Raw genomic sequence first — 47,852 nt, 5'->3', positions numbered from 1 at the left:
GATTGCCCGTGTGAAAGTAGGTAATCGTCAGGCTCCCCAGCAGCAACAGAAACCCCACCCCGACAAGGTGGGGTTTCTGCGTTTACGGCGCGGCAGGGCACCGTACGGAATGGAGGAAAACGGCCCGGGCAGGCGCTTCGCGCGTTGCTCCGGAGCGGCACCTCAGCCCCTCAGCGCTTCCCGATCCGCAGCGCATCCGCGTAACCGGTCAGCTCGAGATAGCCCCGTCCCGTCCCGTCACCTTCGCGACTCACCTTCACCGCCCCTTCCCAGTACACCGCGCCCGTTGACTGCCGCGAATCGAGCTCCTGATCGTCCATCAGCGGATCCAGTCGCCACCTCAGCGTCCCTGTCCTGACGGCCATCGAAACGGGATACAGCGTGTTCGTGCGCGGAGAGCGCCAGGTGCGAACCGGTGTGAATTCGACCTGGTCAGGGCCGAACGTGGTCATCCGGCCAGCAGGGTCACGAAGGGCCGCATGCGCCCATATCGCGTGCCCATTGCGACTGCGTATCCTGAATGCCATCAGGGCCGAGCCATCAGCGAGGTTCGCCCCCAGCCAATCCCATCCGACGGCGTTGGCGTCAAGTAGCGTACTCGACCATTCGTGATCCAGCCACGCCACGCCCGTCACGGCGGTATTCCCGCGCGACGAACTCGCCGACCCATTCGGACGCACTACGCTGCCCGTCACGCGAAGTTGCGGCTCACTGTAGTAATAGCTCGCCTGTTCCGGTCGTGGACCTTTGCGCGAATATCCGCGATCACCGTGGATAAATGGAGCTTGCGTCGGCGTCAGTGTGAGATGCAGCGAGAATCCGTTAGCGTCGGCGGTGACGTCGTAGCGGCCCTCCGTAGTGCGAACGATTTTCCATGCATCGAGCTTGACGTTGGTATTGGCCGGTTGCGCATAGGCGAGTCCAAAGCCTTGACGCGCGATGCGCTGATCATGCGCCAGGTGGCCAAGTACTGGATCGCTTAACGCGGCATGCGCAATGATCAACTGCGACGGCGCGAAAGTACTCGGATCGGTGGCGTCGTGATCCGTCGCCGAGCGGAAAAACGTGATCTGAAAACCAAGCGGCTGATTGTCGGGCGTGGTGAGCCAACCCGTCGCGTACCACCACTCGGTGCGAAAAGCGGGGTGAGCGCCGCTGTCCTGCGGCAAGGAAACCGGATGGTCGGCCGTGACCGCGGCGAATTCGACGGGCGCGCCGAACACGGATGATGCGGCGAGTAGGCTCAGACAAAGCAGACCGCGAAGGCGAGAACGCAATCGCGGCGGATTTGTCCCGAAAGGAGAATAATGCGGCGCTGCGCATGGCATCTCGCACGGCGAGGCCGCCTCGATGACATGAGATGCGGACACATTCCGTGCGGCGAGCGCAATCCAGGGCGTAATTCGAGCCACAATTCTGTGCGACGTGAAGCAGGACCCTCCGGCTACATCAAAGCTGGTCGCCGTCCCCGGCATCGCCCCACACGCCGAATTCCACGCCGGATCCCGCACCAGACCCGGCATCGAATCATTCGCCAACTCCCCCATCACCAACCCTCCTTCACCGCGCGCACCGCATCCACCGACACCGCGCTGCGTCCCGCGATCACCGCCGTCGAGCATGACGAAGCCAGCATGACTAGTGCGACCGTCCCCAGCGCCGCCCACGGCACATGGAGCGACATGCTCCAATGAAACGACTGCGGATTGACAACGAATACGAGGATCAGGCTGATCGCGAAGCCGAGCACGAAGCCCATCGCGATGCCGCAAACTGTGAGCATGCCGCTTTCGAGCGCGAGGATCGCGAGAATCTGCGCGCGTGTCACGCCGACGTGCCGCAGCATGCCGAACTCACGGGCTCGTGCGAGCGCCTGCGCAGAAAACGTCGCCGCAACGCCGAACAGGCCGATCACGATAGCGACCGCTTCGAGCAGATAGGTGACCGCAAAACTCCGATCGAAGATCACCAGCGTACGCGCGCGAATCTCGCCCGGTTGCGACAGCTCCAGCGACGCGCCGAACGGCAAAGCGCGCAGTCCGGCTATCACGCTGTCAACGCGCACTCCCGGTTGAACGGTAACGGCAACATCGGTCGCGCCCGTATCCTCGGTGAGACGCCGGTAGTCGGCAAGCCGTATCTGGATCGCGCCGCTCTGCCGCACATAATCGCGCCATACGCCCGCGACGACGAACACGTGGCCGCCGCCGCCGAGCGGCAACTTCACACGCTGACCGAGCCTGTACCCATAGAGATCGACCATTGCTTCGGATACCCAAACAGGTGTTTCGCCGCTGCGCAATTCGGAGGGCGGCAATATCGCGCCGGTCATCTGCAGATTCGCGCCAGGCTCCGCGGCGTCGATTTCGCGCGCGAGTACGGCGACGTCCGGGCGCGCCGGATCGAGTGTGAGACGCGAGGTGCGGGCAAACGCGGCGCTCCTGATGCCGGACACGTTCGCGAGCAGCTTCTGCTCGTCAGGGCGTAACCCGCCGGTGTCGCCGTTCGACGCCACTCGCACGTAGAGATCGGCGGAAAGCAGATGAACCAGCCAGTCTTCGACGGACACGCGAAAGCTCGCCACCATGATCGCCATCGCGACGATCAGCGCGAAGCTCGACAACACGCCGCCCATTGCGATCGACGCGTGGCCCGGCGCATTCGCGAGACGCGCCAGCGCGAGCGTGCTCGCTGCGCCTGCGCGGCGGCGTCCCGGGTACGCGCGGGCCGCCGCGCCGAATATCAGCCCGGTGACGCGCGGCATCAGCGCGATCCCGCCGACCAGTAGTAGCGCGACGGCGACATAGCCGCCGATCGGCGCATCGAACCATGGCGGCAATTGCGTAAGAAACGCAGCGGCCAGGAGGCAGAGCAGCGCAGGCCATGGCGTGGCGAGCCGGGCCAACGCGCCTTCCTCGGCGCCTGCCTTGAGCGCCGCCGCTGGCCGCGCGCGCGCCGCCTCCAGCGCGGGCGCGAGGCTGCCCAATACCGACACCGCGATGCCGAGGATCAGAAACAACGCGCTGGCCAACGGTTCGAAACCGACCTGCGGCTGCACGCCGGGAAAGTAGCCGCCACCGAGATCACTGCCGAAAAAATGCAGCGCGCCGCGTGCCATCGCATAACCCAGCGCGAGCCCCGACAGCGAACCCAGCAGCCCCAGCAGCGCGCCTTCCAGCAGGACCTGCCGCAACAGTTGAGCGCGCGTCAGTCCGAGCACGCGTAGCATGGCGAACTGCGCGCGACGCCGTACGACGCCTAGCGCCTGCGTTGAAAATACGAGGAAAGCGCCGGTGAAGAGCGCCACCAGCGCGAGCACATTCATGTTGATCCGGTAGGCGCGCGACAGGCGATCGGTGCGGCTTTCGGCGTCGCGGGCTTCGGCGACGACCCACCGGGTACCAAGCCGCGCCTGCAGATCACGCTTGAAGCGTTGCCGATCGACGCCGCGCTCGAGTTGCACGTCGACGCGCGACAGCTTGCCCACCTTGCCGAACTTCCACTGTGCGGCGGCGATGTCCATCACCGCGATCCGCTGACCCGGGCGGGTTCTCACGAGGCCGCCCGCGACGCGAAAATGCACGATCGACGTGCCGCTTTGCAGCGCCACGTCGTCGCCGGTTTTGACGTGCAGCCATTGCTGAGCGGCCGACGAGAGAAACACGGTATCGGACGCGAGCGTATCGAACGGCCGGTCCGGCGACGGCACGCCGGTCAGATCGGGCGCGATCCTGCTCGCCTTGAAGACGTCGGTGCCGAGCACCTGCAACGACGTACTCTGGCCCGGTACGCTGACATCGAGGGCGAGCACCGGGCTCGCTAGCGCGACTCCGGTTTCGTTCGACAGGCGCGGGTAGAGCGACTCATCGAAGAAAGGCTGCGCGCCACGCACTTGCAGATCCGCTTCGCCCGAAAGGCTGCGGGCCGCCGCCGAGAATTCGTTGAAAGCCGCACTGTTGATCAGTTGCACCGCGTAACCGAGCGCCACACCGAGCGCGATCGTCGCGACGGCAACCAGTGCGCGTCCGCGATGACTGCGCCATTCGGCGCCCAGCAGCCAGCGTGCGAGAACGCGGTGTCCCCGCGTGCGCAGCGGGGGGCGGAAATCAGTGCGCATCGTCGGCAGAACGCGCGGATTCGTGCGAGAAAGCGTGGCCGAAAAGCGCGTGCCCGGCCGAGGGCGCGTGCAGGCCGCCGTCGCTCAGAATCAGGATGCGGTCGGCCACCGCCGCCGCGGCTTCCGAGTGCGTCACCATGATCGTGGCCGCGCCGGTCGCCTTGCTTTGCGCGCGGAACAGCCCGAGCACCTCGTGCGCGGTATGGGGGTCGAGATTGCCCGTTGGTTCATCGGCGAGAATCAGCTTTGGACGATGTACGAGTGCCCGCGCAATCGCCACGCGCTGCAGCTCGCCGCCAGAGAGCTGCCGCGGAAAATCGTCGCCGCGGCCGTTCAGGCCGACCGCCGCGAGCATGTCGAGCGCGCCGGCAGTAGGAAGCTCGTTGAGCAGCAGCGGCAGTGCGACGTTCTGCGCGAGCGTCAGATGCGGCAGCACGTGGAAGGCCTGGAACACGAAGCCGAGTTTTTGCCGGCGCAGACGGGTCGCCGCGTTGTCGTCCAGCCGCGCGACAGGAGTGCCGTCGATGATGACGTCGCCGCTATCCGCGCTGTCGAGTCCCGCGATCAGATTGAGCAGTGTCGATTTTCCCACCCCGGAGTCGCCCATGATCGCGACGAATTCTCCGGGGTCGAGTGTGAAGTCGAGGCGCGCGAGGACGATGCGGCCCGTGCCGTACTGCTTGCTTAGCCCGCGGCATTCGAGTGCGGGAACGACTTCGTCACGAAACGCCATGCGGGATCCGAAGAGTTTGACGAGCGAAGGGCGGTGTCCGGGCAGGGAGCTGGGTATGCGCCGTCGGATGCTGATCCGCCTGCAGACCGCCGAAGTATATTCGGCATCTGTAAGTTATGCGCAGGTCGGAATGCATCGCTCGGGCCGAGCGCAGACATGATCCGTCGCCCCGACTGAGGCACCTTTTCCGATGGAGTCCGCCGCTGATGTACAGTGCCGGTGCGAAAATTTTTTTGTTCGTAAACGCGGAGAAATTTTTGCGGAAGACCCAAAATCGGCGCCCGGCGGGTACCTGAAAATAGCACGTTCCGTTCCAGCCGCAGCCGCCCTCAAGAATCGATGCCGCAACAGCGGCTAATTTGCCGTCAATTTGCTAACTTCTGTGTATAAAATCTGCCCCTCACTTTGAGTTTGCGCGAGCTTGTGCAGGTGCACATTTCTATGCGTTTCGCAAGCGCTTGTGGGGTAATAATCTATTTCCGAGGGCTTCGCAGCGTTGTTGCGCTGCAAAAGTTTTCTTATCTTGGTAATCTCCCACCCTTGGTCATTCGACTGCGGGTAAACGTGTAGCGGACGCCACCGCTTCCACGTCAATTTCAGCGAAATCCAGCTTACATATCCATGTCAATGCTTTCTGTTTTGAAGGCGTTGATGCGGCGTTTTGTACTTCAAGTTTTTGACAGCGCACATGCCATCGCCTCTTCTTAGCCTTCTCATCTGGATCCCTATCGTCGCCGGGCTCGTCGTTTTGCGTGCCGGATCTGACGCGGCACGTAGCCGCACCCGTTGGCTCGCACTCGCTGGCGCGGTCGCAGGCTTCCTGCCGGTGATTCCGCTGGTCGCGAATTTCCGCAACGACGTCACGTCGATGCAGTTCGTCGAGAACGCCCGCTGGTCGCCGACGTTCGATATCGCCTGGCATGTGGGCGTGGATGGAATTTCGCTTTGGCTCGTCGCGCTGACCGCGCTCACCACGATCATCATCGTGGTGGCGTCGTGGGAGTCGATTACCGAGCGGACCGCGCAGTACTTCGGCGCGTTTCTGATGCTGTCGGGCTTTATGCAGGGCGTCTTTACGGCGATGGACGGCATGCTGTTCTTCATCTCGTTCGAAGCGACGCTGATTCCGCTGTATCTGCTGATCGGCACGTGGGGGCATTCGAACCGCTCGTACGCCGCGGTCAAGTTCTTCTTCGTATCGTTCCTCGGCTCGCTGATGATGCTGATGTCGATGCTCTACCTGTACAGCCAGACGCACAGCTTCGACCTCGCGCTGTGGCGTGAAACGCAACTCGGCACGGTGCCGCAGATGCTGATCTTCCTCGGCTTCCTCGCCGCCTTCGGTGTGAAGGTGCCGATGTGGCCGGTGCATACGTGGCTGCCCGACGTCCACCTCGACGGCCCGACCGGCGCCGCAGTGATGATCGGCATGCTGAAGCTGGGCGGCTATGGCTTGCTGCGTTTCGCGCTGCCGATCGCGCCGCAGGCGAGCCACTTCTTCGCGCCGATGATGATCACGCTGTCGCTGATCGCGGTGATCTACTCGAGCCTGCTGGCGCTCGTACAAACCGACATGCGCCGCCTGCTCGCCTATTCGACGATTGCGCACATGGGTCTCGTGACGCTCGGCCTGTTCGTGTTCAACCGCATCGGCCAGGCCGGCGCGATCGTGCAGATGCTGTCGTACGGTGTGGTGTCCGGCGCGATGCTGCTGTGCACGGGCATGCTCTACGACCGCACCAAGACCGCGTCGATCGCCGAGTACGGCGGCGTCGCCAACACCATGCCGCGCTTTGCCGCGTTCGTGATGCTGTTCTCGATGGCCAACATCGGTTTGCCGGGCACGTCGGGTTTCGTCGGCGAATTCATGGTGCTGATGGGCGCGATCCGCTTCAACTTCTGGATCGGTGCCATCGCCGCTTCGACGCTCGTGCTTAGCGCCGCCTACACGCTGTGGATGTACAAGCGCGTGATCTTCGGCGCGATCGCCAACGCGCGCGTCGCGAAACTGAAGGACCTCGGCAATCGCGAGTTCGTGCTGCTGGGCGCGATGGCCGTGCTGGTGCTGGCCATCGGCCTGTACCCGAAGCCGTTCACCGATGTGATCGATCCGTCGGTCGGGACGCTGCTCGCTCAGTCGGAGCGCTCGGCTCATCCCGCGGACGACGGCGCGCCTGACGGTGGCGAGCGTCTCCAAGCCGCGGCCCCGGCGCCGGTTGCAACCACGGTCCGCACGCCGGGCTGATGTCAAGAGGTGTGGTGCGGTTGCAGCATATGCGTAATCGCGGATGCTGCTACGCATGCGCAGCTTCACGCATCGCAGAAATCCCTGGTGCACCTCTCGCGGTGCGGCCATTCGGGCCGCGCGACGTTTTTAGGGCCTTTTTCAGAGGACTTTTTGTGATGCGTCAACTTTTCAGTGCTTTGCAGTAGAGCATTTGCAACCCCCGCTTGCGCACGGGTGTGCGGCAACGTGTCGCACCGTGGTGCGACGCAATAGATCGTTGCGAAATCGAGGGTTTATCGCCGATCGACGTGCCCCTATTATGCGAGCGCTTATTAATGGAGAGCGGTCGAATGACGTTCGTTGAAGTCGTAAAAGAGAGGCAAACGATATGAAAGGAAAGACTCTACGAGGGTCGTTAAGTTTCCTTTCCGCCGGCCTCGTGTTGTTGCTCTCGGGTTGCAGCAACCTCGATATCCTGAATCCGAAGGGGAGTGTGGGACTGGCGGAACGTGATCTGATCGCGATGTCCACCTGGGCCATGCTTATTGTCGTCGTTCCGGTGATCTTCCTCACGCTGCTGTTCGCGTGGCGTTATCGCGCGTCGAATAGCAGCGCTGACTACCGTCCGAAGTGGGTCCACTCAACAGGTATCGAAATCGCTGTCTGGACGATTCCGACGCTGATCATTCTGTTCCTGGCCGTGTTGACGTGGAAGAGCACGCATGAGCTCGATCCGTACCGTCCGCTCGAGTCGCAGGTCAAGCCGATCAACGTCGAAGTCGTCGCGCTCGACTGGAAGTGGCTGTTCATTTATCCCGACCTCGGTATCGCGTCGGTGAACCAGCTCGCGATCCCGGTCGGCACGCCGGTGAACTTCGTGATCACCTCCGATACGGTGATGAACTCGTTCTTCATCCCGCAGCTCGGTGGCCAGATCTACGCGATGGCAGGCATGCAAACGCGCCTGCATCTGATCGCGGACGAAGCCGGCGACTATGCCGGTACCGCGGCCAACTTCAGCGGCAAGGGCTTCTCGGACATGAAGTTCCGTACGCTCGCCAAGTCGCCGGAAGAGTTCAACGCATGGGTTGCGAAAGTGCGCGCGTCGTCGGATAACCTCAGCATGGACCGCTACCACACGGTATCGGCGCCGAGCGAGAAGGACCCCGTGCGCTACTTCTCGTCAGTCGATCCGAAGCTCTTTCACAACATCATTGCCCGATACAACAACGGTAACGTCATGGACAACATGAAGGACGCCAACTGCGGGCCGAAGGGATAAGCATGTTCGGAAAACTCTCACTAGACTCGATCCCGTACCACGAGCCGATCATCATGGTGACGGCGGCCGGGATTGCCATCGGCGGTGCGCTGGTTCTGGGTCTGATCACCTATTTTGGCAAGTGGCGCTACCTGTGGACCGAATGGCTCACGTCGGTCGACCACAAGAAGCTGGGCGTGATGTACATCGTGGTTGCGCTCATCATGCTGTTCCGCGGCTTCGCGGACGCAATCATGATGCGTACCCAGCTCGCGCTGTCGTATAACGCGCCAGGCTTCCTGCCACCACACCATTACGACCAGATCTTTACCGCGCACGGCGTCATCATGATTTTCTTCATGGCGATGGCGTTCATGGTCGGGCTGATGAACATCATCGTGCCGTTGCAGATCGGTGCCCGCGACGTTGCGTTCCCGTTCCTGAACTCGTTGAGCTTCTGGATGACCGCGATCAGCGCGATTCTGATCAACATCTCGCTGGTGATCGGTGAATTCGCGCAAACGGGCTGGCTCGCTTATCCGCCGTTGTCCGAATTGCAGTTCAGTCCGGGTGTCGGGGTCGACTATTACCTGTGGAGTTTGCAGCTCTCCGGTATCGGCACGTTGCTGACGGGTGTGAACTTCTTCGTGACTATCGTGAAGATGCGCGCGCCGGGCATGACGTTCATGAAGATGCCGGTGTTCACGTGGACCGCGCTGTGCACGAACGTGCTGATCATGGCGGCGTTCCCGATCCTGACCGTCACGCTCGCGCTGCTCGGTCTGGACCGTTACCTCGGCATGCACTTCTTCACGAACGATGCCGGCGGCAACGCGATGATGTACCTGAACCTGATCTGGGCATGGGGTCACCCTGAGGTGTACATCCTGATCCTGCCGGCGTTCGGTATTTTCTCGGAAGTCGTGGCGACCTTCGCGAAGAAGCCTCTGTTCGGCTACAAGACGATGGTGTGGGCGACCTGCGCGATCATGGTGCTGTCGTTCCTCGTGTGGCTGCACCACTTCTTCACGATGGGCTCGGGCGCCGACGTCAACGCGTTCTTCGGTATCGCGACGATGGTCATTGCCATTCCGACCGGCGTGAAAGTGTTCAACTGGCTGTTCACGATCTACAAGGGCCGTCTGCAATTCACGACGCCGATTCTGTGGACCCTCGGCTTCATGGTCACCTTCACGATCGGCGGTATGACCGGCGTGATGATGGCGATTCCGGGCGCGGACTTCGTGCTGCACAACAGCCTGTTCCTGATCGCTCACTTCCACAACGTGATTATTGGTGGCGTGCTGTTCGGCTACCTGGCCGGTTTCAACTACTGGTTCCCGAAGGCGTTCGGCTTCAAGCTGAATGAGGCGTGGGGCAAGGCATCGTTCTGGTTCTGGCAGATCGGTTTCTGGGTTGCGTTCACGCCGCTGTACGTGCTGGGCTTCATGGGCATGACGCGTCGTCTGAATCACTACGACAATCCGGATTGGCATCCGTGGCTGATGTTCGCGTGGGTCGGTGCGGTTCTGATCGCAATCGGCATCGCTTGCCAGGTGGTGCAACTGGTCGTCAGCCTGCGCGATCGCAACCTGCCGCAAAACCGCGACGTCACGGGCGATCCGTGGGACGGTCACACGCTGGAATGGGCAACGAGCTCGCCGCCGGCGTCGTACAACTTCGCGATCATTCCGGACGTGCGTGAGCTGGATGCATTCGCCGAAATGAAGTTGCGCAAGGATCAGCCGAAGCCGGTGTATAGCGACATTCACATGCCGTCGAACACGTCCGCGGGTCTGGTCGTGGCCGTGTTCTCGCTGGTGCTGGGTTTTGCCGCTGTGTGGCACATCTGGTGGCTCGCCATTGTCGGTCTGGTCGGCTCGATCGGTACTGTGATCGTCTACAGCTGGCAGAAGAACGAAGGCTTTTACATCCCGGCCGCCACGGTCGCGGCGATTGAAGAGAAACGCTCCGGTGCCGGTGCGCCGGTCGCGTTGGAGGTGGATTGATGTCAAACAACACGCTTACGGCTGACTCGCATCACCACGATGCGCATCACGCCGATCACCCGCCGTCGCATTCGGTATTTGGCTTCTGGCTGTACCTGATGACCGACTGCATCATCTTCGCGTCGCTGTTCGCAGTGTTCGCGGTGATGGGCCACCAGTTCGCCGGCGGCCCGAACGGTAAGGATCTGTTCGAGATTCCGGGCGTGGCGCTGGAAACGACGATGCTGCTGCTGAGCAGTATCACGTACGGTTTCGCGATGCTGGGCGCGCACAAGAACCGCAAGGGCGCATTGCTTTTCTGGCTTGGCGTGACGTTCCTGTTGGGCCTCGCGTTTCTCGTGCTGGAAATGCGCGAGTTCTCGCACCTGATCGCCGAAGGCGCGGGTCCGAGCCGCAGCGCGTTCCTGTCGTCGTTCTTCACGCTGGTCGGCACGCATGGTCTGCACGTGACGTTCGGCCTGATCTGGATGGTGGTGCTTGCCGTCCAGGTGCTGGGTCACCGCGACCTGACCGAACGCGACATGATCCGTCTGACGTGCCTGAGCCTTTTCTGGCACTTTCTGGACGTCGTGTGGATCGGCGTCTTCACCTTTGTCTATCTTGCGAGCGTGATCTAAATGGACCATAGCCATAACGCACACTCCGCACACTCGGGTGGAAGCCACGGCAGCTTCGGCAGCTATATGACGGGCTTCGTGCTGTCCGTCATTCTGACTGTCGCGGCGTTCGGCCTCGTGATGACGGGGACGTTGACGGGCCAGAACGCGCTGTTCGCGATCGCGGCCCTCGCGCTCGTGCAGATCGTCGTGCACCTGGTGTTCTTCCTGCACATGAATACGTCGTCGGAGCAGCGCTGGAACGTGACGGCGTTTGCTTTTACTGCGTTGACCGCTGTTATTGTGATCGGCGGGACGTTGTGGGTCATGCATAACGTCAGCATGAACATGATGTCGCGGTAAGTTGTAGAACGCTTCGGCGTGAAGGAAAGCCCCGCAAGACGGAAGTCTTGCGGGGCTTTTTCGTTGGAAGCGAATTAGACAGCAGTACCTATTGCCGGATCGAAACGCAAACGTTAGCTGGAAATCGTTCGACCCACGCGAGGAGCGGATCCTCGCGCTGGTCGCGCGCGAGTCAGTCGCGCGAGCGCCTGTCTGTGCGGGACGTGATGGCCAGGAGCGGACTCGGTTCGCCGGCCTGAGAGATAAACGCAAAACACGGGGAGCGGTAGAGGGAATGCGGCAGCGTGAGTAGGCCGAGGACCCGCCGGGGCGGATGTGATCGCGTCTCGGCGGCGCCGCATTGATGGTGCGCGACCGTCTTTCGCATGGGAGATGCGCGCAGCTAAAGAGATTCACGCTTGCATCGAGGCAAGCCGATCGGGGGCGGGCGGCAACGACAGTTCGGGCTCGGCTGCTAGCAGTGGAGTAAAGAGTAGGCAGGGAGGTCAGCATCGCGGCTACACTGACGTCAGGGAAATTTGGAACCGCGGGATGTTGGTACAAGGAGAAGCTCCCAATGACTGCTCTGCTTGACTGGTTCGCGGCGGCAAGGTGGCGCATGTCGCTGTCTCACTGCCTCGAGGGATTGCTGGTTCAGGTGCCGATCGGGCTTTTGTTCAACTTCCGAATTGGAGCGCTTGCCGTGATCGTCTGGTATTGGTCACGCAAGAAGCTCGAGTGTGAGTTCGAAACTCTGAATGTCGAAGAATCGCTCGATTTCGAGGCACATGCGTATACCTGGTCGATCGGCTGGTTTCCATGGCGCTGGGACGCGTACAAAGTATTGGACGTGGTCCTGCCGGCGTTATCCGCGACGTTGATCGCAATGGTCATGCGCAATTACAGTGGGCTGCTATCGCTAGTTTAGTGAGGGTCCCTACTGCTGATGCCGACGAGGAGATTTGTCTCGAAAGAGGTATGCGCGTCGGTATCAGCTTGAGCGCCATATTGATTGTTGGACTCGTTACTTTTACGGGCATACCGCATGGCGTTGCCGACACGAAGAAATCGCGATGCACGCACGGCGTAACCCATCGGTCTGCCGGTAAAAATCGAGGATTGAAATATCTTTCCATCGTCGCGGGTGAATGGGATCGCGCAAACGTTTGGGCCAAAATATAGGGCATTACCTCGGCGATAATCTTTGCGGCTCTTCCAGATAATCAGGTGATTTGCAATAGAAAAGGGTTGCGAATGAGCTTGCCCTCGAAGCAGGATGGTTGAAGTGTGTGCGGCTTGAATGGCGGCGCGAAGGTGGAAAAGCCTTCGTTATCAAGGCACCAGCCGTGACTTGTGCTGTAACAGTCGGTAATTCGTATCTGTTGCAGAGGCGCGACTTTTCGAAAGATTGTCAATTGTAATGGCAGGAAAGAATTCTCTTGTTGTATGATTGCGCCCGGCGCGCTACCAGCTTTGCCATCTCGCCTCTTTCAATGTGTCTGTTGGCCCGGCACAGCCGGGTTGCGCTTCATTTTCGTTCCCCTCTCAAGCCGAGACAGTGAAGGAGGCGGCGCTGCAAGCCTTTGCTTTACTGCTTCAAAGCTTTTGATCAGCGAATCGATGTTAGCGGTAGCGTCAGGCGCTCTAATCTCGCATCTTTTTTCAATGTCAATCCGCACGTTTATCCTGGGCGCGGCGGCCGCAAAAAACGGATATTTCATTTAGAGATCATGCAAAAGGAACATCGCTTGAAATCGAGGGGCGAGTGAGCGCAAATGGGTCGCGTGTGGTTGTTGTCACTGGCGCTAGTGCCGGACTCGGTCGCGCGTTGGCCTTAAGTTATTGCGCGCCTGGTATCACGCTGGGCTTAATCGGAAGAAATGCCGAACGTCTCGAGGGCGTTGCTGAGGAGTGTCGCGCGCGCGGCGCGGAAATCGTAATCGGCACCATGGACGTTCGTGATGCGGCTGCGCTCCAGGCGTGGATCTTCGAGTTCGACGCGCAACACCCGATCGATTTGCTGATCGCCAATGCCGGCGTCGCCAGCACGCTCCGCTCAACTGATGACTGGGAAGGCGCCGCTCGTACTGCCGAAGTCGTCGACACCAATCTCTACGGTACCTTGCACGCCGTGCTGCCTGCCATCGAGTGCATGCGCAAGCGGCAGCGCGGCCAGATTGCGATTGTCAGTTCGCTCGCCGGCTTGAGAGGGATGGCAATCTCTCCGGCCTATTGCGTGAGCAAGGCCGCGCTCGTCTCGTACTGTGATTCCGTGCGTCCCGTTCTCGCACGCGACCATATCGGCATTTCGGTCGTGATGCCCGGTTTCGTGCGAACTGCGATGAGCGACGTTTTTCCTGGCAACAAACCCTTCATGTGGAGCGCCGAAAAAGCCGCGTCGTATATCAAGACGCGCCTGAGCCGCCGCCACGCGGAAATCGCTTTTCCCTTCAGTTTGACGTTCGGTCTCAAGTTGCTGCGCCTGTTGCCAGCGACCGTCGCCGACGCAATCCTTGGTCTCCTGTTTCAGATCCCTCGTCGGAATATGTGAAGTGTTGTCTGGTTTCATAGTCGCGGCCGCGCTGGTCGCATGCTCCTTTGCCGTTGAAGCGATCGCTGTCACGCGATCGTCGCTTCGTCGACCGCCAGTTGCGCTGATGCTGCACCTGGCGGCGCTCGCTGTCGTGACGGCAGGTTGCTTCGCGTTGACGGGGCGGCCGTTGTTTTCGGCGGGCGTAGCGCAGGTGTTGATAGGCGTGCTCGCGGTCGTCGGTAACGCCAAGTACGCGTCACTGCGCGAGCCGCTAGTCTTCAGCGACCTGAGCCTGTTCAGCCAGGTCTTCTCGCATCCTCGCCTGTATTTGCCGTTTCTCGGTGCCGGCAAGCTCGCCATCTTGCTTGTCGGCATCATGGCAGCGGTGGCGGCGTTCATTGCCGAAAAGCCCGCTGCACTAGGGCAAAGAGCTGCCGCGACGGTCGTTACGTTGATTTGCCTGCCGATGTGCATCGCGCTTGCCCGTCGCTTGACGCTCACGCTGCAACCCTATTCGGATCAATGCCAATGCGGGTTTTTCGCCGCGTTCGCCGCCTATCTGATCAACGGAATGAGCAGTGCGCAACAGCGCGCGTTTACTCGCGCCGCGGCTACCAGCCCGTTTTCGTTCGGTCGTCCGGATGTTCAGCCAGACGTCATCGTGGTTCAGAGCGAGTCGTATTTCGACGCGCGCCGGCTCGGCAAATACGTGTCTGGCGCGCCCTATGAGCATTTCGATTGCGCCAGACGCGAGTCGTTCGAGCAAGGCGAGTTGGCGGTGCCGGCCTGGGGCGCAAATACAATGCGCAGCGAATTCGCGATGCTCACCGGCTTGACGTCACCTGAGCTCGGTTACGCGCGCTTTTATCCGTATATGTTCGTGCGCCGGGCGTGCGCGTCACTGGCGGGCTATTTCAGCCGCGGCGGTTATCGCACGGTGGCCGTGCACCCGTACTACGCGAACTTCTTCGGCCGTCGCCGGGCATTCGCCCACATGCATTTCGACAGTTTTCTGGACATCGAGCATTTCGACGGTGCGTCTCGTGTGGGGCCATACGTCGGAGATCTTCCGGTCGCTGACAAGCTCATTGCGCTGCTGCAGGCCAGTGATGACAAACCCGTGTTTGCGTTTGCGATCACGATGGAGAATCACGGCCCTTTGCATCTGGAGACGGTCTCCCCCGGAGAGGCCGCATCGCGGCACACACTTGGAGACGACGTGCGTTGGCGCGATCTGACCGCCTACCTTCGGCATGTGGAGAACGCGGACGCGATGATCGGCAGGTTGACCGCTTATCTGCGCGAGCGCAAGCGGCCGACAGTCCTATGTTTTTATGGTGATCACGTTCCTGCCATGTCTTCCGTATTCGATGCGCTCGAAACGGAACCGACTCGCAGTGACTACTTTATTTGGCGCAATTTCGGCAACGACCTCGGCACGCGTCGAGACGTCGGCGTCGAGACCCTGGGTTCCACGATACAGCGCGCGATGACGCACGCAGACCGTGTCGATACCGATTCGCGAAACAAGTTGCAGCAGATGCCGGCATGATGATGGAAAGAAAAATTGCGATTATCGGGATGGCATGTCGCTTTCCCGGCGGAGTAACTGGGCCCGAAGACTTCTGGCAACTGCTGTGCGATGAGCGCGACGCAGTGACCGCCGTGCCAGCCGATCGATTCGGCACGGGGTTCTACCAGCACCCGTCCAAAAAAGAGCCGGGCAAAAGCTACACGTTCTCGGCGGGCGTGCTTGATGACGTGGCTGGTTTCGATGCCGCGTTCTTCGGCGTTTCGCCGCGCGAGGCAACCCAGATGGACCCGCAGCAGCGTCTCCTGCTCGAACTCGCGTGGGAAGCGTTCGAGGACGCCGGCGTGCGTCCGGCCGAAATGCGTGGCCGCGACTGTGGCGTGTACGTCGGCGCCGCGAGTATGGACTACGGCAACCGCAGCATGGACGACCTGAACTGGATCGATCCGTACTCGGCCACGGGCAACACGCTCAGCATTGCCTCCAATCGCGTGTCCTATTTGTTCGATCTGCGCGGACCGAGCATGTCGGTGGACACCGCCTGCTCGTCGTCGATCGTCGCGCTGCATCAGGCCGTGCAGGCACTGCAGTCGGGCGAGACCGAAATGGCGCTCGCGGGCGGCGTCAATCTGCTGCTCCATCCGTTTGGCTTCGTGAGCTTTTCGAAGGCGTCGATGCTGTCGCCGCGCGGCCGCTGCCGCGCATTCGATGCGACCGGCGACGGCTATGTGCGCGCCGAGGGCGGTGCTTTCGTCCTGCTCAAGCCGCTCGAACGCGCGCTCGCCGACGGCGACACCATTCACGCTGTCATTGCGGGTTCGGGCGTGAACTCCAACGGTCACTCGCATGGCGGCATCAGTGTGCCGACGACGGCCATGCAGGCCGAACTGCTGCGATCGATCTACCGCCGCGCGGGCGTCGATCCACGTTCGCTTGCCTATCTGGAAGCCCACGGCACGGGTACCGCGGTCGGCGACCCGATTGAGGCGCGCGCGCTGATGGAAGCGGTCGCGGCCGGTCGCCCGGCCGACGATCCGCTGCTGATCGGCTCGGTCAAGACCAACCTCGGGCACCTCGAAACCGCCTCGGGGATGGCAGGCCTCTTCAAGGCGATCCTCTGCCTGAAGCACGGCGCGGTGCCACGCTCGCTGCATTTCGAAACGCCCAATCCCGCGATCGATTTCGAAGGCGGCCGCCTGCGCGTCGTCGACCGCTTCACGCCGCTGTCGCGCCGCGATGGCGCGCCGCTGACGATCGGCGTCAATTCGTTCGGCTTCGGCGGCACCAATGCTCACGTCGTGCTCGCGGAGACGGCGCACGCAGCCGCGCCCGCGGTGCCTGTCGCGACCAGCGCGCCGGCGGCGGACGAGGCACTGGCGCCGCTCGTACTCACCGCGCGTTCGCAGGCTGCGCTTGCCGCACTCGCGGCGCGCTACCACGCGCGCCTGCAGGATGGCGCCGATTGGAGCGCGCTCGCAGCTAGCGCCGCGCGGCGCCGCGAATGGCTCGATCAGCGCGTGGTCATTGCGCCGCCGGATCGGCAAGCGGGCTGCGCGGCACTGCAAATGCTCGCGGACTCGTCCGAACAGGTGCTGCCGGCTTACGTCGCACGCGGCCAGGCGGTGGCGACCGGCACCAAGGTGGCGTTCGTCTATGCTGGCAACGGCTGCCAGTGGGCCGGCATGGGCAAGCAACTCTACGCGGAAGACGCCGGGTTCCGCGCGGCGCTCGACGAAGTCGACGCGCTCTGGCGCGCCGACGGCAGCGAGTCGCTAGTCGACGTGCTGTGCGCTGGCGCGAGCGCCGAATGGCTTGCGGCGACGGAAAATGCGCAGCCGTTGCTGTTCGCGATCCAGGTCGGTATCACGCGCACGCTCGAAGCACGCGGCATCGAATTCGATGCCGCGGTCGGTCATAGCGTCGGTGAAATCGCGGCCGCGTGGGCATCGGGCGCGCTGACGCTGGCCGAAGCCGTGCGCGTGATCCGCATTCGCAGCAGCGCGCAGGGCCTGACGCGCGGTACCGGCAGGATGGCCGCCGTGGGCATTGGCGAAGCCGAGGCGGGGGACTTGATTGCACGCCTCGGTCTCGCGGCGTCGGTCGAACTGGCCGGCACCAACAGCCCCGAAGCCGTCACGCTCGCGGGCTCCCTCGCGGGGCTCGAAGCGATCGGCGCCGCGCTGGTCGCGAACGGCAGCTTCTTCCAGTTGCTCGATCTCGATTACGCGTTCCACAGCAGCCGCATGGACGCGATCGAGCCGGTGGTGCGCGCCGGACTCGCCGATCTGGCGCCGCGCGAAGGCACGAAGCGCTACGTCTCGACCGTCACCGGCGACACGCTTTCCGGCACTGCGCTCGACGCAGGCTACTGGTGGCGCAACATCCGCGAGCCGGTGCGTTTTGGAGAAGCGCTCACGCGGCTTGCCGAGACGGGCGTGCGCATGTTCATTGAAATCGCGCCGCACTCGATTCTGCGCCATTACGTCAAGCAGACTCTCGCGAGTCTCAATCTCGCGGGCGCGGTCGTGCCCACGCTCAAGCGTCATCACGACAGTGCGCAGATGCTCGAGCATTCGACGCTATCGGCGGTCGCGCACGGCGCGCGTGTCGATCTCGACCGCTTCGTGCCGATGGCGTCGCAGGGCTTGCACGCGGCGCTGCCGACCTATCCGTGGCAGCGCGAACGCTACTGGCAGACGGCCACCATCGAGGGCTACAACCTCGTGAATCGCCACGTCGATCATCCGCTACTCGGCTACCGTCTGCACGAGCATGCGTTCGCGTGGGAAAACCAGCTCGATCCGCAACGCGTGCCGATGCTCGCCGACCACGTGGTCGATGGCGGCGTGGCGTTCCCGGGTGCGGGCTATGTGGAAATGGCGCTGGCCGCGGCGCGCGTGTTCTTCCGCACTCCGGACGTCGCGCTCGAGAACCTCGAGATCCGCATGCCGGTCGTGTTCCAGCCGCAGCACGCCAAGCTGTTCCGCTTCGTGATCGACGCACGCACCGCCTCGTTTACGATCGAGACGCGAGAGCGCATGAGCGACGGCCCATGGAATCTCAATGTGACGGGGCGCCTGCTCGAAAGCGGCAATACGCTAGACGCGCAGAGCGCGGCCGACGAGTCGGTGCTGGCGCGCCTCGAAGCGCGCCCCGCGACGGCTGGCGATGCCCTCTACGCAAGTACGACCGTGATCGGTTTGAGCTATGGTCCGGCATTCCGCTGGGTGAGCAAGGTCCAGGTGCAAGGCGACGACGCGCTCGCCGATCTGGACGTGCCGCAAGTGCTTGGCGGCGCGTCGACACTGGACGGCTGGCTGTTGCATCCCGCGCTGATGGACAGTGGTTTTCATCCGCTCTTCGCCGTGCTCGGTCAGGCTGGTGCCGCGTCCGGCGACGCGCGCGCAGCCTTCGTGCCGGTCCAGATCGGCCGCGTCGACTATCGGCGCGGCGACTCGGTGCGCCGTGTGCTAGCACGCGTGCAGCGCCGCAGCCCGCATTCGATCGTCGCGTCGTTCGAATTCCTCGACGCCGACAATGCGATCGTCGCGCGTCTTTCCGCCTGCCGGTTCCGCCGTGTCGACCTGACAGGCCGACGCCATGCCGCTCCGGCGCGCTTTGCCTACGCGCTCGAAGCGCGCCCGCTGCCCGAGTGCTTTACAGCTGCAGCGCTGCCCGCGCCGGCGGCGCTCGTCGAACGCGCGAGCGCGCGTCTCGCTGCGTCCGAGGACAGCGCGCAACGGACGCGTCATTTGACCGAAACACTGCCGTTGCTGGACGTGCTCGCGGGCCTATACGCGCTGAACGCGCTCGACGCGATCGGCGCGTTCGCGCAGCCCACGTTGTCCGCGCTCACCGATGCGCCGATGCTCGCTCGGGTGACGCAGATCGTCGTGGAAGACGGTTTCGCCCGTTTCGAGGGCGAGCGCCTCGTGCGGGACGACGCGGCGTGCGCGGCGATGCCCGCGCTCGACGCGCTGTGGCGCGACGTGCTCGCGAGTTCGCCGGCGCACGTCGCCGAACTGACGCTGCTTGCACACGTCGGGGCGGCGTTGCCGCGCCTGCTGCGCGACGGAGCATCCGATGCCGCTGCGCGGCCGCTGCTGTCGCCGACGGGGCGCAGTCTCGTCGAGCAGTTTTTCGACGCGTCGCCGACGTGGTCGCATGCCCGCGCGATGCTCGCCGCGTGCGCGAAGGAGGCGCTGGCAGCGTGGCCGCGCAACCGCCGCCTGCGCGTGCTGGAAATCGGCGCGACGAGTGGTGAAGTGCTGCAGCCGCTCGATCTCGGCATGTCGGCGTCGCAATGCGAGCATGTGCTCGCGGGCACGCACCAGCAGCTCGCCGCGCTCGATGCGGAAGCGCACGCCCGCGTGCAGACGCTGGTGCTCGGCGAAAGCGAAGCGCTGTTCGCCCATTGCCGTGACGCCGCGCCGTTCGACGTGATCGTGGTCAATCGCATGCTCGGCGAACAGGTCGATCCGCTTGCCACACTGCAAGCAATCGTCGAACGGCTCGCGCCGGGCGGCATGGTCGTGCTCGCCGACTCGCACCGTAGCCGTTTCGCCGACATCGTGTTCGGCGCGGCGGGTCACGAGCTGTCCGCTCAGACTTACGGCGCGCTCGCGCCGGCCGCCTTGCAGTCGCTTTGCGAGCGCGCTGGTCTGCAGAACGTCGCGCGTCACACGGAGCAGGGCCTCGATCTCGAAGGTGCGCCGACGCTGATGGTCGCGCGCAAGGCCGCCGCCGTGCGGCAGCCGCAACCCGGTGCGGCCGCGCAACAGCCCTGGCTGATCGTGCAGACCGGCAACGACGCGCTCGGCTGCGCGCTCGCGCAAGAACTTGCGCGTCATGGCTGTCAGGTCGAAGCGACGAGCGTGCGCGAAGCGGTTGCATGGTTCGAACGCAGCAACACGCAAGCGCAGATCGTGTTCGTCGCACCGCTTACGCAGCTCGACGATGCCAGCGGCGCCGACGTGATGCACGCGCAACACGGCGGTGCGCTCGCGCTCGCCGCGCTCGCGCGCGAACTGGACGCAGCCGGCGTGGCTGCGCAGGTGCGCCTGTGCGTAGTCACACGTGGCGGCGCGCCGTTCGTGCAAGGCACGGCCGCCGCGGCGCAGCCGGAGCAGGCGAGCCTGTGGGGGCTCGGCCGCGTGATGGCAAATGAATATCCGTCGCTTGCGCTGCGCTTGATCGACGTGGCGAGCGCGGATAGCGAAGCCGTCTCGCAACTGGCGCACGCGCTTACGCACGACGACGGCGAGGAAGAGGTGCTGCTCACCGCGCAGGGTCGTTATGTGCCGCGCATGCTGCCGGCGCAAACGGCGGAACGGCTGACTTCCCGCGACCAGGCCAGCGCGCAACAAGTAGCCGACCCGGCGCCCGCCGTGTTGGCGTTCGACATGCCCGGCTCGCTGCGCAACCTCGAATGGTTTGCGTTGCCGGCGCGCGAATTGAATGCTGACGAAGTCGAGATCGCGCCGATGGCCACCGGTCTGAACTTCCGCGACGTCATGTACTCGATGGGCCTGCTCTCCGACGAGGCGGTCGAGACCGGCTTCGCGGGCGCGACGATCGGCATGGAACTGTCCGGCCGCATCGTGCGGGTCGGCACGGGCGTCGAAGGCTGGGCGCCCGGCGACGCGGTGCTCGGCTTCGCGCCGGCTTCGTTCGCCACGCACGTGGTGACGCGGGCGAGCGCGATCGCGCGCAAGCCCGAAACGATTTCCTTCGAAGCGGCAGCGACGATTCCCACCACGTTCTTCACCGCGTACTACGCGCTGTGTGAACTCGCGCGGCTACGTCGTGGCGAGCGGGTGCTGATTCACGGCGGTGCGGGTGGTGTGGGCATCGCGGCGATCCAGATTGCCCGCCATCTCGGCGCGGAGGTGTTCGCCACCGCCGGTGCCGACGAGAAGCGCGAGTTCGTGCGCCTGCTCGGCGTCGATCGCGTATTCGACTCGCGCAGCCTCGCGTTCGCCGACGACGTGCGAGCCTGTACCAACGGCGAGGGCGTCGACATCGTGCTCAACTCGCTCGCGGGTGAGGCGATGGTGCGCGGCATCGATACGCTGCGTCCGTTCGGTCGCTTCCTCGAACTCGGTAAGCGCGACTTCTACGAGAACAGCCAGATCGGCCTGCGGCCGTTCCGCAACAACATCAGTTATTTCGGCATCGACGCCGACCAGTTGATGGGTGTGCTGCCCGAACTGACCACGCGCCTCTTCGAGGAAGTGATGGCGCTCTTCGTGAGCGGCGTGCTGCACCCGCTGCCGTATCGCGCGTTCCCGGCTGCGCGAGCGGAAGAGGCATTCCGCTACATGCAGCAGGCGCGCCAGATCGGCAAGGTACTCGTCACCTATGCGTCGGGCACGCCCGCGCCCACGCGCGGCGTCGCGCAGCCCGCGCTGAGCCTCGATCCGCGGGCGGCGTATCTGATCGTCGGCGGCACGGGCGGTCTCGGTTATGCAAGCGCGCGCTGGATGATCGCGCGCGGCGCGCGGCATCTGACGCTCGCCAGCCGCGGCGGCGCGCTCGACGCCGCGAAGCAGCAGGAGCTCGAGCACTTGCAAGCCGCGCACGGCGTGAGCGTGAGTGTGGTGTCGTGCGACGTGACCGATCCGGCAGCGCTCGATCGCCTAGTCGGCACCATCGAGGCACGCGGCACGCCGCTCAAAGGCGTGCTGCACTCGGCGATGCGCATCGACGACGGCCTGCTGCGCAACCTCGACGACGCGCGCATGCTCGCCGTGCTAGAACCGAAAGTTGCGGGCGCATGGAATCTGCACCGCGCGACGCGCCGCTGCGCGCTCGACTTCTTCGTGCTGTATTCGTCGGCCACGACCTGTCTCGGCAATCCGGGCCAAGGCGCGTACGTGGCGGCCAATAGCTTCCTTGAAGCGCTCGTCGCGCATCGGCGCGCGGCCGGGCTGCCCGCGACCTTCATGGCGTGGGGGCCGATTGAGGACGTGGGTTTCCTTGCGCGCAACAGCGCGACGCGTGAAGCGTTGCAGGCGCGCATCGGCGGTGCTTCGATCACCTCCGACGAAGCGATGACGGCGCTCGAGCGCGTGCTCGTGAGCCGTGCGGCCGGCGAGGCCGTGGTGCGCCTGGACTGGGCGGCGATCTCGCGGGGAATGCCTGCGGCGCAGGCGCGCCGCTACATGGCGCTGCAAGGTGGGGGCGCCACCGAAGCGACGAACGAAGACGGCGCCTTGCTCGAACAGTTGCGCGGGTTGCCCGAGACCGAAGCGGTCGCGCTGGTGGAGATCGCGTTGCGCGGCCACATCGCGCGCATCCTGCACATGTCGCCGGAGCGCGTCGCACTTGACTGCTCGGTGCTCGAGCTCGGCATGGATTCGCTGATGGGCATGGAACTCGGCATGGCGGTCGAGGAGTCGTTCGGCGTGAAGCTGTCGATCATGGCGATCGCCGAAGGCGCCACCGTGCATACGCTTGCCGTGCGGATCGTCGACATGCTCGATGAGAGCGCTGGCGACGGCGCTCAGGCTACCGCGAACGCTGCGAGCGACGAGGTCGCGGCCTTGGCTGCGCGCCATGCGCTCGGCGAAGACGAGGCGCGCGTGTTGCTCGAACGCAATCGCGGCAACGCCACCCACACTCAAGATCAACAGGGAGACGAGTCATGTCAGTCGACGCCGGCGTTTGCGGAGTAAAGCTTCCCGCGGGCTGGCAGGCGAGCGAAGGCACGCTCGCGCGGCCGCTCGAACTGTCGGGACATGGCCTGCATACCGGGCGGCGCGTGAACGTGCGCATTCTTCCGGCTGAGTCGGCGCGGGTTGCGGGCGAGCGGCATGGGATCGTGTTCCGGCGTTTGAAGGGCGGCCGCGAGTTGGGTACCGTCGCCGCGCATCCGTCGCTGCGCCGGGGCCAGCCGCTGTGCACGATGCTGCGCGCGAGCGACGGGCTCGGCGTGCGCACGGTCGAGCATCTGCTCGCGTCGCTGCTGGCCTGCGAGATCGACCACGCGATCGTCGAGCTCGACGCCGAAGAGATACCGATTCTCGACGGCAGCGCGCAACCGTGGATCGACGCGATTCGCGCGTGCGGTCGCACCGCGATGCGGCAGCCCAAGCTGTTTTTGCGCGTTCTGAAAAGTGTGAGCGTCGCCGACGGCGAAGGTGAGGCGCGCCGCGAGATGCGTGTCGAGCCTGCCGACAACTATGCGCTCAGCGTGCATAACAACGACCTCAAAGGTTTCGGCGATATGGAGTGGCACGGCGTGCTCACGCCGCGCGCTTTCGCCGACGAAATCGCGTCGTCGCGCTCGTATGGGCAGATCAAATGGGCGGTGCCCGCGATCGTCGTCGGTTATCTGCGCGGCTGGCCGATTTTGCGTGGCGCACGTCTGTCATGCACGGCGGCGATCGTCGGTAAGCGGGTGGTCGGCGGACTGCGTGAGCCCGACGAGTTCGTCCGGCATCGCGTGCTGGATCTGGTCGGCGATCTCGCGCTCGCGGGGGCGCCGTTGCTGGGCCACGTGAGTGCACGGCGGCCGACCCATGAAATGAACTACCGGCTGCTCGCCGCGTTGCTGGGAACACCCGGCGCGTACGAGTGGGTCGAGGCGCACGCATAAGCCGCGCCGCACATATAGGCTGAATCGAACTACATGGGACTTGGAGAAACACTACGGCAGCAGCTGGCAGCGAAGGCGCTGAAGCGCCAGCTGGAGCGTGCTACGGATGCGATCGACGCGCCGGGCGTGCCCGATGCGCAGGCGGCACAGGCTGCGCAGACACTTTCCGCACGCAGCCGCTTTGAAGCAATGCCGCAGTATCAGCAAGTCAAGCTGATGCGTGAAATGGGCGAGACGCTGCGAGTCGAGTCGCCGTTTTTTCGGGTACATGACGGTATTGCGGGCGCGACGACACAAATTGGCGGCCGCGAGTATGTGAACTTCGCGAACTACAGCTATCTCGGGTTCGCGGGCGATCCCGTTATCGCGTCGCGTGCGAAGGCTGCCATCGACCGGTATGGCACGTCGGCGTCGGCGAGCCGCATCGTCGCGGGCGAACGACCCGTGCATCGCGAACTCGAACGCGCGCTTGCGGCGTTTTACGAAACGGACGATTGCGTCGCGTTCGTGAGCGGACATGCGACCAACGTGACCGTGATCGGTGCGCTGTTCGGGCCCGGCGATCTGATCGTTCACGACGCACTCGCGCACAACAGTATCGTGCAGGGCGCGCAACTGAGTGGTGCGAAGCGTTTGAGTTTCGCGCACAACGATTGGCAGGCGCTCGACGAACTGCTGACGCGGGTGCGTCGCGAGTATCGCCACGTGTTGATCGCGATCGAAGGGCTGTACAGCATGGACGGCGATTTCCCCGATCTCGAACGTTTTTGCGAGGTTAAGGAGCGGCACGGCGCGTTTTTGCTGGTCGATGAAGCGCATTCGCTCGGCGTGCTTGGCGCGACGGGGCGCGGTATTCGCGAGCAGTGCGGCGTGGCCCCGGAGCGTGTCGATTTGTGGATGGGCACGATGAGTAAGACGCTGGCGGGATGTGGTGGTTTTATCGCGGGTTGTCAGCCGCTGGCCGACATGCTGCGTCATCTGGCGCCGGGATTTTTATATAGCGTCGGGCTTGCGCCGGCTTTGGCGGAAGCGTCGCTTGCGGCGCTTGAAGCACTGATCGCGCAACCTGAGCGGGTTGCGCGGTTGCGAGAACGCGGGCACCAGTTTCTTGCCGAAGCGCGTGCGGCCGGACTCAATGTCGGCACGAGCGCGGGCTACGCGGTCGTGCCGGTGATTACCGGCAGTTCGTTGAAGGCCGCGCAGTGGGCAAACGCGTTGTTCGAGGAAGGCATTAACGTGCAGCCGATTTTTTATCCGGCTGTCGAGGAGAAGGCGGCGCGGTTGCGGTTTTTTATCTGTTCCACGCATGAGGCGGAGCAGATTAGTCGGACGGTGGGGGCGGTGGCAAGGCTCGCGGGTAATTCGTGACTAGATTTGAGCATTTATGAAGAAGAATCTTTTGGCAGTGTGCATTCCTGCAGTATTGGCGCTTTCGGGGTGCGGGACTTTTCCGGACTGGATTCCGACAGCCGGCGCGAGCCGTCAGCAGGTTCTGGAGCAACACGATTCAGGCCGTGTCGAGGGCATCCAGGTGGTCGATGTCAACGACGCACTGGCGCGCAAGCTCGCCGAATCGCAGAAGCTGGATCAATTCTCGAACACATTCGCGAGCAAGGCTGCCAACAACTACGTTATCGGCCCTGGCGACGTGATCGAAGTGACGATGTGGGAAACGCCTCCCGCTTTGCTGTTCAGCACGTCGGCGCCGCTTTCGCTGCCGTCGCTCGGCTCTGGCTCGTCGAGTAGCAGCGTCACGCTGCCGACGCAGATGGTGGCTGCGGACGGCACTATCTCCATCCCCTTCGCTGGCCGCATTGCCGTGGCAGGCCATACCACTGAGCAGATCGAGGCGAGCATCGTCAGCCGTCTCAAGGGCAAGGCGAATCAGCCGCAGGTGCTCGTGGGCGTGACAAAGAATAACGCTTCGAACGTCACGATTGTGGGCGAAGTCAACACCAGTGCGATGATGCCGCTCACGCCGAAAGGCGAGCGTCTGCTGGACGCGCTTGCCTTTGCGGGCGGATTGAAACAGCCGGTTAGCCACATGGCGGTGCAATTGTCGCGGGGAGATACGACGGCCACCATGTCGCTCGATTCGGTGATTCGTGACCCAAAGCAGAACGTGCTGCTCAAGCCGGGCGACGTGGTGACGGCGCTTTTCCAGCCTCTGACGTTCTCGGTCCTCGGCGCTACGGGCAAAAACGACGAGATTCCGTTTGAAGCGCAGGGAATTTCGCTGGCGCAGGCGCTGGCTCGCTCGGGAGGTTTGAATGACAGCCGCGCGGATGCGCGCGGTATCTTCGTGTTCCGCTTCGAAGACGCGAAGCTGGTGGACAACATGGATCCGTCGCTCAAGGTCAGCAACGGCAAAGTGCCGGTGGTGTACGAAATCAATTTACGCGACCCAGCGGCGTTCTTTGTCACGCAGAATTTTCCGGTTCAGAACCACGACGTGATTTATGTCTCGAATTCGCCTGGCGCGGAATTCCGGAAGTTTCTTACGTATGTCGTGATGGTGGCCGATCCGACGGTGACCTTTACTCATGATTTTCAGTAGTGAGTTATGACGGATAGAGTTCGTACTCCCTTGGAGGTGACGCTTGCCGTTTGGCGCGCAATGTTTTTGCGCGAGGCATTGGATCGCCTGTTTGAGGCACGCGCCGCTTGGCTTTGGCTGCTGGTTGAACCGGTGGTGTACATTGCAATCCACGCGTTCGGCTACCAAACATTCCATATACATGAGGTAGGTGGAATGGAAATATCAATGTGGATACTTGGAGGCTTCGTTGGTTTTCTCCTTTGGAGACGCACATGGCTTCAAGTATTGCACGCGCTTGACAGCAATCGGGCCTTCTTTGTCTACAGACAGGTGAAGCCATTTGATGCCGCGTTTATAAGAGGAGCTTTGGAATTATTTTTGATGATTCCGATTGCCATCCTGATCATTCTGTTTACGGTTGCCATGGGTAGGACAATAACGCCAGATACGCTCAATCCGGTGTTATTTCCTGTGAACCCGCTGCTGGTCATTGTTAGTCTTCTGGGGCTCTGGTTGTTCGGGTTTGGCTTCGGGTTGATTACTTCAGTTGCAATGAAATTCGTCCCGGAATTGGATCATATTTACAAGATGCTATATGTGCCCCTTTACTATGTTTCCGGCACATTACTCCCTATCGCTGTTGTTCCTGAGCCTTATCGTGACCTCCTCCTGTTCAATCCCGTCGTGCACGGAATCGAACTGGTGCGGCTGGGATTTCTGCCAACCTATCACACCGACCCGGGAGTTAGCCTGGCGTATCTCTATGGCTGGGCGTTGGGCTTCGTGCTGATTGGTTTGGCGCTCTACAGACGTTTCGCGAAGAAGCTGGTGATGAAATGATCGTAGTCGAGAATGTTCATAAGCGATATATCACCGAGCACGGTGCCGGTAAATGGATATTGCGAGGCGTCAACATGACGATTCCCTCGAACAAGAGCGTTGCGTTGATCGGAATGAACGGTGCGGGTAAATCGACGCTGCTTCGAATTATCGGCGGCGTCGACTTCCCGACCAAAGGCAGGGTTGAGCGTCGATGCCGCGTATCGTGGCCCATGGGAGGCGGAGGACTGGAAGGCACGTTAACCGGACGACAAAATGCGAAGTTCGTTTGCCGAGTGCATGGACACCAGAATGAACTCAAGGACCGCCTTGCATTCATTCAGGGGTTCGCCGAATTGGGCGACGCATTTGATAAGCCAGTGCAGACATATTCATCAGGAATGAGGTCGCGGCTGCAGTTTGCGCTATCATTGGCCTTTGATTTTGACGTTTACATCTCAGATGAGGTTACGGCTGCTGGCGATGCAAAATTCAGAAAGAAAGCAGCTGATGCGTTCAAGGACAAGACGGGTCAAAAAAGCGTGATCATGGTTTCCCATGACGAAGGCACGCTCAGGCAGTTTTGCCAATCGGCTATCTGGATCTACGAGGGAATGGCTCACTGGTTTGATGATCTCGGTGATGCGCTTAAGGAATACAAGGGAAACGTAGTCTCATGAACGAATCGTCGCCGGTAATTACCCAGGATGGGATGCTTAGAAAGATGGCCGCTGGCTATCGTGAAAAATGGCGCAACCTGTCAACCGTAAGTGTATTCAAATTAATTATAAGATTGATTTTTGTCGCCGCGATTCTCTCCGCGGTGTATTGGATATTCGTAGCCTCTGATCGTTACGTTTCCGAAGCAAGTGTGATTATCCAGAAGACAGATGAGATCAACAATCCGAACGTCGATATTTCAACCGTTGTTCCGGGTGCTGCGGGTCCGAGCCGCAGCGATCAACTATTGCTGCGTGAGTATCTTCTGTCCGCAGATATGTTGAAGAAGCTCGACGCTGCTCTTGATCTGCGCGCGCATTACAGTGACCGACGCTGGGATCCGGTTTCGCGGATGTGGTTCAAGAACGCGCCGCCGGAGTGGTTCTATCGCTACTGGTTGTCTCGCATCGATGTGGAGTACGACGACTACAGCGGAGTACTCCGAATTAGCACGCAGGCCTACGATCCGAAAACTGCACAGGCAATTGCGTCCTTTATGGTGCGGGAAGGTGAGGCGCATATGAACCAGATTGGTCACGATCTGGCGCAATCGCAAGTTGACTACTTGACGAAGCAGGTGACACTTGCGCATGAGCGCGTAATAGAGACTAGCAACGATCTGATCGATTTTCAGAATCGTAAGGGACTCATGGCGCCACAGGCAACGGCCGAAAGTCTCAATGCGCTCATCGACAAACTTGAAACGCAAAGGACCGAAGTCGAGGCCCAGTTGGCTTCTTTGCCAACTACATTGAGTCCAAATCAGCCCATGGTTGTAATGCTTAAGAGCAATCTCAAGGCGCTTCAGCAGCAGATTGCCCAGAAGCAGGCAGAACTGACTTCGCCGTCGAGACGGGCGCTTAACTATACGGTTGGTGAATTCCAACGACTGCAAATGCAAGCCGGGTTTGCGCAAGATCTGTACAAAACTGCACTTGCCGCCCTCGAAAAGGGCAGGATGGACGCCGCACGCACGCTCAAAATGGTCTCGCCGTTGCAAGCGCCGACCAAGCCTAGCTATCCGATGGAGCCTCAGCGCATGTACAACATGATTCTGACTTTGTTGGCCGCGATTGCGCTGGCTGGAATTGTGAAGTTGCTGGAAGGCATCATTCTCGATCACGTTGATTGAGCGAGGATGGCTATGGGGTTCTCATCTTCGCGAGATGCATGCACTCAATGCTTGCATTTTTCGACATTCGCTTCGGGCAAGAGTGTCCTCGTGACGTGCGAGACTACTGATCGCCCGGAGGCGATTGAAACCGGTACGGCTCGGATCGTCGGCGCCAGCCAAAGAACTGTCGTCACGTAAGTAACCCGGCCCCCATATAGGCTGGTGGATTATATGATTACGTCGCGCGCTGCCAATCGCTATGGTGATGGCGAGGCTGCCAGGCGCATCCAATAAAGTTATGAACGCATGTTAAATAAGATATCGATAATTGGTCTTGGATACATAGGTTTACCCACAGCTACGTTGTTTGCATCCCGCAAGTTGCGCGTGATCGGCGTCGACGTGTCGGCAGCCGTGGTTGAAACGATCAACAGGGGTGACATCCACATTGTCGAACCAGAGTTGGACATTTTGGTCCGGGCTGCAGTGGGCTCAGGCTATTTGCGAGCCACAACCTCTGTTGAGCGCGCCGACGCGTTCGTAATTGCAGTGCCGACGCCATTGGCTGCCGACCACAAACCTGATCTGAGCTACATCGAGGCCGCGGCGAAATCGATTGCGCCGGTACTGGAGAAGGGCAATCTGGTTGTTCTCGAGTCCACATCATCTGTCGGCAGTACAGAACTATTGGCAAGGTGGATGTCGGAAATTCGACCGGAACTCAGTTTTCCACATCAAGCTGGCGAAACGTCTGATATCCGAATTGCTCATTGCCCTGAGCGTGTTCTTCCTGGGCGTATCGTGCACGAACTGGTTGCAAATGATCGTGTCATCGGTGGCATGACTTCGAAGTGTTCCGAAGCAGCAATTGCGCTTTATCGTTTGGTGGTCCAGGGACGCTGCATTGTCACTGACGTGCGCACGGCAGAAATGTGCAAACTGGCGGAAAACAGCTTTCGAGATGTCAATGTTGCGTTCGCAAACGAGCTTTCGATGGTATGCGACAAGCTGGGCATCGACGTATGGGAGCTGATCGCGCTAGCCAATCGACATCCGCGTGTCAACATTCTGCAACCAGGTTGCGGAGTCGGTGGGCATTGCATAGCCGTCGATCCGTGGTTCATCGTCGATAGCGCGCCCGAGGAGGCGCAGCTGATTCGGACCGCACGCAACGTGAACGATGCGAAACCCGACTGGGTCATCGGGAAGGTAGACGAAGCTGTGACGCAGCTCGTGAATTCGGGGATGCCAGCTGAAGATATCTGTATCGCCTGCCTGGGAATTTCGTACAAACCGGATATTGACGACCTCAGAGAGAGTCCCGCGCTCGAAATTGCCAGGACGCTGGCCAAGCGCCGTGACACGATGGTAGCAATTGTCGAGCCCAACCTCAAAACGCTACCGGAAGATTTAAGGCTAGAGAAAGTCGCCTTCATGCGCTTTGAAGAGGCAATCCTCGAAGCGAACATCGTTGTCCTCCTTGTTGATCATGCCGAGTTCAAAAACGCGAAACCTAAGCTTAAAAGCGCTCAGGTGCTTATCGATACGCGCGGCATTTGGAAAGATGCGAAATGATGATAGATAAGAGTATTCAGGCGGATCTTGAAGCCCGCTTAGTTGGCGTGGAAGAAGAGAACGAAGAGTTGCTTCTCCAACTACATCATGTTCAGGAGGAGCTTGGAAATTACTACTTGCGGAACAAGGTTCTTGAGAAGAAGTTGTCCGGACAGTCGCCGCGCAATGATCTGTCGGTCAAGGGCTGCGTAGACGAGGAACTGCAGGATGCTCTCGCTGAGAACCGACGGCTCCACTCCTTGGTCGAGGTTCAGAAAAAAGTTCACGTCCTCGAAACGCAAAATGCATTGAACTCGCAGCTGGGAAGTCTTTTGATTCAAGGCGTCGATTCTCCGAAGGCGATGTTGGCCTTGCCTGGCCGACTCTGGAAGATCTGGAGATTGCACAGTCGCCATACGCCTCCGCAATCTCTGGGAGGTTCGGACTTTAGTGCTCTGCTCGAGGCATACCGCCAAGGCGGTTTCGGCGCGGTAGAAAAGCTGTTGGCTGCGGTGCCGATTTCATCGGTGATGCATGCTAATGGCTATACCGCAATCGCGAGGCATTTGATGCCTGGCGATCGTCTCGGCGCCGCAGAGGCCGCGCAACGAGCGTACGCGTTGGATCCAAAACCCTATCGATTGAAATGGCTTGCCTTTCGACTTCATGAGGCAGGCCAGGTTGTCGAAGCGGCGGCTATGTTGGATATCCTCCCGGCGAGTATGCAATTCAGCGATTCCGAGGATCGCCAGGCCAGCCAGCTCCGTTATGAGACGCACTGCGCGCTTCAGCGCGAAGCTAAGGAACTGGCGAGATTTGCCGAGCGCAGAACAGACATCGAGGAACAGTTGAACCGCCTGGCCAGCGAGCGAGACGATCAGGCACGTCAATTGAGCAAGCGTTGCAAAGAGGTAGAACTTCTCAAGGAGTCCAACGCCCAGTTGGAGGAGGACCGACGCAAGGTCACAGGTCAATATGAAAAGGCCGCAAGTCTGGCGACTGAGCGTGCGCAGGAACTTGACGTACAGAAGCGGACCGTGGTTCAGCTTGAGCAAGATATGTTGCTTATGGCGGATCGGCAAGAGGTCGCGCTTAGGCTCTGGCAAGAGAAGGCCGCGCAGTTGGAAAGCGAAAAGTGCACGTTGGTGGCGCGCAGTGGTGATGATGCGCGATTGTTAGCCGAGAGAGTTCAGGCGATCGATGAGTTGAGCCGGGCCAAAGCCCTGCTGGAGCAGGAAGGTGCTCTATTGGCCAGGCAGCGCGACGAAACTGTCAGCATTGCGGCGGAGCGCAGTCGGGAAATTGAATTCTTGCAGCAAGCCAGGCTAGATCTGTTGCAGGAAAAAGCAACGCTGGCGGGGCGCTACGAAGAGGTCGTCAAGGTATTGGCTGAGCGCATTCGCGAGGTCGATGCGCTAAGGCAGGCTACGAGCCAACTCGAACAGGATAGGTCGGTATTGGCGAATCGATATGACGAAGTCGTCAGAAAGTACAGGGAAGGCGATCTGCAGGTCGCGGCGTTGAGTGACGTTAAAGCTCGCCTCGAGCAGGAAAAGCTGAAGTTGGCCGATCTGTACGAGGGGGCCTGCCTGCAGTTGGCGCAGCGGACGCGAGAAGTCGAGCAATTGCAGCAGGCGAACACGCATCTCGAAGGCGCGAAGTCTGAGTTGTCGGGCTTGTACGAAGCTGTCGCAAGACAGGTCGACGAACGTAATCGGGAAAATGAAATTCTGGAACAGGCCCGGAAGAGACTCGAGCACGAGAAGCTGGAGTTATCGGCGCATCATGTTGAATCTTCCACGCGAGCGGCAGAATCCCTTGTACAAGTCAAAGTCTTGCATCAGCAGCTTCAAGATCGCCAGGCCAATGACGATGTGTTATCCGCACGTCAGAAGCTCATGCAAGAAGAAATCGTTCGGGCCGAAGCCCAGCTTGATTTGATTAAGGATGTGTTGCTTCGGGAGCGAACCAATGAGAAAGCAGCTAACTAATATCGATAGCAAAGTGTCGAGTGAAGAGCCCGTTCAAGCTGCTCCCGAGCGGGAAGTCTCATCGGAGCATGCTGCTTTGGTCGTGCAAGATGAAGGCTTGCTGGATCGAGCGCGTCTCCAATGGCAATTCGGTGACTGGCCGAAGCTCGCCAAGCTCGAGCACTGTATGCTTCAGGCTCACCCGGAACGCGGGAGGCTTGCACTGTTCGCTGCAGCCGGCCGCCTGCAAACCGGCCAGATTGCTGAAGCTGAAAAGTTCATCCGGTTAGCGGAAGTATGGGGGGCTGACAAGGCGCTTGTCTGTCAAATACTGGCTGCGGGGATCCATAACAGCTTGGGGCGCGCAGCTGCACTCGCGGGGAATTTCTCGAAGGCATTCAGACATTTCGAGTCGTCAATTACCAGTGGTATGCCCGGGACTGACAGGGCGTTGATCACCGGGGCGCGCATCGATCAGCAATGCAGTCAGCTCGGAATCTCGCCGAATTGCTTCGGGGCTGGGCCACATCTGGTAAGGTCTCCGCAGGGCGGCCCCCACGAATATCGTAGATTTACTGTCAGGCAATCGGCGGAGATAGATCTCGGCGATGCGTGGGCTGGGAACTCCATTAACACGGTCATCTTCCGTCACCACGGCATTCTTACCTGCGAAGGCAAGCAATTTACTGCGTTTTACGTCAATGAGCATTCGCTTCGTCTCGTCCAGCGTGATCTGAAAACGAACAATATTCAGACGTGTGATCTCGGTGGTGAGTACAACCTGACTGATGCCCATAACAGCATCAGCATTGGTATCGATCGCGCCAATCATATTCACATATGTTACGATCACCACGCGACACAACTTCGCTATCGGCGCAGTGTTCACCCTGGCAATATCACTGAATGGTCGGAAGAGTTGCCTATGACGGGCAACGCGGAGACCAAAGTAACTTATCCTACGTTTCTTCAGCCACGTAATGGTTTCCCGCTTGCGCTGTTGTATCGCGACGGCATACACAACAAGGGGACGGCGCGCCTAAAATACTACGATGAGGCGTCCGGAAGTTGGGCGGACAGTCCACTACCCATTCTGAGCGGCAGTGATTCCAAACCGTGGACGAGTAACGCGTACTGGAACCACCCGGCCATCGACCATGACGGTAATTTGCACATTAGTTTTGTGTGGCGTACGCACATGCTCGGGGAAGACAGGCGTGTCAATAACATCAATATTGGCTATGCCTCCTCATCTGACAACGGAATCAGCTGGGTGACGTCAAAAGGTCGTGGATACCAGCTTCCGATTACTCAAACAAACGCCGAAACTGTCCATCCGGTCTCGCCCGGCAGCAATCTAATGAATCAATGCAGCATGGCGGTGGACAGTTTAAATAGGCCGCATATCGTTTATTATGCTGATGATTCGAATGGCATTCCGCAATATCAATACTTGCGATATGACGGTAGTCTTTGGCACCACCAAATAATCTCGAAAAGGGCGCGGCCTTTTACGTTGACAGGTAGCGGAACGTTGCAGATACCGATTAGTCGTCCGGAGATCGTGCTCGATCGAAACGACAACGCGTACATCATAACTAGAGGGGATCACAGTCGGGGGCGGATGGTCGCAACCGTTTTGAGAGCTCCAGGCTATGTTTGGGTTCCCGATAACGTGCAGACGATTTGGGAGGAGGATTTGGGTTTTTCCGAACCCATTATCGATCGAGTGCGTTGGGCACAGGAAAACGTACTCAGTTTGCTGGTTCAATATAACGAGCAGCCCAATCACGATCTGGGACATAGATCGCTATTTCGACCGATCAAATTGATCGACGTACATTTTGCTCTGTAGAACGCAGGCTTTATCCGATTGAGGGCGTTGATCGCCAACGTGCTAGACATGGCGATTTGTCGATCACAAGGCGTTACAAAAATATGCAAGATAATTCACAAATTTCATATTGGGCTTCCGGAAATGAAGCGCTGCGTAACCGAAAATATGAGAATGCGATTCAACTCTATCAAAAAGCGAAAGCGAATACGCCAGAGTTGTCACATCTGATCGAGGATAGCATTCAGCTGGCGAAGCGCCGCATCCGGGAAAAGCGGCGCTCTGCGCAACAGGAAGTGGTTGATAGCGTCGATATCGTCGTTCCTGTGTTCAACGCACTCGACGACGTCAAGTCATGCTTGCTATCTCTGGAGCTCCATACGGACGAGTTCAATGTGCGAGTCATCGTTGTGAATGACGGGTCGCAGCCGGACACTACCGAATGGCTGCGCAGCTATTGTTCGGAAAACTCCCTGTTCACACTGATCGAGCACCCCACTAACCAAGGTTATACCAAAACGGTTAATACCGGGTTGAAGGCATCGCGCGCACCATATGTAATTACGCAGAACAGTGACACTATCGTCTCTTCCGGATGGTTGAGGGGTCTCGTGCGCTGCATGGAATCAAATCCCAAGCTCGGTATTGTTGGCCCACTTTCCAATGCGGCCAGCTGGCAAAATGTACCTGCTTTAAGAGATGAAGCGGGATCGTTTGCTGTTAACCAGCTACCCCAAGGCCTAACGGTCGATGACATGGCCGCGCTGGTAGCGGACACGTCCGAACCGACCTATCCGCGTTTGCCCTTTGTAAACGGCTTTTGTTTCATGATTCGGCGCACGGTGATCGACTCCATTGGATATATGGATGAGATCAATTTTCCGGTCGGTTACGGAGAGGAGAACGATTATTGCATTCGCGCGATTGACGCAGGATTCGAGCTTGCCATTGCGGACGACGTGTACGTTTACCATGCCAAGTCCAAAAGCTTTGGTCACTCCCGTCGTAAAGAGCTGTCGGCTCAGGGTACGGAAAGCCTAAAGAGGAAGCATACGGCCGATAAATACTACGCCCGTGTGGCAGAAGTAAAACGTACGGACCTTCTTGACCAAGTTCGCTATCGCGTGCAGGCTGCGATTGAGGCGCGCTCCGCGGCGGAGCGTGTTGACCTCATGTCCATGCGGATTCTTTTTCTGCTTCCGGTCAAAGGCGGCGGCGGTGGCTCGCACTCAGTGGTACAGGAAGTAAGCGAGATGCGTCGAATGGGCATCCAGGCGCGCGTGGCCTTAAAGTACGAGCACGTGGCGGCTTTTCGAGAGATGTATTCCGATGTTCACGGTATTGAGGACGTGTTCGTCGGTTTCGACGAATCCACGATACTTCAAATTGCCGATGACTACGACGTGGTCGTCGGCACGATCTTCACGTCAATGAAGTTCGTCAAACGGATTGTAAGCGTTCATCCGTATATATTGCCCGCTTACTACGTTCAGGATTATGAGCCATTCTTTTTTGAAGAGGGCTCACCTAAATGGCACGAGGCTCGCGATTCGTATACGTTGGTACCAGGCGCGCTCCTATTCGCCAAGACGCAGTGGATTGTTGATGTGGTCAAGTTGCACCACGGCGTAGCGGTGCATAAAGTGCGGCCTAGTATCGACCACGAAGTGTATAGGCCAGTTCACCGAGGCAAGGATGAACGCACGCATGTAACTGCAATGATTCGTCCGCAGACTCCATACCGTGGAGCAGAGCGCACGATGCGGTTGCTGCGTCGGCTTCATCAAGCCTTGGGAGATCAACTGGTCGTCAATATCTTCGGTTGCGATGGAGGAAGTGCGGAGTTCCTTGCTTTGCAGCGGGATTTCCCATTTCAGAATCACGGCCCGTTGAAACGACCTCAGGTAGCGACGTTGCTGGCTAGCAGTGACCTCTTTATCGATCTCTCGGATTACCAGGCTTTCGGGCGTACGTCACTGGAGGCAATGGCGTGTGGCTGCGCTGCTGCAGTACCTGCGAACGGGGGGGGGAGCGAGTATGCCGAGCATCGACGCAATGCCCTCGTGCTTGACACCCGTAACGAGGACGCTTGCTTCGAGGCGGTATCGAGCTTGCTGTCGAGCCCGCAACGGCTGCAGAGCATGCGGCGCGCGGGGTTGCAGACCGCTGCCGCTTACTCTGTACATGCTGCTGCCGTCAGTGAGTGCTTGCCAATCGAGAAAAGCCTTAAGGCGTGGCGGATGAAATATCCGCGCCCTAATAAGCCTCTACTTCTCCTGATGCCGGGACTGCGTGGAGATGGCTTGCCTGCTGGTTCGGGGTACGTTCGGGTAGTGCTTCCGTACCAGTCGCCGGCCGTTTTGCGGGACTGGCAGGTGAGACAAACGAACGTTCTCCCGAAACCGGGGGCTGCCCAGGCAGTTTTGATGCAGCGAGACGCTGTCGGATTCAACCTTGCCGAACTTGAGGATTGGCTGCCCCGTTGGAAGGGGGCGGGCGGCCGCCTCGTCTACGAGATAGACGATGACCTGCTTGATGCGCAGGGCCTCAAAGCGCGTCACTATAAAGGTGATGCACACGCGGTCGCCGCGAAAGTTAGATTGCTGGCAGGTGCTGCTGACCTCCTGCATGTATCAACTGAGTCGTTGGCTAGTCTCATGAGACAGATTAATTCCAACGTGGTCGTTATTCCTAACGCCTTGGATGCGGACCTGTGGCGACTTGAGGACCTGCGTCAACATAGCCGGGGATCGCATCGGAAGATGAAAAACGGCCCGGTTCGTATCGGATATATCGGAACCCCCACCCATGACGGGGACCTCGATCATATTACTGAGGCCATGAAGCAAATTGAAAAGAAATACGGATCGCTAGTCGAGATTGAGATTATTGGTGGATTCCAGAATCGCACTCCGACCTTCGGGAAGCGCGTAGGTCTCCCGAAGAAGAATGATTACCCCAACTTTGTTCGTTGGTTGCACGAGCGCGCGCATTGGGATATCGGGGTCATTGCGCTGGCGGAGAACAAATTTAACGAATCCAAGAGTTATTTGAAGTTTCTCGAGTACGCGGCGCTTGATGTCGCTATTGTTGTTTCCGCTGGGAGTATTTACCAGCCGGTAGCTCGCCACCGCCATAATGCGCTGATTGCTCGTTCAACCGATGAGTGGGTCGAGTGTGTTAGCTCGCTTATAGAATCGCCTTCCTTGCGAGCCCAACTTTCGCTTCAATCTCGCAGGGACGTTTGCGCGGGCCATACACTTGCGGAAGTTGGGCCGATGATTAGCGCGGCTTTGATGTCGAAGGTTGGGGCCGCTCGATAGGCGCTTACCCAGGATCGATCGGGCTCAAAGGGGGCCGATCTTTAACCTGTACTCCGCTCGGGAACTTGCCGATGGAGTGCAATCAAATAATCGGCGAGCATCAGGCGCGCGAAGCGGAAGGCAATGATCTATGCGGCTCATTACGCGGTCAACAATACTTTTTGGTGGACTGATTTTGTTGGGCGCTTCTGTGTGTGTTTTTGCACAGGGAACCAATAAAGCGAACTCTTCGAGGTGCGCGGCTCCGCCATCCGAAATCACAATCGATCGAGCTTGGGGCGGTGCGCGCGTTGCGTTCGATGCGTTAGAAAACAAGGATTATTTGTACGTCGCCTACTACGACGCTGATCGTTGGCTGACTGTTGCACAAGTCAACAAATGCAACGGTGGTCTGGAAAAGATCAGGGTTCCCTCGCGTTTTGGTGGATGGGACGAACACAATTCGATTGCCCTAGCTTTCGACGCTGAGAATAGATTGAATGTCTCAGGCAACATGCATGTGTCTCCGTTGGTGTACGCGCGCATGGATGTGCCGGATCGCTTGGCAGGCCTCAGCATACTAAGAGGGATGGTTGGGGCGGACGAGGAGCGAACAACATATCCATATTTTTTCCGCTTTCCTGACGGTGCACTGGCGTTTTCCTACAGATCGGGTCAAAGCGGCGACGGCATCGAATTAATTAATCGATTGGTCGGCTCCGACTGGGTTCGCTGGACGAATCAACCTGTTTTTGCGCCGAATCGTGACGGAACTACGATCAATGCCTACCATTCCGACTACGTTTTGGGACCGGATAAGTTCTTCCATGTGGCGTGGGTCTGGCGGAGGACATATAAAGTTGAGACAAACTTTCACGTCAACTACGCAAAGAGCAGAGATTTGCGGGTTTGGGAAGACAGTCGTGGCAATGTCCTTTCCTCGCCGATTACGCCCGCGTCTGCAGAAGTCGTAGATCAAGTTCCAGAGAATTCAGGTCTTTTTAATAACGTTCGTTTAGGGTTCGATGAAGAAGGTCGTCCCACTATCTCCTATCTAAAATTCGATGCCACAGGGGCGACTCAGTTATTTCATGCCCGTCCGGGAAGTAACGGGTGGATATCTGTGCCGGCTACTGACTGGGGGTATCGCTGGGATCCGCGGGGAGGCGGTTCGGTGCCGAGCGAAATCAGCTTTTCAGGCGTAAAAGTAAGCGACGGTCGATTGATAGAACAGGTCAAGCAGCCGGAAATCGGAAGCAAGATCTTTGTATATGGCGATGATTCACTCAAAGTTCAGGAAGCACTCAATCCCGACGTCGACGAACCGACCGCGCAAATAAAGGATCGTCACCCGCCCAAAGGGGCTATCCTAAACGCCCGAGCGGTCAGGGCTGAAAGTTCAAGGGCCGGTGTTTTAAAATACCGATATGCAATTTCATGGTTTAGCCTTCCTGTGGACAATCGGGATAAGCCTAGAGATTGTGCGCGGGTTGGCTTGCCTTGTGATTTCATTTCGGAGTTGGTGCTGCATTCTTCGCCGATTGCAAATCCTAGGAAGAATTGACAATTTGCCAATGCCGATTCGGCAATAAGGAAGAAGGATGGCGTGCGTCGTTGCTCGTGCATTCCGAATTTCGTGGGGACAAAGTTCTAGGAGACTTCGGCTTTTGGCCGCGTTTCACTATGAGACAATTCTGGCCGGAATAGTGCAGCTGAGCACTGGCGAGCAAGCCCGAGCTTGTAGAGAGCAGTCCAGTTCGCAATCCGCTATCTGTCTTTGAGGCATTTGTATGAAAATCGCAATCGCCGGCACCGGCTACGTCGGCCTTTCTCTCGCTGTATTGCTCGCTCAGAATCACGAGGTCATCGCTCTGGACATCGTTCCTGAGAAAGTAGCGATGCTCAACCGCAAGGAATCGCCGATCGAAGACACCGAGATCGAGGAATTTCTCGCGCACAAGTCGCTCAACTTCCGCGCCACGCTCGACAAGGTCGAAGCCTACGCGAACGCCGACTACGTGATCATCGCCACGCCTACCGACTACGATCCGGAAACGAACTACTTCAACACCCGCTCGATTGAAAGCGTCGTTCGCGAGGTGAAGGAGATCAATCCGCAAGCGGTTATGGTCATCAAGTCGACCATTCCGGTCGGCTACACGGAGCGCACGAGCGAAACGCTGGGCACGCAAAATCTGATCTTCTCGCCGGAATTCCTGCGGGAAGGCAAGGCGCTGTACGATAATCTGTACCCGTCGCGTATCGTCGTCGGCGAGCGTTCGAAGCGCGCTGAAGTTTTCGCCGAACTGCTGAAGCAAGGCGCCGTCAAGCAGGATATTCCGACGCTCTTCACCGGCAGCACCGAGGCCGAGGCGATCAAGCTGTTCGCCAATACGTATCTCGCGATGCGCGTCGCGTATTTCAACGAGCTCGACACCTACGCAGCGCAGCACGGCCTCGATACGAACCAGATCATTCAGGGTGTGTGTCTCGACCCGCGCATTGGCTCGCATTACAACAATCCGAGCTTCGGCTACGGTGGCTACTGTCTGCCGAAAGACACGAAGCAACTCCTCGCGAATTACAGCGATGTGCCTCAAAATCTGATTCACGCTATCGTCGAATCGAATGGCACGCGGAAAGACTTCATCGCCGAGAGTGTGCTCAGGCATAGCCCGAAGGTGGTTGGCATCTATCGGCTGGTGATGAAAGCAGGTTCCGACAATTTCCGCGCGTCGAGCATTCAGGGTGTGATGAAACGCATCAAGGCGAAGGGCGTGGAAGTGATCGTCTACGAACCGGCGATGCACGAATCGAGTTTCTTCAATTCGTCGGTGGTCAACGATCTGGCTGAATTCAAGCGCTCGGCCGACGTGATCGTCGCAAACCGCATGACGGCCGATCTGACAGACGTGGCGGATAAGGTATACACGCGCGATCTGTTCGGCGGCGACGCATGAACGATCCGCAACCGGCTCGCAACGACTCAATCGACTCGCAGCTTCCCCGCATTCTGTTCTTCAACGTGAATGGCTCAGGCATGGGCCATCTGAACCGTTGTCTTTCATATGCGCGGCGGTTGCGCGGCCGTGCTCGACCGGTGTTCTTTTCCCTCGCGTCGGCCATCGAGCTAATCGAAGAGATGGGATTCGAGGCAGATTACTTCGTTTCGCCATACTGGTCGTCGAGTTCCACGTTTGCGTGGAATAGCGAACTGGCTGTACGTTTCGGCATGATGCTCGAACGCGTACGTCCCGACGTAATCGTCTTCGACGGCACATGGCCATTTCAAGGGTTTCTGGCGACGTGCGAGACCTTCGGCTCGCCAGCACTGGTCTGGTCGAACCGTGGCTTGCTCAAGGAAGGCGGCAAGACGGTCTCCGTGGACGAGTCGCGTTTCGATCTCGTGATCCAGCCCGGGGAATTGGGCGCGCAAGAAAGCGAGACGCCGCTCGAAGGCGGCGGCACGCGTGCGCTCGTACCGCCCGTGTGCGTACTCGAAGACGATGAGTTGCTTGACCGCGCTACAGCGCGCGAGGCGTTGAATCTGCCCCAAGACGGCCGCTTTGTCTTGTTCGCGCTCGGGCCGGGCAACCTGAAGGACGTCGCAGGGATCGCGCACGGTCTGATTCGCGAGTTCGAGGCCGCCGGTTTCAACGTAGTCTGGGTGCGTGCGCCGATTTCCGTGCGCGACATCGAATTGCCGGCCGGCGTGATGCCACTGACGGTCTATCCGCTCGCGCGCTATTTGCGTGCGTTCGACGCCTTTGTCGGCGCAGCCGGTTACAACACCTGCTGCGAACTCGTGCAGGCGGGCGTGCCTGCTCTGCTCGTGCCTAATGCGCAACTCGCCGACGATCAGGTGCGTCGAGCGCACATGGTCGCCGACGTCATGCCGGCCGTCGTCTCGGCGTGCGAGACCGACGACGAACGCGAGACCGCGGTGAGCAAACTACTCGGCTTGCTGAACGCCACGCCCGCCGAACGCGCAGCGATTCCGATGAATGGCGCCGTGCTCGCCGCGGAAAAGATCCTCGCTTTGGCGGCAAGACGGGAGCGGACACAGTGAATGTGATTGCGGAAGCCAAAGCATTGCGGCGTGAGGTGAAGGCGCTCGCAACCAAACCCGAATGGGATTTGCTCGTTCGTTACGACCTGCTCGGGAAAAAGCCGCCGTCCTCATGGCAAGACCGGGTATGGCGGCGCATTCGCCACCTGTTGGCGTCGGCAAGTCTGATGTCGCCGCACGTAACGCAGTATCCGTGGCTGCCGACCCTAAAGCACAGACCGGTTTCAGCCGATGTAAAGACAGTGATGATCTGGGCCCTCGGCGCCGATCGTCATCAGTTGCGCACCGCGTGCAAAGGCTGGTCTGAAAAGCTTCAAGACGGCGATGATCTTGCACCGGTTCTGGTGACGGATATCGCTGATTTCGCCTTTTATTCCCGGCTCGGTTGGCTGGTGGAATATGTGCCGTCATTGAGCGGCGAGGGCCCATCGCTACAGCAGAGAAAGCAGGCGTATCTCGCGTGGCGCTACCGTGATGCGACCGTCTTGCCGTTGAGCGCTGGGTTAGCCAGCGACGCGCAATGGCGCGCATTGCTGAAATTGAGCTGAGAAAGATGCAAAAGAATCGCTATGCCATGTTGACGGTCGATACCGAAGCGCTGCCCAAACGCGCGCCGCACGATCACGTCAAGCGACTCATGTGGGGCGTACACGAGCGGGGAACCGCGGGAATTCGTGAGATGGCGGAGATCGGCGACGAGTTCGGCGCCAAGCACGTCTATTTCGTCGATCAATGCGGCGCGTGGTCGTATCTGGAAGAAACGCGCGAAGTCGTGCGCTGGCTCGATTCCGTGGGTCAGGACGTGCAACTACACACGCACCCGGAATATTTGCCTGATTCATTCTGGGCCGAGCATGGGCTCGCGCGCCGTCCGCAGTATATGAATCAATACACCGACGACGCCCGCGCCGAGTTCGTCATCAAACATTTCGGCAATCTCATTTCGGAGCAAACCGGCAAGCCGGTTCTCGCGCACCGGGCAGGTTCGTTCCGCTGGAATGCGGCCACGATACGCGCCCTCAAAGCCACGGGCGTGCGGGCGTCGTTCAACAATTCGATGTGCGCCGTCCACGCGAAACAGGCCATTTTTAGCGAGCCGACGAATCTGCCGTATGCGTGGTCGAACGGTGTGATCGAAGTCCCGATGACGGAAAAGAAGATCTTGCCGAAGGTGGGCAAGGACGAATGGTGGGCGCGCCTCACGTATCCGGAGTCGCCGTATTTTCACTTCCGTCCCTGGTGGGGCAAGTTGCTGCTCGATGCATTCAGCGGGAGCCCGACGTTTTCCATTTTCCTGCTGCATTCGTGGTCGCTCCTGTACTGGGATGAAAAGGGCTACGCAACCTATCGCGACGATCAGCGTGTCGAGGGCTATCGCAAGCTCCTGCGTCGTCTGACAAAAGACTACGACGTGATCACGACCGCCGAATTTCTCGATCTACACGCTCGCGGGAAGATCAAGATGTCGGCAACCGTCGATCTCGCGCGCGCGGAACTCAAGCCGCAGGGGACCGTGCGGGCATGAGCAGCGCATTCGATTCTCTGCAAACGTTCGTTAGCGAACCATACTTGGGATTGAGCCGATGGCTAACGGTCCGCACGCTGAATCGCAGGGCGAAACGGCGTGCATCCGCGCGGTCATTCGACACTGATGGCGGCGGGCTTCTATATGTGGCCGCGAGCGCATTGCCATATCACACGAGCGGTTACACGACGCGCACGCACGAGGTCATTCGCGCAATGACGTCGGCGGGCGGGCGCGTGCATGCAATGACGCGGCCCGGCTATCCGTTCGATCGAATCGACCGCCTGCACGATGCCGTGAGCGGAGAGACCCAAGTTGCCGAAGTGCGGTATCTGCATTCCGCGGGACCAGCCAATAATCGTCCGGTGTTGCTGTATGCGATGCAGGCGGCGCGGGTGATCGCGCAGCGGGCGAAGCAACATCGCGTGTCGGTCATTCACGCCGCTTCGAATCATGTGAACGCCTTACCGGCATTGCTGGCGGCGCGCCAATTGGGCATTCCGTTCCAGTATGAAATGCGCGGCCTGTGGGAACTCACGCGTATTTCGCGCACGCCGCATTACGAAGGACGCCAAGGCTTCAAGCAAGGCCTCGAACTCGAAGGCCTCGTCGCCCGCCACGCAGATCGTCTGTTCGTGATTTCAGAGCAGTTGGGCCGCTTCGCACGCGCGCGCTGGGGCATCGATAAAGAACGCATGTTCTTGCTGCCCAACTGCGTCGAACCCGAGCGCTTCGTATCGCTCGCGTCCCGTGAAATTGAGCATGACACGATCGGCTATGCGGGCTCGTTGATGGCCTATGAGGGACTCGACACGCTGATCGATGCCGTGGCGCAACTGCGAGCACGCGGCGTGAGGATTTCCGTGAGCCTCATCGGTGATGGTGAAGCGCGGCAGTCGCTCGAATCGCAGGTACAGCGGCTCGGCTTGTCGGAACAGATCCGCTTTCTGGGGCGCATGGCGCCGCAAAAGGCGCAGGAAACGTTGAGTCGGTGCGCACTGGTCTGTATTCCGCGCAAGCCGTTCAAGGTTTGCGAAATCGTGCCGCCGATCAAACTCGTCGAAGCGATGGCAATGGGCAAGCCGGTCATCGTACCGGACCTGCCGGTGTTTCGCGACGAAATGGGCGAGCGTCCCGCAGGCTGGTTTTTCAAAGCCGGCGACGCGATTGACCTTGCGCGCGTGATTGAGACGGCAATGAGTGATCGCGCGGCCCTTGCCGCGCTGGGCGAACGGGCAAAAGAATACGCGACCACGCAGCGATCGTGGCGCGACTTTGTCATCAAGGCACTACCGAAAAGTGCGGGGTAAGGGAAATGGTCGGCAGGGTTATTAGAAAACTGGGTTCAATCGTCTACGATTACCCAAAGGTGGCCGAGGATATCGAGCGAATGGGGCGCTTCGGCCGACTGAAAATCGCGCTGGTGACGGACTATTTCACCGCCGATTGTCTGTCCGCGGAGTGCCGTGTTCGCGTCATGACGCCCGGCAATTACCGCGATGTGATCAGCCATTGGAAGCCGGATCTCGTGCTGGTCGAATCGGCTTTTCACGGCGTGGACGGCAGTTGGCGCTACGAACTGGCCAAACAGCCAAAGCTGCTGCGCCTGACTAAACCTAAGGCGATTTTCCGTTTGGTCGATTTCGCGAGGAAGGCAGGCGTTCCCACCGTGTTCTGGAACAAGGATGACGGTCCTTTTTTCGATGCGTTCATCGACGTAGCGAAGGCATTCGACTACGTCTTCACGACCGATGAAGAATGCCTCGAACGCTATCGCCAGCAGGTGCCTGCACACGTACCCGTGAATACGCTGATCATGCCGTTTCAACCGGCATTTCACAGTTTCACGGGCTTCAATTTCGCGCGCAATGAAGTCTGTTTTACAGGCAGCTATTACCGGCGCATCCTGAACGAGCGGCGTCGCTTTCTTGACATGGTGTTCGAGCTCTGCGAGCACAACGAGATGCCAATCAACGTGTTCGACCGCAATCACGACCGGCTGTCTCGCCATTTCGAGTTTCGCTTTCCGAAAACGAGCCAGATGCGGTTGCACGGGAAAGTCGCGCATCGCGAAACCGCCAATGTCTACAAATCGCACGCAGTATCGATCAACGTCAATTCGGTCACGAGTTCCGAAACAATGTTCTCGCGACGTCTGCTCGAAATTATCGCGTGTGGCGGGATTGCGGTAACGAACCCGAGTCGAGCCGTTGACCGTCATTTCCGCGATTTCTGCCACGTCGTGAACACCTACGAAGAGACACGCGAGCTATTCGGGCGTTTGCGTCATGGTCCTTCGCAGGACGACCTCGATCGCGCCGAAGCCGGCGCGAAATACGTGCAGGAGCATCACACCTGGGCACATCGGTTAGAGGAAATCTGCGCCGTCGTGAAGCTGTGAGGAACTGATCACAATGCTTGCGTTGCTTTCCTGGTTTTGCCAGGCGATTTTCCTCGTCGTAGTCGTATATTTTGCGCTCTATGTTTTGCTCGAGCTACGGGTCTTCCTGATTTCGCGGAAGGTCGAGCAGCGCAAATTGATGGAGCTTGCGCATTCGTCTTCCGGCGCACAGACCGATTCCTGGCCATCGGTGAGTGTGCTGCTGCCGATCTATAACGAGTCGGAAGTCGTCGAACGGTTGATCGATGCTGTTTGCAATTTTTCTTATCCAGCAGGGCTGCTCGAAATTCTGGTGCTCGACGATTCGACTGACGGCACGACCGAACTTGCCCGGTCGCGTGCCGAACAACACAAGGCGCGGGGCGTCGAAATTCGGTTGGTCAAGCGTCGCAATCGTAAAGGATACAAGGCGGGCAATCTGGTCAACGGCATTCAGCAGTCGTGCGGTGAATTTTTTGCGATCTTTGACGCCGACTTTGTGCCGCCGGCTGATTTTTTGCTTAAAACCATTCCTTGTTTCGAGGATCCGAAACTGGGTTTCCTGCAAACCGGTATCGGTTACGAGAATCGCGATGTGTCGTTTCTCACACGCTTTCAGGCGATGGAAATGGGCCATCAGCAATACGTCACGGTGGGTTTGAGCGAAGACGGCGATATGGCGTCGCTCAGCGGCAGTTCTTGCGTGTGGCGCAAGCAGTGCGTCGATGCGCTAGGAGGTTGGAACGCATCGACCGTGACAGAAGACGTTGATCTTGGCTACCGCGCACAGTTTGGCGAGTGGAAGTACGCCTATTTGCGCGATGTGGTGTCCATGTCGGTGTTACCCGAAACCGTCAGCGCGTACCGAATTCAGCGAGAGCGCTGGGGACGTGGATTGATCCACAGCGCCTTCAAGCACGTCAAGCAGATGCTCTCGCAGCGCATGCCGTTGATCAAACGGATGCATGCGATTTCCACGATGTTTTCGTCAGCGCTGCTTGCATCAATTTATGTCCTGATCCTGCTAAGTTTGCCTCTTACATATTTGATGCATTTCGACGGCGCGGGTATGCGTTGGGGCGCACTCATCTTCTTTGGGCTGGTGGTGCTCTGGGGTCTGGAGAATGCATTCGGCGCGCGCAGGGGCGCCCGCTTGGAAGGCTCGTTCAATGTGCTAAAAAGCCTATGGGACACATACAGATACATTGCAATGTTTTTGCCGATGGCATGGTACTACTTCGCTGGTGGCGTGCGTGCATTGTTTGGCGTCTACGGTGATTTTCACCGGACGCCAAAGGGCAGGGAAGGCTATCGCGCCAGCTCACCGCGTATCAATTCAGTGTTGCTGGCGGGCGAGCTCTTTACATTTTTCTATTCGACGACGGCGATTCTGGTTGCTCTTCAGCGTGGGAATTATATTTTGATTCCTCTGGACGTCACGGTCTGTGTTGGTTTCGGCATGGTGCTGTATTGGTCGTGGCAAGAAAAAGTACGCATCGGCGTGGGTAGAAAAGGGAATCCATGATGCCGTTCAGTATGGCTTCGATGAATATGGCGCCGGGCGTCACATGCGACCTAACGTATGGTCCGGCGCGCGCCGACGACCCGGTCGCGCTACGCTTCCGCGCGGCGCGTATCGACGATGCCAACGCGTGCGCGCCGCTGATTTTCGCGTCGGGCGTACGCGAATTCGGCTTCTTTCTCGGCCAACCGGCAGAGGCATGCATCAGTTTTCTGGTATTTGCGTTCGCGTCGAAGTCCGGGCGCTTCTCGTATCGACGTCACCGCGTGGCGGTGAACGCGGATGACCGACCGGTGGCGGTCCTCGCGATGCATGACGGCCGCCACACGTGGTTCGACGATCCCCATGTCGCGCTGTTGCTGCTGCTGTTTTTCGGGCTGTTCCCGACGATCCGCATGCTGTTGCGCGGCCTGGTGCTCGAAAGCGAATTGCCGGCGCCGAAGTCGACGCAAACCTTGATTGCGCACTGCGCGACGCACGAGCGACTGCGCGGTGCTGGCGTATTCAGCGCGCTGTTCGCCGATGCGATGCGTGCGAGCGCAGCGACAAGGCAGCG

At 59.7% G+C, this 47,852-nt stretch carries 32 protein-coding genes (1 of these 32 cut by a window edge); 28 read left to right on the top strand and 4 right to left on the bottom strand.

All coding sequences use genetic code 11. From position 1 onward, the window contains the following. Positions 1–170 precede the first annotated feature (170 nt). The 3 genes from HV770_RS30065 to HV770_RS30055 all read right to left on the bottom strand — a co-directional run bounded on the left by HV770_RS30065 (position 171) and on the right by HV770_RS30055 (position 4,850). Positions 171–1,328 carry a lipocalin-like domain-containing protein gene (locus HV770_RS30065; RefSeq protein ID WP_175165178.1) on the bottom strand — a complete coding sequence of 386 codons (1,158 nt, stop codon included), beginning with the start codon at positions 1,326–1,328 and terminating at the stop codon, positions 171–173. Positions 1,329–1,546: 218 nt separating this feature from the next. Further along, on the bottom strand, positions 1,547–4,117 hold the full coding sequence (locus HV770_RS30060) for an FtsX-like permease family protein (RefSeq protein ID WP_175165168.1): 2,571 nt from the start codon (positions 4,115–4,117) through the stop codon (positions 1,547–1,549). Beyond that, entirely contained in the window at positions 4,107–4,850 is a 744-nt protein-coding gene (locus HV770_RS30055; protein WP_175165167.1) for an ABC transporter ATP-binding protein, read from the bottom strand. The genes HV770_RS30060 and HV770_RS30055 overlap by 11 nt, the downstream gene beginning before the upstream one ends. Positions 4,851–5,538: 688 nt before the next feature. On the opposite strand from HV770_RS30055, the gene HV770_RS30050 reads away from it, so the two are divergent. From HV770_RS30050 to HV770_RS30025, 6 genes are all read left to right on the top strand, one after another. Further along, the gene (locus HV770_RS30050) at positions 5,539–7,095 is read left to right on the top strand and encodes an NADH-quinone oxidoreductase subunit M (RefSeq protein ID WP_175165166.1); all 1,557 of its coding nucleotides are present in this window, start codon (positions 5,539–5,541) and stop codon (positions 7,093–7,095) included. A gap of 370 nt (positions 7,096–7,465) precedes the next feature. Beyond that, a complete protein-coding gene (gene cyoA, locus HV770_RS30045) occupies positions 7,466–8,359 on the top strand; it encodes a ubiquinol oxidase subunit II (protein WP_175165165.1) in 894 nt (297 codons plus the stop codon). Positions 8,360–8,361: 2 nt separating this feature from the next. Further along, the gene (cyoB, locus tag HV770_RS30040; RefSeq protein WP_175165164.1) at positions 8,362–10,347 is read left to right on the top strand and encodes a cytochrome o ubiquinol oxidase subunit I; all 1,986 of its coding nucleotides are present in this window, start codon (positions 8,362–8,364) and stop codon (positions 10,345–10,347) included. Beyond that, positions 10,347–10,964: a cytochrome o ubiquinol oxidase subunit III gene (cyoC, locus tag HV770_RS30035; RefSeq protein WP_175165163.1), complete on the top strand. Its 618-nt coding sequence runs from the start codon at positions 10,347–10,349 to the stop codon at positions 10,962–10,964. Before cyoB ends, cyoC begins: the two co-directional genes overlap by 1 nt. Then, positions 10,965–11,306 carry a cytochrome o ubiquinol oxidase subunit IV gene (gene cyoD / locus HV770_RS30030; protein WP_042325866.1) on the top strand — a complete coding sequence of 114 codons (342 nt, stop codon included), beginning with the start codon at positions 10,965–10,967 and terminating at the stop codon, positions 11,304–11,306. Between the two features lie 556 nt (positions 11,307–11,862). After that, a complete protein-coding gene (locus tag HV770_RS30025; protein ID WP_175165162.1) occupies positions 11,863–12,213 on the top strand; it encodes a hypothetical protein in 351 nt (116 codons plus the stop codon). A 562-nt stretch (positions 12,214–12,775) separates the two neighbouring features. Here HV770_RS30025 and HV770_RS30020 read toward each other — a convergent pair. Beyond that, on the bottom strand, positions 12,776–13,006 hold the full coding sequence (locus tag HV770_RS30020) for a hypothetical protein (RefSeq protein WP_175165161.1): 231 nt from the start codon (positions 13,004–13,006) through the stop codon (positions 12,776–12,778). A gap of 44 nt (positions 13,007–13,050) precedes the next feature. Here HV770_RS30020 and HV770_RS30015 point away from each other — a divergent pair, with 44 nt between their 5' ends. The 22 genes from HV770_RS30015 to HV770_RS29910 all read left to right on the top strand — a co-directional run. Then, positions 13,051–13,836, top strand: a complete 786-nt coding sequence (locus tag HV770_RS30015) for an SDR family NAD(P)-dependent oxidoreductase (protein ID WP_175165160.1) — start codon at positions 13,051–13,053, stop codon at positions 13,834–13,836. 106 nt (positions 13,837–13,942) lie between these two features. Next, a complete protein-coding gene (locus HV770_RS30010; protein WP_246291310.1) occupies positions 13,943–15,370 on the top strand; it encodes an LTA synthase family protein in 1,428 nt (475 codons plus the stop codon). Positions 15,371–15,372: 2 nt separating this feature from the next. Then, the gene (locus tag HV770_RS30005; protein WP_175165177.1) at positions 15,373–23,025 is read left to right on the top strand and encodes a type I polyketide synthase; all 7,653 of its coding nucleotides are present in this window, start codon (positions 15,373–15,375) and stop codon (positions 23,023–23,025) included. Next, positions 22,995–23,948 carry a UDP-3-O-acyl N-acetylglycosamine deacetylase gene (locus HV770_RS30000; RefSeq protein ID WP_175165158.1) on the top strand — a complete coding sequence of 318 codons (954 nt, stop codon included), beginning with the start codon at positions 22,995–22,997 and terminating at the stop codon, positions 23,946–23,948. Before HV770_RS30005 ends, HV770_RS30000 begins: the two co-directional genes overlap by 31 nt. A 33-nt stretch (positions 23,949–23,981) precedes the next feature. Then, on the top strand, positions 23,982–25,316 hold the full coding sequence (locus HV770_RS29995) for an aminotransferase class I/II-fold pyridoxal phosphate-dependent enzyme (protein ID WP_175165157.1): 1,335 nt from the start codon (positions 23,982–23,984) through the stop codon (positions 25,314–25,316). A gap of 16 nt (positions 25,317–25,332) precedes the next feature. After that, positions 25,333–26,505: a polysaccharide biosynthesis/export family protein gene (locus tag HV770_RS29990; protein ID WP_175165156.1), complete on the top strand. Its 1,173-nt coding sequence runs from the start codon at positions 25,333–25,335 to the stop codon at positions 26,503–26,505. A gap of 6 nt (positions 26,506–26,511) precedes the next feature. After that, positions 26,512–27,327 carry an ABC transporter permease gene (locus HV770_RS29985; RefSeq protein WP_175165155.1) on the top strand — a complete coding sequence of 272 codons (816 nt, stop codon included), beginning with the start codon at positions 26,512–26,514 and terminating at the stop codon, positions 27,325–27,327. Further along, positions 27,324–27,986, top strand: a complete 663-nt coding sequence (locus HV770_RS29980; RefSeq protein ID WP_175165154.1) for an ABC transporter ATP-binding protein — start codon at positions 27,324–27,326, stop codon at positions 27,984–27,986. The genes HV770_RS29985 and HV770_RS29980 overlap by 4 nt, the downstream gene beginning before the upstream one ends. Next, the gene (locus HV770_RS29975) at positions 27,983–29,158 is read left to right on the top strand and encodes a KpsE/RkpR family capsule polysaccharide export protein (protein WP_246291307.1); all 1,176 of its coding nucleotides are present in this window, start codon (positions 27,983–27,985) and stop codon (positions 29,156–29,158) included. The genes HV770_RS29980 and HV770_RS29975 overlap by 4 nt, the downstream gene beginning before the upstream one ends. Before the next feature lie 288 nt (positions 29,159–29,446). Next, positions 29,447–30,715, top strand: a complete 1,269-nt coding sequence (gene wecC / locus HV770_RS29970) for a UDP-N-acetyl-D-mannosamine dehydrogenase (RefSeq protein WP_175165153.1) — start codon at positions 29,447–29,449, stop codon at positions 30,713–30,715. Continuing rightward, entirely contained in the window at positions 30,712–32,685 is a 1,974-nt protein-coding gene (locus HV770_RS29965; RefSeq protein ID WP_175165152.1) for a coiled-coil domain-containing protein, read from the top strand. Before wecC ends, HV770_RS29965 begins: the two co-directional genes overlap by 4 nt. Then, entirely contained in the window at positions 32,666–34,519 is a 1,854-nt protein-coding gene (locus tag HV770_RS29960; RefSeq protein WP_175165151.1) for a BNR repeat-containing protein, read from the top strand. Before HV770_RS29965 ends, HV770_RS29960 begins: the two co-directional genes overlap by 20 nt. A gap of 83 nt (positions 34,520–34,602) precedes the next feature. Beyond that, positions 34,603–37,821, top strand: a complete 3,219-nt coding sequence (locus HV770_RS29955) for a glycosyltransferase (RefSeq protein WP_175165150.1) — start codon at positions 34,603–34,605, stop codon at positions 37,819–37,821. Between the two features lie 130 nt (positions 37,822–37,951). Beyond that, the gene (locus tag HV770_RS29950; protein ID WP_175165149.1) at positions 37,952–39,364 is read left to right on the top strand and encodes a BNR repeat-containing protein; all 1,413 of its coding nucleotides are present in this window, start codon (positions 37,952–37,954) and stop codon (positions 39,362–39,364) included. Positions 39,365–39,590: 226 nt separating this feature from the next. Next, on the top strand, positions 39,591–40,760 hold the full coding sequence (locus tag HV770_RS29945; RefSeq protein WP_175165148.1) for a nucleotide sugar dehydrogenase: 1,170 nt from the start codon (positions 39,591–39,593) through the stop codon (positions 40,758–40,760). Then, positions 40,757–41,869: a glycosyltransferase gene (locus HV770_RS29940; RefSeq protein WP_175165147.1), complete on the top strand. Its 1,113-nt coding sequence runs from the start codon at positions 40,757–40,759 to the stop codon at positions 41,867–41,869. The genes HV770_RS29945 and HV770_RS29940 overlap by 4 nt, the downstream gene beginning before the upstream one ends. Next, positions 41,866–42,417, top strand: a complete 552-nt coding sequence (locus tag HV770_RS29935) for a hypothetical protein (RefSeq protein WP_175165146.1) — start codon at positions 41,866–41,868, stop codon at positions 42,415–42,417. The genes HV770_RS29940 and HV770_RS29935 overlap by 4 nt, the downstream gene beginning before the upstream one ends. A gap of 5 nt (positions 42,418–42,422) precedes the next feature. Next, complete coding sequence (locus HV770_RS29930; RefSeq protein WP_246291305.1) at positions 42,423–43,394, top strand: polysaccharide deacetylase family protein; 972 nt, start codon at positions 42,423–42,425, stop codon at positions 43,392–43,394. A gap of 161 nt (positions 43,395–43,555) precedes the next feature. After that, on the top strand, positions 43,556–44,704 hold the full coding sequence (locus HV770_RS29925) for a glycosyltransferase (protein WP_246291303.1): 1,149 nt from the start codon (positions 43,556–43,558) through the stop codon (positions 44,702–44,704). 80 nt (positions 44,705–44,784) lie between these two features. Continuing rightward, positions 44,785–45,795: a CgeB family protein gene (locus HV770_RS29920; protein WP_246291297.1), complete on the top strand. Its 1,011-nt coding sequence runs from the start codon at positions 44,785–44,787 to the stop codon at positions 45,793–45,795. 13 nt (positions 45,796–45,808) lie between these two features. Further along, positions 45,809–47,299 carry a glycosyltransferase gene (locus HV770_RS29915; protein WP_175165143.1) on the top strand — a complete coding sequence of 497 codons (1,491 nt, stop codon included), beginning with the start codon at positions 45,809–45,811 and terminating at the stop codon, positions 47,297–47,299. An 11-nt stretch (positions 47,300–47,310) separates the two neighbouring features. After that, on the top strand, positions 47,311–47,852 hold the 5' portion of the coding sequence (locus HV770_RS29910) for a GNAT family N-acetyltransferase (protein WP_425497491.1). 187 nt of this gene lie beyond the right edge of the window; only the first 542 of its 729 coding nucleotides appear in the window; the start codon lies at positions 47,311–47,313; its stop codon lies beyond the right edge, outside the window.

Origin of the sequence: Paraburkholderia fynbosensis (genome assembly GCF_902859935.1) — a bacterium.
In the GTDB taxonomy this organism is placed as follows: Bacteria; Pseudomonadota; Gammaproteobacteria; order Burkholderiales; family Burkholderiaceae; genus Paraburkholderia; species Paraburkholderia fynbosensis.
This window is presented reverse-complemented; position numbering and strand designations above follow the sequence as displayed.

Excerpts from the sequence above, each read along its gene's own strand:
- HV770_RS29965 (WP_175165152.1), top strand. The coding sequence starts at position 30,712 with ATGATGATAGATAAGAGTATTCAGGCGGATCTTGAAGCCCGCTTAGTT.
- cyoD (WP_042325866.1), top strand. The coding sequence starts at position 10,965 with ATGGACCATAGCCATAACGCACACTCCGCACACTCGGGTGGAAGCCAC.
- HV770_RS29995 (WP_175165157.1), top strand. The coding sequence starts at position 23,982 with ATGGGACTTGGAGAAACACTACGGCAGCAGCTGGCAGCGAAGGCGCTG.
- cyoB (WP_175165164.1), top strand. The coding sequence starts at position 8,362 with ATGTTCGGAAAACTCTCACTAGACTCGATCCCGTACCACGAGCCGATC.
- HV770_RS30005 (WP_175165177.1), top strand. The coding sequence starts at position 15,373 with ATGGAAAGAAAAATTGCGATTATCGGGATGGCATGTCGCTTTCCCGGC.
- HV770_RS29980 (WP_175165154.1), top strand. The coding sequence starts at position 27,324 with ATGATCGTAGTCGAGAATGTTCATAAGCGATATATCACCGAGCACGGT.
- HV770_RS30050 (WP_175165166.1), top strand. The coding sequence starts at position 5,539 with ATGCCATCGCCTCTTCTTAGCCTTCTCATCTGGATCCCTATCGTCGCC.
- HV770_RS30025 (WP_175165162.1), top strand. The coding sequence starts at position 11,863 with ATGACTGCTCTGCTTGACTGGTTCGCGGCGGCAAGGTGGCGCATGTCG.
- HV770_RS29975 (WP_246291307.1), top strand. The coding sequence starts at position 27,983 with ATGAACGAATCGTCGCCGGTAATTACCCAGGATGGGATGCTTAGAAAG.
- HV770_RS29930 (WP_246291305.1), top strand. The coding sequence starts at position 42,423 with ATGCAAAAGAATCGCTATGCCATGTTGACGGTCGATACCGAAGCGCTG.
- HV770_RS29945 (WP_175165148.1), top strand. The coding sequence starts at position 39,591 with ATGAAAATCGCAATCGCCGGCACCGGCTACGTCGGCCTTTCTCTCGCT.
- HV770_RS29960 (WP_175165151.1), top strand. The coding sequence starts at position 32,666 with ATGAGAAAGCAGCTAACTAATATCGATAGCAAAGTGTCGAGTGAAGAG.
- HV770_RS30010 (WP_246291310.1), top strand. The coding sequence starts at position 13,943 with ATGCTGCACCTGGCGGCGCTCGCTGTCGTGACGGCAGGTTGCTTCGCG.
- HV770_RS30020 (WP_175165161.1), bottom strand. The coding sequence starts at position 13,006 with ATGAAATATCCGTTTTTTGCGGCCGCCGCGCCCAGGATAAACGTGCGG.
- HV770_RS30000 (WP_175165158.1), top strand. The coding sequence starts at position 22,995 with ATGTCAGTCGACGCCGGCGTTTGCGGAGTAAAGCTTCCCGCGGGCTGG.
- HV770_RS29915 (WP_175165143.1), top strand. The coding sequence starts at position 45,809 with ATGCTTGCGTTGCTTTCCTGGTTTTGCCAGGCGATTTTCCTCGTCGTA.
- HV770_RS30060 (WP_175165168.1), bottom strand. The coding sequence starts at position 4,117 with ATGCGCACTGATTTCCGCCCCCCGCTGCGCACGCGGGGACACCGCGTT.
- HV770_RS29955 (WP_175165150.1), top strand. The coding sequence starts at position 34,603 with ATGCAAGATAATTCACAAATTTCATATTGGGCTTCCGGAAATGAAGCG.
- cyoA (WP_175165165.1), top strand. The coding sequence starts at position 7,466 with ATGAAAGGAAAGACTCTACGAGGGTCGTTAAGTTTCCTTTCCGCCGGC.
- HV770_RS29940 (WP_175165147.1), top strand. The coding sequence starts at position 40,757 with ATGAACGATCCGCAACCGGCTCGCAACGACTCAATCGACTCGCAGCTT.
- HV770_RS30065 (WP_175165178.1), bottom strand. The coding sequence starts at position 1,328 with ATGCCATGCGCAGCGCCGCATTATTCTCCTTTCGGGACAAATCCGCCG.
- HV770_RS29990 (WP_175165156.1), top strand. The coding sequence starts at position 25,333 with ATGAAGAAGAATCTTTTGGCAGTGTGCATTCCTGCAGTATTGGCGCTT.
- wecC (WP_175165153.1), top strand. The coding sequence starts at position 29,447 with ATGTTAAATAAGATATCGATAATTGGTCTTGGATACATAGGTTTACCC.
- HV770_RS29985 (WP_175165155.1), top strand. The coding sequence starts at position 26,512 with ATGACGGATAGAGTTCGTACTCCCTTGGAGGTGACGCTTGCCGTTTGG.
- HV770_RS29920 (WP_246291297.1), top strand. The coding sequence starts at position 44,785 with ATGGGGCGCTTCGGCCGACTGAAAATCGCGCTGGTGACGGACTATTTC.
- HV770_RS29950 (WP_175165149.1), top strand. The coding sequence starts at position 37,952 with ATGCGGCTCATTACGCGGTCAACAATACTTTTTGGTGGACTGATTTTG.
- cyoC (WP_175165163.1), top strand. The coding sequence starts at position 10,347 with ATGTCAAACAACACGCTTACGGCTGACTCGCATCACCACGATGCGCAT.
- HV770_RS30055 (WP_175165167.1), bottom strand. The coding sequence starts at position 4,850 with ATGGCGTTTCGTGACGAAGTCGTTCCCGCACTCGAATGCCGCGGGCTA.